The sequence below is a fragment of the Bacillus cereus group sp. MYBK30-2 genome (assembly GCF_051915945.1).
GTDB classification, from domain to species: domain Bacteria; phylum Bacillota; class Bacilli; order Bacillales; family Bacillaceae_G; genus Bacillus_A; species Bacillus_A paramycoides.
In genome coordinates this window covers 1-57,671 of the sequence record NZ_JBQAFR010000009.1, presented here as the reverse complement: position 1 = coordinate 57,671, position 57,671 = coordinate 1, and the positions used below count along the sequence as shown (strand labels likewise).

Genomic DNA, 57,671 nt, shown 5'->3' with positions numbered 1-57,671 from the left:
ATGGGCGTTACTCTAGGCAGTTTGGCAACGTTAGATCCAGTCATAGCACAAAGTGATATTGGGCCACAAGCAGTGATGCTCGCAACAATTGCCGGTTCCAATATTCCTGACATCGATACAGTTTTAAAATTGCGTAATAACGCTAAATATATAAGAAATCATCGTGGAATTACTCATTCCATTCCTGCAGTGATTCTTTGGTCATTCCTTATAAGTGGCATCTCTTTCGCCTTCTTTTCAGACGCTCCATATCTGCATCTATTACTTTGGTCATTTATTGCCGTCTTTCTTCATGTCTTTGTGGATATTTTCAATGCCTATGGTACACAGGCATTACGGCCCTTCACAAGAAAATGGGTAGCACTCGGCATAATTAATACGTTCGATACTGTCATTTTCTTTATCCATATACTCGCTATCGCCTGTATGCTTGTCGGAGCACATAAAGGATACACTGCTTTAGCAGCGTATATATTAATGTTTGTTTACTACATCGGCCGCATTATGATGCATCGAAATATCAAAAGTGTAGTATACAAACGTTTCAAAAATGTAGAGAAAGTAATTATTTCTCCCTCTTACAAATTTTATCATTATCATTTAGCCGTCGTTACAACTGAACATTACTACGTCGCAAGATGGCACCGCGGTAACATTCTTGTATACGATAAATTTGATCGTGTACCATTCCCGAATACTGCCATTATGCAAGCTGCTGTGCGGGATGAAAATATCTCTGCTTTCTTATCTTTCTCGCCTGTATACCGCTGGGATATTTTCGATTATGATAACTATTCTGAAGTTCGGTTCATTGATTTACGGTATCGAAGTAAAGATTATTATCCATTCGTTGCAATCGTTCAGCTCGATCAAAATTTAAATATTATTAGTTCATATACAGGGTGGATTTTCAGCGAAGAAAAACTTCGAAAGAAACTGGAATTGCTTCCACATTAAAAAAAGCGACCTAAGTCGCTTTTTTTAATGTTTCAAATGATCTTCTTGATTGATCAAATGGCTATACTTCGGATTATTTGTACGCATTTCATGAAGGCGCCCTCCATGATTATTAATCCATGTTCGTACCACTTGCTCAGTCATTTCATCACCTTGGTAACGGCCTGATTTAGCATAAGTTGTTTGAAAGTCTTCCCACAGTAATTCAACCCATGCACGAGCTTGTGCGTAAGAAAGGTTGTCATTCTTATCTAATAATTCTTTCGTTAATGTTTCATAAATATCATTCATGTTCTATTCTCCTTTTACCTATTTATTCCCTTAATTTCTAAAGGATAGTTTTTTCTATTTTGCACATTCTATAATTGATACTTCTTAAAGAGGTATCAACTGATAATGAGGGGGCGTTCTTAATGGGTAGACAAGCCGAATTTTGGTCTGAATCAAAAAATAACAGCAAAATCGACGGTCAACCGAAAGCGAAATCACGCTTCGCTTCGAAAAGACCTAACGGCACAATTAACACGCACCCACAAGAACGTATGCGTGCTGCAAATCAGCAGGAAGAGTAGTACAAACTAAACTAAATTAACTTCCTACACGAGGTGATAAAGATGAGCTACCGTGACCATTTAGATAGTCGTTCTGAATTATTTAACCATACGTGGACTCGTCCGAAACATGCGAAAGCGCAAGTTAACGGACAGACGCAACAAACCCAGTCTCTCATTATATTGGCAAATGAATCTAAAAAACGCCAATTTTAGAATCTCCTATCTCCTTTAACGCCTACCAAAGATGAAAACCAGAGAGATATTCACTCTCTGGTTTTTATTTTTCCTGCAGCAAGGAAATTGGTATTCCAATCTCTTCATTATCATTTTGCTGCTTATATCCCCAAGCAAATACCCCATTGAAATACGTAATTTTAAATAATATACCAGGTTCTTCTACTAATTCATATGTCTCACCAATATGAAACTTGTTTATATCAGTCATATAAGCACGAGCCATAGCCATCTTTCTCATTAATACATCGAATTCATTTACAATTCCAAGTTGCTCAGCCTTTACTGCTTGCTCCTTCAAAACCCCAATTTCTTCTCGAAGCTCATGTGGTGTCATTTCACTGTAGCGTTTTGGCATATTCATCTTATTCCCTCATCCCTCTTCTCGTTTCATTTGCAAAAATATCTCTATCTCATCAATAGAGAATCCTTTTCGATATAGCGCTTGTTTCATCTTATTTTCGAATGTCCATCCATCATACTTCTTATATTTCTCATAATATTTATTCCCATGATAGTGTAACGCTTCTTGCTGCTTTTCGTCATCTTTTTCGTCTTTCAATTCTTCAAGACAAATTTGAATCACATCTCTAGAATAGCCTTTACGAACAAGCATTTCTTCTAACTTTTGTTTCATTTGTAAAAATGAATGCTTTTGATAAGATTTTTTCTTCTTTTCTATAAGAACTAAAGCATTTTCAATTTGCTTCTCCTTTGGATACTCTTGTAAACTATGTGTAATGATTAGGTCCTGAACACCTTTACTTATCAGCGCTCTTCTAATAACAGTTGGGCCTTTTTGATTTACATTACTTTGCGTTCGTACATACAAAGTGGCGTACTCTTTATCATTAATATATCGATCATGTAATAATTTCGAAATGACTTCAGAGATGATGGCCTGCCCCACTTCTTTTTTTTGTAAAAAATCTTCTACTTCTTGTTTTGTTCTCATCTGATATGATAAATAGGAAATGGCTTGTAAATATGCTTTTTGTACCTCTTCATTGTACAAAATATTTCCTAACTCTACTTCATCAATTTCTAAACCTTTTTGTAATCCATGTTTCATTAAGATTACTTGATTTACACTAAATCCGTACTCTTCACCTTGACCTTTATCAATATAAATATTAAATCGTTCTTTCGATCGTTTTTGTACTTCTATTTTTGTAATGACAGCCATACTCTCACCTCTCTATTATTTTAACATAGTCAAGAAACATTTTTGCTTTTCAAGAATATATATAATGAGGAGGAAATTCTTGTGAAAATCGCAATTTCTGGTGGCTCTGGCTTTATAGGCAAATACCTTTCTAGTTTTTTTATTCAAAAGGGATATACCGTCTATATTCTTACTCGAAAAAAGGTAGATGAAACTTCAAATCCTAACCTTCAATACGTACAATGGACACCTGACTTACACACTTTTCCCCTCTCTTCTATCGATGTAATTATTAATCTAGCGGGGGAGTCTATTAATAGCAGATGGACAAAGAAACAAAAGGAAATAATTTTAAATAGTAGGATTCAAACAACAACAGGGCTCATTAAACAATTGCAAGCACTCAAAACAAAACCACACACATTTATTAACGCAAGTGCTATTGGATACTATGGAACATCTGAAACCGAATCTTTTACAGAACAACAAGAGACTCCCGGGAATGACTTTTTAGCAAATACAGTATATTTATGGGAGCAAGAAGCATCTAAAGCCCGCTCCCTTGGAATAAGAACTATCTATACAAGATTTGGAGTCGTATTAGGGGCAGATGGAGGCGCTTTTCCAAAAATGCTACTCCCCTATCAATTATATATCGGAGGTACAATTGGATCTGGAAACCAATGGTTATCATGGATTCATGTAGATGATGCCGTTCGCATGATTGATTTCATCATACACAAAAAAGACATTGCCGGGCCTCTTAATATTACAGCGCCAACACCGATAAGGATGAAAGAATTCGGTAAAACCATTGCCACTATAACCGAACGACCTCATTGGTTACCTGTTCCTCCATTTGTACTTCGCGCTTTACTCGGTGAGATGAGTATACTCGTATTAGAAGGGCAACATGTATTACCTAATAAAGCTATTGAATATGGATATCAATACACATTTCCAACAGTAAACCATGCATTACAAAATATACTCTTGCATACAATATAGTACTTCTAAAATAAAATTTTAAAGGAAACTTATCCCGCTATTTGCAGGCGGTAAGACTCCCACCTCAAAATTCGACTGTAAAGCAAAGAAGTTAGGTGGGGGCCGACTGTCCGTAAAAGTCCGATTGTGAGGACTAATAATCAGTGGGGGATGAATCCCCTTTACTTTATCCCCTCCAAAACTTTCATTTTCTAGACTCCGGAGCATTACTACACGAAAAACCTTTCAGTTGCTTTGTCTAAACTTATACTACACACATTACAAGGTGACGGAAATGAGGTATCTATGAAAATACTGCTCAAACAAGCCATTGTATATCCTATTACATCCCAAAGGTTTCAAGGAGATGTACTCGTTACAGGAGAACGAATCACCGCGGTTAAACCTTATATTGATCCTACTCAAGATATGACCGTTATAGATGCACGAGCTCTTCATCTCCTACCTGGATTTATTGATGTCCATACTCACCTTGGCCTCTACGATGAAGGTACCGGTTGGGCTGGCAATGATGCAAATGAAACATCTGAAGTTTCAACACCACATATCCGTTCTTTAGACGGAATCCATCCTTTTGATATTGCATTTCAAGATGCTGTACAAAATGGAATTACAACTGTTCACGTTATGCCTGGAAGCCAGAACATTATAGGGGGTACTACTTGTGTCATAAAAACCGCTGGAACTTGTATTGATCATATGATTATTCAAGAACCTGCTGGTCTAAAAATTGCCTTTGGAGAAAACCCTAAAAAGGTCCATAGCAACGGAACAAAAGAATCAATTACACGTATGGGAATTATGGGCCTGCTTCGAGAATCCTTCTACGAAGCACAACATTACGGACATGAAGCCGATTTTCGAATGCTTCCTATTTTAAAAGCACTCCGCCGGGAAATACCGGTACGTATCCACGCTCACCGTGCAGATGATATTAATTCTGCTTTACGCTTTGCGACAGAATTCAATCTTGATTTACGTATTGAACATTGTACTGAAGGACACTTTATTGTTGAGGAACTTTCGAAACACAATTTAAAGATTTCAGTTGGCCCTACTCTTACACGACGTTCAAAAATCGAACTTAAAAACAAAACATGGGATACTTACCATATATTATCGAAAAGTGGAATAGAAGTCTCTATTACAACAGATCACCCTTATACACCTATTCAATATTTAAATGTTTGCGCTGCCATTGCAGTAAGAGAAGGATTAGATGAAAAAACAGCGTTGGAAGGAATAACTATTTTTCCAGCTCGAAATTTACGTTTAGAGGATAGAATTGGAAGCATTGAGGTTGGAAAAGATGCTGATCTCGTGTTGTGGACTCACCATCCTTTCCATTATTTAGCTAAGCCTGTACTCACGATGATTGACGGAAAAATAATTTACAAAAAAAATAAAAAAAACTAGTTTATTTTTTTGACTAGATAAAGTATTATACGATTATAAACTGAATGAAACCATAATCAATTTGTGTCGTGATTATCATTTTCAAATTGATGAATGGGGAAGGCAAATGGTGCGCCACCAGCGTTATAAACTGGTTCTAGTGGGTTCGATTCCCACCCCGAAATTTTTTAAAGATTGATATAAAAATTTCGAGGGTGGGGTGTTTTTTCGTCATGCTACCCTCGTGTGAGGAGGAGTTAGTATGTTGAAAAAACGCGACTTACACGACAGCCACGTTCTATACGAGTTAATGGTGGATCCAGCTGTCTTCCCTTTTGTGCGTCAAAAGGCTTATTCTTATGAAGAATATTTATTTTTAACAAAACAAACAATTGAAGCCGAAGAGCGTGGAGAATTGATCTCACGCACAATTTTAGATGAATGGGGTAACCCCATCGGCACGATTACTTTATTTGATGTGCAAGAAAAAGCCGGATTCCTCGGGACATGGCTTGGCAAACCATATCATGGTAAAGGATATAATAAATTGGCGAAAGATTCATTTTTTAGCGAACTTTTCTATGAATTAGATATTGAAACGATCTTTATGCGTATTCGTAAAATAAATATCCGTTCTATTAAAGCTGCCGAAAAACTACAATATGTAAATCTAGCAAACGAAACAAGAAAAGCCGTTTATGATGAAATTAACGCGCATGAAGAAGTATATAACTTATATGAAATTCCAAAAGATCAATATACACTTGCAACAATGCGAGATACAACCTTCCAAGAAGCACACCAATTAAAAGAAGCATAATCTAAAATTTCAGAAATGATAATTAATCAATACTAGTTTAACATATATGTATATCACCCCATGTCTTTGGAAACGATAGATAGTGACTTTAGGACACGAGGTGATTTGTAATGGATAAAAAGAAACGTGATAAAGCAAAAAACACATTATCTAGTACACAAGAAGTTCTCTATCAACGAGAATTCCGAAAAGCAGATCGTGCAGCGGGTTATCGCTCAAAAGGTATTTAAAGTGAAAATGAATAATTAGAAGATTTCCCCCTAATTATTCATTTTCATTACATAGGTTTTTCCAAGTGATAGGATAGAATTGAAAAAGGTTCCTTATTTATAAGGAACCTTTTTCTGTGGACAACTTTATCCACAACACCTGTATAATTGTGCATAAATTCAAAAAACATTTTACAAATTCATTTATTTAAACGAATACCAAATGTAAGAATTGTGGATATTTTTCTAAAAATTGTGGACTATGTGGATATAGTTGTTAATATTCCGACTTTACTGTCTAATGAAAACGCAATCCTTTGTGGATAAGTTAATAATGCACGTTTATTTTTGTTTAAATAATAAAAAACCCTCTTTAAAAGTTTAAAAGAGGGGTTTCATATTAAGTAAAAGATTCGGCAAGAGCCGGTGATTTAATAGGTATATGATTCGGCTCTGCATGATTTTCTGCCAAAATTGTATCCACGATATTACCTGCCGGTTCAGGACGATAAATACTCTTCATGGCTTCTTTCATTTGGAGAAGCTTCATATCATCTTGTAATAACGCCTCTGTTTTTGCAAAAACCTCACTGTCATCACGGATTACAACTGCAGCCCCTTTTCTTTCAAAATACAACGCATTTTCATTTTCTTGTCCTGGGACAGGCTTATATAAAATGACTGGTACTTGTAATGCTGCCGCTTCGCTTAATGTAATACCACCTGGCTTCGTAATCATACAAGAAGTAACACGGAATAACTCATCAATGTTTTCAACATAACCAAATACTTTTAAAGCATCAGAACTTTTCTCCTGTAGTCCCAATAAATCCTGCTTTAAAGCTTCGTTTTTCCCACAAACGACAACTACTTGTAAATTTGGTACTGACATAAATGACTGGCATAGTTCTTTTACACTCCCAAGCACACCATGAGCACCTGCTACAATTAGTAAAATCTTTTTATCCTTACATAACTGGTATTTATTATATATAATTTCTGGATTTATCTTTAGCTCAAAACTACTACGAATCGGAATCCCTGTTTCAACAATTTGCTCTGAAGGCACACCAATATCAACCATCACTTTTTTCACATGATCAGTTGCTACAAAATAACGATCTACTTCTCGATGAATCCATATTTTATGCACGCAAAAATCCGTTAATACGTTATAAACAGGAATAGAAATACCTATTTGTTTTTTCAATTCTGGTACAGCGATGATTGGAAAGGTATTGATAACAATATCCGGTTTCTCCGCCTGTAAGAGCGACTTCAAACGTTTTCTCCCAAAATTCGCATACCAAGATGCTATTTTCTTATCATAAATTTTTTCTACACCGTAATAAAACAAACGATATAATTCTTTTCCTATCGTATAACTTTTTAAATACAAATATTTTGTAATATCGGTTATAACCGGATGTGATTCTCCAAACAAGTCGCATACGATTACATCTTTGATTCCTTTTTGGCGAAATGTTTGTTCTAATGTTTTTGCTACTTGCACATGACCGTTACCGTAATGTGCAGTTAATATTAAAACCTTGGGGTTTTTTATCAAACAAATCCACTCCTAGCTTTTTGTTTCTCCATATTGCATATACGACAATAGGAAAAACATTTTCCTTAAAAATTACATACTCGGATTCCAATACTCTCCTGTTAGCTATGTACCTGTCGTGGATATGCAAAGCATATAAGATTGACCCCTTAATCCTATCTGTGCTCATATCTTTACATTATACTTTCCTATAAGAGCTTTCGCAATAACTTACAAACGTTCTATATTCCATGATACTCATTCTTTTACTTCTTAATTCTTTTTACTATTTTGATTTCCCTTTACAATTATGTAAATTTCTCCGCTTATTCTTTACAAAAATATGGATATTCTATTTTCAGTATACTCCTTTCTAAATATATACTCTATATTTTCTTATGAAGAAACAAAAAGCCTAATCCAATATATGGATTAGACTGCTTTTAAAATATGTTTCGCATGTTCAACATTTTCTTCTGTCGGTGGATTCACATCCGCAAGTGGATACTTATGTCCAAGTGCCTCCCATTTATAGACACCGAGCTTATGATATGGCAACACTTCCACTTTCTTAACATTAGATAAGCTTTGAATAAAGCTTGATAATTTTTGCAGATCTTCTTCACCATCAGTAACACCAGGAACCAATACATGTCTTACCCAAATTGGTTTCTTTCTGTCTGATAAATAACGAGCAAATTGTAAAATATGTTCATTGGGTTTCCCTGTTAATTTACGATGTTTCTTTGAATCAATATGCTTCAAATCCAATAAAACTAAATCTGTATAATCCATTAAAATATTTAGCTTGCTTTGGAATTCTGGTTCTTCAGAATAACAACCGCCAGAAGAATCGATTGTTGTATGAATACCAGCTTCTTTGCACTTTTTAAACAACTCAATTAAGAAGTCTAACTGTAGTAGTGGCTCTCCACCGCTAACCGTTATACCGCCTCCAGAAGCTTCAATAAATGGAAGGTAACATGTCACATCCTGCATCACTTCTTCAACTGTTATTTCTTTTCCCTTACCAATCTCCCACGTATCAGCATTATGACAATATTGACAACGTAATAAACACCCTTGTGTAAATATGACATAACGAATCCCTGGGCCATCAACAGTACCACAAGACTCTACAGAATGTATTCTTCCTTTTACCATGTTACTTCCTCCTTTATTGAAACAGCCCCCCTCCACCATATATTAAAAGCAGAGGGGCACTTTTTTCACTTACATGCTTTCATGCATTGTACGGTTAATTACATCAATTTGCTGTTCACGAGTTAATTTAATAAAGTTAACAGCGTAACCAGATACACGAATTGTTAATTGTGGATATTTTTCAGGATGCTCCATTGCATCCATTAATGTTTCACGATTAAATACGTTAATATTTAAGTGATGTCCTTCTTTTATTGCGTATCCATCAAGCATAGATACTAAGTTACGTACTTGTACATCATCTTCTTTACCAAGCGCTTTTGGAATAATAGAGAATGTATTAGAAATACCATCTTGTGCATCTTCATATGGTAATTTAGCTACAGATAATAATGACGCTAATGCACCTTTTGTATCACGGCCATGCATTGGGTTTGCACCTGGTGCAAATGGTTCTCCAGTACGACGTCCATCTGGAGTGTTACCAGTTTTCTTACCGTATACAACGTTAGATGTGATTGTTAAGATTGACATTGTATGAACAGAATTGCGATATGTTTTATGTTTGCGAAGCTTATTCATAAATGTTTTCACAAGATTTACTGCAATTTCATCTACACGATCATCATTGTTACCGTATTTAGGGAAATCTCCCTCGATTTCGAAATCAACTGCAATACCATTTTCATCACGAATTGGTTTTACTTTTGCATATTTAATTGCACTTAAAGAGTCTGCTACTACAGATAGACCCGCGATACCTGTTGCCATCGTACGAAGAACGTTTGTATCATGAAGTGCCATTTCAATACGTTCATAGCTATATTTATCGTGCATGTAGTGGATAACATTTAATGTGTTTAAATATAGACCCGCTAACCATTCCATTGTCATATCAAACTTATGCATAACTTCTTCATAATCTAATACTTCAGAAGTAATTGGTGCGTACTCAGGACCAACTTGAGCTTTTGATTTTTCATCTTTACCGCCGTTAATCGCATATAATAATGCTTTTGCTAAGTTTGCACGTGCTCCGAAGAACTGCATTTGTTTACCAATTCTCATTGCAGATACACAACAAGCAATACCGTAGTCATCACCATATTCTGGACGCATAATGTCATCATTTTCGTATTGAATTGCTGATGTTTTAATAGACATTTTCGCACAGTAGTTTTTAAAGTTTTGTGGTAATTGTTTAGACCAAAGAACTGTTAAGTTTGGTTCTGGTGCTGGCCCTAAATTATCTAATGTATGCAAGAAACGGAATGAGTTCTTTGTTACTAATGGACGACCGTCTAGTGCAATACCACCGATAGATTCAGTTACCCAAGTTGGATCTCCAGAGAATAGTTCATTATAATCAGGTGTTCTTGCAAATTTCACAAGACGTAATTTCATAATGAAATGGTCAACAATTTCTTGTGCTGCTTCTTCTGTTAAAGTACCATTTGCTAAATCTCTTTCAATATAAATATCTAAGAATGTAGAAGTACGTCCAAGGCTCATTGCTGCCCCGTTTTGTTCTTTAATTGCTGCAAGATAAGCGAAGTATAACCATTGGAATGCTTCTTGTGCATTTGTTGCTGGCTTAGAAATATCGAAGCCATGAGAAGCAGCCATTTGTTTTAATTCTTGAAGTGCACGCATTTGCTCAGATAATTCTTCGCGTAAACGCATTGTCTCTTCGCTCATTACACCACCAGTTAAATTAAAATCAGCTTTTTTCGCTTCAATTAAATGGTCTATACCATATAACGCTACGCGGCGATAATCACCGATAATACGTCCACGTCCATATGCATCTGGAAGACCAGTAATAACGCCTGATTTACGAGCTGCTTTCATTTCTGGTGTATATGCATCAAATACACCTTGGTTATGAGTTTTGCGCCAGTCTCTGAAAATACTACTAAGTTCTTTGTCCATTTCATATCCATAAGCTTCACAAGCTTGTTCTGCCATACGAATACCACCATATGGTTGTAAAGAACGTTTAAATGGTTTATCAGTTTGGAAACCGACTACCTTTTCAATATCTTTATTTAAATATCCTGGTTCATGTGATGTAATAGAAGAAACAATTTTTGTATCCATATCAAGAACGCCACCGTTTTCACGTTCCTTTGTTGTTAAATCCATTACTTGATCCCAAAGTTTTTTCGTTGCTTCAGTTGCTCCCGCTAAGAAAGAGTCTTCTCCTTCGTAAACGTTTACATTATTTAAAATGAAATCGCGAACATCAATCTCTGCTTTCCACTTTTCACCTTTAAAGTTTTCCCACGCGTTTTTTACGTTTTCTAATACTTGAGTCATCCTAATCTCCTCCATTTTTGATTAGTACAGGACTAAGATTTTTTATATAACAGCTTACACACTTAGAATACTACTTTTTTTCGGAAGTGGACGAAATAGTTGTGACATGTTTGTGAAATGTTGAGCAAACTACTATATACATAGTGTAAACTTCATTTTAAATCCTTTGTAATTAACCCTTTCTTTAATTGTATTTTTTTGTACCCTTATATACGAGTCCTATTTTGTAATATAAGAACGATACCCATTGTAGAGCTGTAATACTCTTATCTCCTAGTCTGTTATAGTTTTTTATAGCAGACTGAAAAGAAGTGTACCTAATAGGTACACTTCTTTTCACAATAAGATAAAGTGAAGCTTTAATCAGTGTGGGCTTTCAAGTCCAGCACTCCTCTAGAACCGCTATATAACTCCTCTATTTCTATTTCCGTCGTAAAATCCCCCGCGAGTATCTTGTAATGTAATTACTTGTTCTAGACCTTCTATATGATCACCAATTATTCTTAACACAGCCGGTGGATGCCCTATTCGTGCAAAATGTTCACTGGGACGAACCCGATTCATCTTATCAACATCAATACGAGTCACACATGCAATTTCAAAACCCGAAAGCGCAGCCTTTACTTGCGCTACACAAGGTGATATTAAGGATTTATACCCTATTATTTTCCAACATGTACAACTAAACGCATGAGGAACAGTAATGAGAGATCCTACCCCTAAATATTTCCTATCACAAGCTAGATTTAATGCATACTTAAATACAGTTACAAGATGAAGCGGCGATCGTAAATCCAAATAATAGTTTAGATCATTTAATGCGACATCTCTTCCGTCTGCAATTGCTTTTGCGAAAGGATACAAGTCACTAGCTGGAATAACAAAGTCGCCATCTATAAATAGTATAATATCCCCTTTCACAAAATAGGTTCCAAGTGAACGCCCCACATCATTTCCAAGCGCTTCTTTTAAAAAAAGACTATCCAAAAAGGACAGTCTTTTACACTTCTATATTTCGTAACATCGTATAAATGTCATTATTCACTTTACCAAAGGATTTAATGTTATTTTGAATGTTAGATAATAAAACAACATACACACTTCCATTTTTACTAAATCCATTTAAACAATTCCAACCTGGCATTACACCGTGATTCGAATAACTTCCCGGATCTACATACCATCCAAATCCATAATCCTTCTTCACAGCTGTAAACATTTGATTGTAACTCTCTTTTGAAATTAATTTTCCAGAGAATAGCGCTTCATTAAATAAATATAAATCATGCGCGCTTGTATATATATCACCGCAACCATATAATTGTGACATGCTCGGAATATTAGGTGTTGTCATATTATTATTTACTATTTTATAACCAGTTGATGGGAATCTTGTTTGTTCTAACGCTTTACCAAAACCAGAATGCTTCATACCAGCAGTAGCAAAGATGTGCTGTTTAATATATTCTTCTAATGGTTGCCCACTTACTTTTTCCACAATGTAGGCAAGTATGGAGTAATTCGAATCTGAATACTTCCATTTCTCTCCTGGAGCCCCAATACGCTTTTGGTTTCCTATTCGCTTTATCAATTCCTCATGAGAAATATCATCTTTTCCCTGCTCATATTCAGGAATTCCTGATGTATGTGTTAATAAATGTTTTAGCTGAATACCATTACCTTGAGGGAAATTCGGAATATACTTTGCAACTGTATCCTCTACTTGTAATTTATTTTGATCTTTCAGCTGCATAATAGCTGTTGCTACGAACGCCTTTGAGATAGAGCCAATATAAAAAGCCGTTTCCGAATTATTCGGTATTTGTTTCTCTTTATTCGCCATACCGTATCCTTTATTCAAAAGGACTTTTCCATTCTTCACAATAACAGCTGTTCCACTAAAACCTGTGCCCTGCAAATATTGATCCAATTGAGCGTTTTCATTAATTTCTTGAGGTGGTCCTTCTGCCTGCTTCTCAATTACTTGTGCTTGCTTTGCTAGTTCTTCCTGTTCTTTCAGTTCTTTTTGTTTTTGAGCCTCTTGCCTTTTCATTTCTTCTTGCTTTTTTATCTCTTCTTGTTTCTTCATTTCTGCTGCCGCTTTTAAAGTTTCCTCTTTTTTATTATGCGCAACAATTTTTGTATACATGAAATATACAAGTGAAAATAGTAGGGCTAGAATAATTGTTCTTTTTATGTATACAATCGACCGATTTGCTTTCCCATTAACAGTATTTTTTTCCTGATCCATGATTACCTTTTTCCCCTTATTTACCGATAATTTAATTCATCTACACAAGACTTTTTCCACATCATTTCTGTAGATTAAAGACACTCCATTCTATGTCATCCCTACTTTATCACGCACCGAACATATTACCAACCTATATGTACAAAAAAGAAAAAGAAAATTTACAAAAGTAAGATTCACGTTATTTTTCAACATAAAAAAAGAGGATATCCTCTAAAAGACCGTTATTATCAATCTTTCGGGATATCCTCTTATCTAATTATTTTATACGTGCTTTTTCATATCATCAGCAACAGACTCAACGTTTGTACCTACGATAACTTGTACACTTGTGTTACTTAATTTCATAACACCTTTTGCACCTGCGCGTTTTAATGCTGGTTCATTTACTAAATCTGCATCTTTCACTTGTAGGCGTAGACGCGTTGCACAGTTATCAATAACTGTTAAATTGTCTTTTCCACCTAAAGCAGCTACATAAGTTTCACCAATTGAACCAGCAACTGGTGCATCACCATCTTCAACTAACTCATCGTCATCTTCACGACCAGGAGTTTTTAAGTCGAACTTCTTAATTAAGAAGTAGAATACTACGAAGTAAATTGCTGCGTAAATTAAACCGATTCCCGCTAGTAACACTGGTTTTGTTGCAATACCAAAGTTTAAGAAGTAATCAATTGCACCGGCACTAAATGTGAAACCATCGTGAATGCCAAGTGTTGTTGTAATGAATAAAGAAAGACCTGTTAATACTGCATGAATACCATATAATACTGGTGATAAGAACATGAATGAGAATTCGATTGGTTCTGTAATACCAGTTAAGAATGAAGTTAATGCTAGACCACCTAACATACCTGTAACCATTTTACGTTTTTCTGGTTTAGCAGCTGCAATCATTGCGAAACATGCTGCTGGTAAACCGAACATCATAACTGGGAAGAAACCAGTCATAAACATACCTGCTGTTTTATCCCCTGCAAGGAAACGAGCTATATCACCATTTACAACATTACCTGCTGCATTTGTAAAGTCACCAAACACGAACCAGAAGTATGTGTTCATTACGTGGTGTAAACCAATTGGAATTAATAGACGGTTTAATAGACCGAATAGACCTGAACCAATTGCACCTAAATTAACAATTCCATGAGCTAATGCATCGATTCCATTTTGAATTGCTGGCCAAATTTGTGCGAATAGAATTCCTAATATTAGCATCACAACCGATGTAACAATCGGAACGAAACGTTTTCCAGCAAAGAAACCTAACCATTCTGGAAGTTTAATTTTATGGAATTTATTATAAAGGAATCCTGCTATAACACCGACAATAATACCACCTAAAACTTTCATATCCACTTTAGTCGATAATTCGGCTGCCTTAGATACTTGTGTCATTGTATCTGCAAGCTTAGATGGATCTACATTTGCGCTATTACCTATTAAATCTTGAACTTTACCTAATTTATCTTGTAATTCTGCAGTAGAATATCCCTTACTAAGTGCATCAATACTGTTTTTCATAACCAAATAACCAATTGCACCTGCAAGACCTGCGGCACCACTACCATCAACTGAAAGACCGATTGCAATACCAATTGCAAAAATAAGTGCTAAATTATCAAAAACAGCTGCACCGGCCTGTGCCATAACAGGAATATCAAATACATCTGGTTGCCCTAAACGAAGCAATAATCCTGCTGCTGGTAGCACGGCGATTGGAAGCATTAACGCTTTACCAATACGTTGTAAAAACTGCAACATTTTAATTCCCCCTATCAAATTTATGAAATCGTTATCATTATAATCACGCTTTAGAAAACGCTTTCTATTACATATCCATAATAACATATAGTTGTATAGATGTGTAGTTTTTATTTTCGAACTTTTTATGGATAAGTTTTCTATTTCCAAACTGTTATATAAAAGGGAAATTCTCCTTACTAACTACAAAATATACAGGCAAAAAAACTTATTATAGCACAGATAACTTTCGTTTTATCATTCCACTTTTTCATGTTATTATTTATTTCCGAGCGTATCGGGAATAGTAAACTTAGTCAATTCGAAATAGGAGCGTTGGTACTATGCAGTGCATTGAAACAAACAACTTACAACAGTTGTTAGAACAAGTAAAACCATATACAAAAAAAGGAAAACTTGCTACTTATATCCCCGAACTAGGAAATGCAAATCCAGATGATTTAGGTATTGCCATTTTCCATAAAGAGACAGAATATATTCATGCTGGTAACTCACAAACATTATTTACTCTTCAAAGTATTTCCAAAGTAATTACACTTGCCCTTGCCCTTTTAGATTGTGGTGAAGAATATGTATTTTCTAAAGTCGGAATGGAACCAACTGGTGATCCATTTAATTCTATTATTAAACTAGAAACAACAAGCCCTTCCAAACCTCTTAATCCAATGATTAATGCAGGTGCATTAGCTATTACAAGTATGCTTGCTGGTAATAATAACGAAGAAAAGATGGAACGCATTCTTCGATTTGTACGTGATATAACAGATAATCCTACTATTAATTATTCTTCTAAAGTTGCCACTTCTGAATTAGAGACAGCTTACTTAAACCGTTCACTTTGTTACTATATGAAACAAAACGGTATTATTGATAGCGATATTGAAGAACTTATGGATTTATATACACGTCAATGTGCAATTGAGGTTAACTGTATCGATTTAGCACGTATTGGTTTAATTTTTGCAATGGACGGATATGATCCATATAAGAAGAAACAAATTATCCCAAAACATATTACAAAGATTTGTAAAACATTTATGGTTACTTGCGGAATGTATAACGAATCTGGTGAATTTGCAATACGTGTTGGAATCCCTGCGAAAAGTGGTGTAGCCGGTGGTATTTTCGGTTGCGTAAAAGGTGAAATGGGAATCGGGATCTTCGGACCAGCTTTAGATGCAAACGGAAATAGTATCGCTGGTTTTAAAATTCTTGAACTCCTTTCTGCTCAAGAAAGTTGGAGCATATTTTAATTCGGAAGTTATCCTGCTATACTAGCAGGATTTTTTATTTCATGAAAATTTCAGTTCCACTAGGCATTAATATGCTGCCCAAAAACATTAAGGAAAGTTTCTCTTTATTATGCATATTTGCTCCCCCCTCCTGAATAATATAGTACAACCTAGCGCTATATGTGGAGGTGTAAAAGATGAAACTTATATTTCAAATGGCGAAACAACCTGTTCTTGAAAAAACAATTCTTCTTTTTATATTGAGTATTGTAGAAAGTTTGAAGCTAAAAGTTGTTTCACTCGATGAAGCACACCGATACATATTCAATTTAGAAGTGCTTGAACTATTAATGGATCGGAACATCGATGATCAAGTATTAGAACTTATTCATTTCGGAATGGGACTTGAAGATATTCACCATGTGCTTCCTGAAGAACTTGAGCATAGTATTGAAGAGCTAAAATGGCTTTGTATTCAAGTTTTAAGTGAATACAGCATGCACGAAGAATCTGAACAACTAATTGAAGATATACGCTAAAAAGCACCTATGTAGGTGCTTTTAATGTTTTTTCAAACTATTTTTATACGTTTCAATATTAACAGGTAGCTCTTCTTCTTCTAAAGTATGTTCATTTACATCTTTATGAATGAAAGCACCTTTAGGAGGCTTATGATCACCTTTTTTCTTATGATCAAATGATTTTCCACGTCCCATATAGATTCCCCTTTCATTAAAGCGTTCAATAATTAGTATGCAAAAACTACTGTCGATATATGCAGCCCTTTGATGTATTTCCAAGGAAATACTCGAATATTGCTTTTTACTTTTCTTATAATAGTTGATCTATTCCAATAAGAATTAATAACACCCCTGCAATAACTGTTGCCCATTTCCCTAAATATTCCGCTAAAAATCTTTTCCCAACATACGCAAACCCACTAATGCAAATGAAACTAAATATCCCAGAAATAATTGCTGTAAGCCAAAGATTTAAATTTGTTACCCCTGCATCAAATCCACCTGCAATATTATTAATTGACAATGCAACTCCTAATACAAGTGCCTCTGAAAAACTAATTGTTTTAGAACCATCAAAATCCGCTTTTTCTGGATTACGTAAAATCCCCATAAGTACACCATCATCTTTATTTTCTACTGTTTCTTTTTTACTGAAAAATGGCTGACATAAAATAAACACACCAATTATTCCTAGCACAGCTGCCCCGATAAGATTTGCCGTAAAATCTGAAATAAATAATGAAATCCAATTCCCAAAAAATCCAGCTAATAAAGTAAATAAAAGTCCAAAAAATGCAATGACAAAGTTATTAAACCATGAAATCCGGATTTTACGAATACCGTAAGCAATCCCTACACCCGCATTATCTAAATTAGAAGCAATTCCGATTAATAAAATTGACAATAAACCTGCTGTACTCATTGCACAGTCACCTCTTTTCTCACTTTTCCATGCATATTATGAAAATGTTGAGCAACTGTGCCTGTCCGTTTCATATACTTGTAATAAACACTCAACATTTTTTCAATAATAAAATTCGAAAAAGGAGTGCCTATACTATGTCTAATGAAAATCCAAATGATCGACTTGGTACATTAATAAAAAAATTATTAAAAGAACGCGCCTTATCTATGAGACAATTAGGAACACTTACAAATATTGATCCTGCGACAATTTCAAGAATTATTAATGGAAAACAACAACCGAAACAGAAACACCTGCAGAAATTTGCAGAATGCCTGCAAGTTCCGCCCCAATTGTTATTTGATGAAATGTATCCTGATTCTCCGCACATAAACAAAGAAAAAACAGATATGTACACATCTCTTGATACAATTCAACAAACATTACAGTCCTCTAACTTATTTGACTTCGATTACACAACGACTCGCGTAAAGCAAGAGCTTGAAAATTACGAACGCTACGCAAAAACAACCGAAGGTGAAAAACGTATTCATGAAAGTTTCGCAAGTAAACTAGAGCAAATTGATAGCGCTGGTCCTTTCATTGAACAATTAACAGATATGTATCAACAGTTTTGCAAGGAAAACATCTCAGAAGAAGAACGGGCAATTCTTGGCGGCGCCTTACTATATTTCATTTTATCAACAGACATTATCCCCGATTATCTTTTTCCAATTGGCTACTTAGATGATGCGATTGCTGTTGAATTAGCTAAAGAAAAATTGACTAAAGTCCAACGAAAAACATAGGAAAGCATAAAGAACTATTTCAGATGTTGTGTACATTTACCTCTGGAATAGTTCAATCAAAAAATGTATTATTCTCTTATTTTTTTCGTATGACACCATTCATATATGAAAGCAATAATTACTTTTGTAAACTCAACCAACTGCTCAACTTCAACTTTCTCATTTATAGAATGAGCTTCTTCTAATGTACCTGGTCCATAAATAACAGCTGGAATGTTAAACTCACTAAACCATCCCCCATCAGTTACTGTAGCAGACATATCTAAAGTTGCGACTTTATTCAATATAGCTTCATGCGCAGAACTTAGCTTCTGAATGGCTGGATGATTACTATCTACTTCTAAAGAAGGAAAAATCTCACCTCGATCAACAATCATTGATTCTCCGCCCCACTTAAATTGTGGTGGGTTCTCACTTAACCATGGATCCGCCGCTGCCACTTTTCCTATATACTCTTCTATTTCTTCAATTATTTGTTCATGCGTTTCATTTGGATAAAAATGAACTGTAATCCATAATCGACACTCATCCGCAATAAATGCTGCATGACGCCCACCTTCAATAACCGCTGGGTTAATTGTCGTCGTTCCTGATGGATACCCTTCATATGTTTTCATTACCGCCCAATGACGTTCTAGCTCCTGTAAACCTTGCACAATTTTCATCATTTTTTCAATCGTACTCGCTCCAAATAGACGTCCTCCAGCATGGATCATTTGTCTACGTGTTGCATCATGAAACGTTTGCGGACTTTTCACAGTAATCCATCCAGTAATTACGCCGCCCTGTCCTTGCATATGTAAATCGCTCGTATCCACTACGACTGCAAAATCAGCATCGTAACCTCTTTTGCAACATTGAAGTGTCCCTGCTTCTCCAACCTCTTCTCCAATTACTGATTGAAAGATCAAATCTCCTGGTAGTTTAATGCCAGCTTCTTGTAAAAGCTGAATAGCAAATAAAGCTCCAGCTAGTCCACCTTTCATATCTGCCGCACCTCGTCCAACTAACCAACCGTCTTTAATAAATGGATCAAAAGGATTTGTTTCCCACATCTCATCTGTCGATATTTCAGCTACATCCATATGCCCATTAATAATTAAACTTTTGTACGACTCACTTTCTACTCCTTTTTTGACTCCAACAACATTCGGATCATTCGGATATACATCCCATTTATCAATACTAAAATTTCGTTTTCTTAGAAACTCCGCAACAAATTCTTGCGCCTCATTTGTATTTCTCGCTGGTGGTGCTGGTGTCTCAAAACGTATTAATGCTTTTGTAAGTTCTATTAACTCTTCTTTTCTTAAATCTATCTGTTTTAGCAGCTGTGAAACTTCTTGATTCATCGCTAATTCCCCTTTGCATACATAGTATGTTTCCAGCTTTATTTTCACAAAAAAAGAGACTGTTTACAATTTTACAGTCTCTACATAATTCACCACTACAAACTTTCTAATTCTGTTGTATTCGTCTTTTCAATACGTTCTATTTTAACTTTCTTACTTCTTGTAGCACGGTAAAACAGTAAACAAACTATCATAAATGGAATGCCACAATATAATGCCATTCTTTGTTCTGGGATAAAAGCCATAGCAACTATTACTGTTAAATTTAATGTTAATGCAAGAAGTGGTACAAATGGATACAATGGTGTTTTAAATTTCAAGTCCTTAACATCTCCACCTTGCTTAATGTATGACCTTCTAGCTAATAAGTTAGATAGAGCAATAGATGCCCAAACTAATATCGCTCCGAACCCAGCAATAGAAAGAAGCCATAAATAAACTGTATCTTCCGCATAAATACCTGATAGTAATGAGAGACAACTTACAATTGTACTTACAATCAATGCATAAATAGGAACACCATTTTTAGATAACTTACTAAAAATCGGGCTAATCATTCCTTGATTAGACATAGACCATAGCATACGAGAAGTTGCATATAGCCCTGAATTCGCAACTGATAGTACCGCTGTAATAATAACAAAATTTATAATATCTGCCGCATAAGGAATACCAATTTTATCAAATACAACTACGAATGGACTTTCTATCACTCCCGCTTGCTGCCACGGAAATAATCCCGCAAGGATAAAAATAGATAGTACAAAGAAAACAAGTATGCGCCAAACTGTATTATTAATTGCCTTCGGGATAGTTTTCTCTGGATTTTCACTCTCTCCCGCTGCAATACCAACTAGCTCTGTTCCTTGGAAGGAGAAGTTAACCGCAATCATCGTAACTAAAATAGCTGTTAATCCATTTGGAAACAATCCACCATAATCAGTAAAACTAGAAAGCATCGGTGCTGGTTCATTTCCTTTCATATCTAAAAAACCAAACATCGCTGCCCCGCCCAAAATAATAAATGCTATAATTGTAATTACTTTAATGCTTGCAAACCAAAATTCCACTTCCGCAAAACTTCTTGAAGATAGCGCATTAATAGCAAAGAGCAGCACTGCAAACACTACGCACCAAATCCACGAAGGTACATCTGGAAACCAACGTTTCATTAAAATACTAACTGCAATTAATTCAATGGCTATCGTAGCAGACCAGTTTAACCAAGACATCCATCCCACTACAAAACCCGCTGCGGGAGAAATGTGTTTTGTAGCATACGTTTGATAAGATCCTGCATCGGGCATCGCAACTGCTAACTCCCCAAGACAAAGCATCGTTAAATACATAACAAATCCACCAACAAGATACGCTACAATTGCTCCTCCAGGCCCAGCTTCATGAATTGTATAACCGGATCCTAAAAATAGTCCGGTACCTATAACTCCTCCGAGTGCAATCATAAATATGTGCCGACTTTTTAATTCTTTTTTTAATCCTTGGTTTTGATCCATCATATAAATCCCCCCTTTTCACTTTGCAAACCCATTTAATGTAAGCGCTTTTAAAATCCTTCATAGGAAAAAAAATATTTAAAAGAGCAAAAACACATATCACTTATATTAATCACTACCTGTTATTAAAAGGTCATCCCTGACTGTTATTAATAATTTTTGATCAGCGATAGCTTGTCCTTCTACTACTTCTAATGATTCGATATAACCACTGATTCCTACCTTAATTTCTACTTTCTGTTTATCTATTGTTTCAATTAACGCTAATTTCTCCCACTCGTATACGTAAGAACTTTCAGTAACAAATAACTTCTCTACTTTCCCGTAACAAGGACTATACACGCCTTCTATAACCGTCTTCACTTTATAAACTCCTCCTTCTTATTAATTGGCACTGGAACGTTGCATATCCTATAAAGATTCATATTCCCTCCTCTAGAGATTTCGACTATTATTTATGCAAAATACGTACCAATCTCCAATTCGTATATAAAATGAGAGTTTGGCTCAAAAAAATCTGCCTAACCGCAAAATTTTTCTATCGTTTGAAAAGTTTTAAGAGAAAAATGGCAAAAAATTTTGCGATTTTATAAGAATTTTAATAAAATTATAAAAAGTCAGTCTTCATAGGGTGAAACGAGGAGAAGATGATACATGCATACAGAAGAAATTAATGTTAAACAAATTATTGAAATGAATATGCTATATGAAACTTTACTCAATGAACTCGATATCGGGATTCATATTATTAATGAGGAAAGTAAAACGATTATCTATAACCGCAAAATGATGGAAATTGAATCAATGGATTGCTCAGATGTGCTATATAAAAACCCTTTAGACGTATTTGCATTTGAAAAAAATAAAAATAGTACTCTTATAGAGGCATTAAAACTTGGAAAAACAAACAAAAATATAAAACAAACTTATTTTAACAATAAAGGGCAAGAAATTACGACGATTAACGATACTTTCCCTATAATAGAAAACGGAAAAATTAAAGGCGCTATTGAAATTTCAAAAGAGATTAGTCACTTAAAACAAACAATGAAAACGAACCTTTCTCGAAAACAAAATACTAAGTTTACCTTTAATCACATAATCGGTAATTCTAGAGCTATTCAATCGGTCATTGCAGAAGCAAAGAGAGTAATTCGTACTCCCTCATCCATACTTCTCGTAGGAGAAACAGGGACTGGCAAAGAGCTATTTGCACAAAGCATCCATAATGAAAGCCAACGTTCAACCAAACCGTTTATTTCACAAAACTGTGCTGCTATACCAGAAACCTTAATGGAAAGCCTATTATTCGGTACAAACCGGGGTGCATTTACAGGGGCAATAGATAAACCTGGGTTATTTGAAGAAGCAAATGGAGGAACTTTGTTATTAGATGAAATCAACTCATTAAGCCCAGCACTTCAAGCTAAATTACTACGAGCTATACAAGAGAAAACAATACGAAGAATCGGAGGCACACAAGAAAAAGAAATCGACGTTCGTATTATAGCAACTATTAATGAAGACCCTCTTGAAGCTATTACACACAATCGATTAAGGGAAGATTTATATTACCGATTAAGCGTCGTTACTTTATGCCTTCCACCTTTACGGGAACGAAAAGAAGATATTTCAGCTCTTGTTCAGCACTTTATCGAAAAGTATAACATTCAATTTGGGCTCGGCGTAACGGATGTAGATGTAACTGTAAAAGAATTTTTTTATGCATATGATTGGCCTGGAAACGTACGGGAATTGGAACATATAATTGAAGGTTCAATGAACTTAATAGAAGATGAACATATCATTACAGCTTTTCATATACCAACTCGCTTTCGCGAACTAATAAAAAAAGAATTCAATATGCAAGCTTCCCTAACTAGTCACAATACTGATGCACCTAAAACTTTAAAGCACACAATAGAAGAAATGGAAAAGAACTACATCAATCAAATTCTTAAAGAGAATAATGGTAATATCTCACAAGCCGCAAAATTTTTAGGATTGAGTAGACAAAATTTACAATATCGAATTAAAAAACTGCATTTACACATATGAAATGAACCTTTCTCCAAGTGCAAGTTAACATTTGGTAAAATATGTTATAATAAACATATAACATGCTAGAAAGAGGCGATATATATGAGTAATGATAAAAAGTTAAAGTTATTACAATACTTATACCTTCTCCCTGCCGTTCTATGTATGATGTTATTCATTAATACTGATATGAGCAGCTTTCCTTATGCAAAGCTATTAGGAACAATTAGCGGCTCGTTCGCAGCTATTATGCTTGCTGCTTTTTGGAATTTGAAGTTGCGTATGAAGAGAGAGAAATCTTCTTAATTCCAAAGTACAAAAAAAATCGAGCCTTATCAGCTCGATTTTTTACTTATTATTAAAATTCAACATTCTCCAAATACAAACCACTCGCCTCAGCAAGACAATTAATTTGATTACGCTGTTTCGCCTCTAGAATGTATGGAATTGCTTCTGCATCTAATTGTCCTAATCCAACTTCAATTAATGCTCCAACAATTTTTCGCACCATGTTATGAAGGAATCCGTTACCACTTATTCTAATTTGTACAAATCCTGCCTCTTCGGAAACCTCAAGCGTATATACTTCTCGAACCATAGACTTTTTCTTTGATTTCGCATTTGAAAAAGCAGTAAAGTCATGTGAACCAACTAAATGTTTGGCAGCTTCTTTCATGCTTTTCACATTTAATTTTTTATTAACGTGCATGCTGTATTTACGCATAAATGGGTTCGTATGCTCTTCATTCCAAATTTTATAAAGATATGTTTTTGCTTTAGAATTGTAACGAGCATGGAAACGATCTGACACTTCTTCTACATTCGTAATACTAATATCGTTTGGTAAATATTGATTTAAATACTTTTTCACTTTATGTTCCACTAACTTCTCATCACTCTTAAAGTTAGCTACTTGATTCAAAGCATGTACACCAGCATCCGTTCTACTACAGCCGACAATCTCAATTTCTTTCCCGACCATTTCAGATATTACACTTTCGATTTTCCCTTGAATCGTATTATCATTATTACCAAGACGTTGCCACCCTTTATACCGCGCACCGTCATACTGAATCGTTAATTTATAATTGTTCATCGTATTCTCCTTGCCTTTAATAGGCCCAAAAATATAATCCCTCATATAGCTTTGCCATATGAGGGAACTATAACATATTGTTACTTCATCAACATTTTTAATTCTTCTATTTCAACGTTAATCTAACCACATTCTCCACATGAGCTGTATGCGGGAACATATCAACAGGTTGTACATATTCCACTTCATAGCTCTTCATTAATGCATTCACATCACGTGCTAACGATGACGGGTTACAAGATACGTAAACAACTTGTTTCGGTCTTACTTTTAAAATCGTTTCAAGTAATTTATCATCGCAACCTGTACGCGGTGGATCAACAACAATTACATCTGGGCGCCAGCCTTCTTTCACCCATTTCGGTAACCATTGTTCCGCTTTACCAGCTTCATACTTTGTATTTGTGAATCCGTGGCGTTTTGCATTTTTCTTTGCATCTTCAATTGCTTCTGGAATTACATCCATACCACGTACTTCCGCTGCATCATTCGCAAGCCAAAGGCCGATTGTACCAACACCACAATATGCATCCACAATCTTCTCGCTTCCAGTTAAAGCGGCTGCTTTTTTCGCTTCATCGTATAAAACAACTGTTTGTTCTGGATTTAGTTGGAAGAAAGCACGAGCTGATAGTTCAAATGATAAATCGCCAAGTGTTTCTTGAATTACTTCTTTTCCTGCTAATTTAAATGTTTTATCACCGAAAATAACAGATGTTTTACGCCAGTTTACGTTTTGCATAATTGATTTAACAGTTGGCATCTGTTTTTGTACTTCTGCGATAAATTGCTCTTTATTCGGTAATTCTTCTTTTGTTGTAACAAGTGTGACTTGTACTTCCCCTGTTTGAACTGCAGTACGTGTCACAATTGTACGTACTAAACCTTTTTGCTTCTTCTCATTGTAAATAGAGACATTTAATTTTTCTAATATACGTCTTACAACTTTTGTCGCTTCATTCGTTGCTTTATGTTGAATCATACAATGAGAAATATCAATTAACTGATGTGAGTTTTGTTTATATAATCCTGTAATAACCTTTTCATCTTTACGTCCCACTTGTAATTGACTCTTATTACGATAATGCCATGGATTTTCCATACCAAGTGTCGGACGGATTTTCTCTTCCATACTATTCTTCATGTACTTCTCGAATGCTTGTACAACGATATCACGCTTTTGATTTAATTGTTCTTTATAATCTAAATGTTGTAGCTGACAGCCACCACACTCCTCATATACTGAACATGGTGCTTTCACACGATGTGGTGATGATTTACGAACTTTTTTCACTTTCGCTTCAGCGAAGCCACGCTGAATTTTCGTTGCTTCAGCAACAACTTCTTCTCCTGGTAATGCCCCTGGAATGAAAACAACTTGTCTCTTAAAATAACCAACGCCTTCTCCGTTAATCCCAAGACGTTTAATTGTCACAGGAAACGTTTGACCAACTTCCAACTTACTCTCTTGTTGCTTTTGTATCATTATTACACCTCTACTCTATACTTTTCCATAAATATAACGCTGCATAACTGCAATATGGTTCACACTCTTGTTTCATTTTTTCTAAAAATGCATCATCAGGCTTATTCTCTAATTGGAATACACCTTGAAGTGCACGCTGAATCCCTATGTCTGCTTTCGGAAACATATTTTTCCGTCCAAGCCCAAACATTAAAAAGTTTTGTACTGTCCATGCTCCAATACCCCTTATTGGTAACAATTGTGCCGATACTTCTTCTTCTGTTTCGTTTTCTATCCTTGCTAAATCTAATTTACCGTCGACAATACGCTTTGCTAATCCTACCATATATTCAGCTTTTCGCTGACTAAACTTCTGCTCTCTCAATTCCTCTATTGGAATATTCGCTACTCTTTCTGGTGTTGGGAAAAATAAAACGCCGTTTTTTTCTGTCCCATATCGTTTTACAAATTGCTCTGTTAGCACAGTAGCAAATTTCAAATTTATTTGTTGATGAATAATACAACGAAGAAGACAAGCGAAATAATCAAACTCTAAAATAATTGGAGTATAAGCATATGTTTCAAATAGTGGACGTAATGATGTGTTTAAAAAATGATTTTGTATATTTTGAAACGGGTCATTCCAGTGAAAAATGGACCTCATTCGTTTCATTACTTTCTCTTGATCTCCTGTCTGACTAGAGATCCAAAACTGTGGATTTTGAACAGTACCAATCCCTTGCAACCGAACAACAATCTGTTCTTCGTCTATAGAAAGCGGGATATAAATTACTTTCTCGTCTAACTGAATGACGTTTAACGGGTCGAAAGATAAGCGCTTTAGCACTTCTTCAAAGTGGTACGGATATTCTAACGTAACATGTTCGCTCCACATACGTTTCCCCATCCTTTTTACACATCATTATAGCATGAGAAAACCGCAAGCATACATGCTTACGGTTGATTGCTTTTTACTAAATCATCTAGGCTTTTAAAATGATACCCTTTCTCGCGCAAATCATCAATGATTTTCGCTAGTGCCTCTGCATTATCTTTCGATATCGCATGAAGTAACAAAACAGACCCTGGATGAATCATAGTCATTACATTATTATGAGCATATTGCCATCCTCTTTGCTGATCTACTTTCCAATCAAGAAATGCAAGCGACCAAAACACGTTATAATATCCCATTTCTTTCGTAAGAGCTAGCGTTCTTTCACTAAACACGCCTCGCGGAGGACGTACATATTTCACTTCTTTTTGTCCTGTTACTTTTTTTATTTCTTCCGTTACACTAGTCAATTCTTCACGAAGTTTTGCATCATTTACAGCTGTAAAATCAGGATGACTCCAAGAATGATTACCAATAATATGTCCTTCATTTTTCATTCTTAATAGTAAATCTTTTTGTGTTTTTATATAATGTCCCGTCACAAAGAAAGTTGCTGGTACTTTTTTCTCCTTCAGTACATCTAAAATCTTTCCTGTATATCCGTTTTCATACCCATTATCAAACGTTAAATATATGTCTTTTTTCTTTGTATCCCCTAAGTAAAAACCGCCATTTTTTTGTAGTAATTCTGTATATAATTTCCCTGCATCTGGCACCGTTTCATTTTTAGGGCGTGGGATTCCCCAGTTATGTGGTGTATTCGTATAAGCAAATGCTGAAACTGGAACAAGTGCCATCATAATTGAAAAAATGAGACCTATATATAACCATTTATATTTCATAAATAGTCTCCTTTCCATATATAATCGTACCTGTAGTTTCTGTTATTGCTCTTTCTTTCATGCTGAACATGTTTTTCTATATATACCAAAAAATGCACCTCGAATAATTCGAGATGCATTTCTACTTACTTGAATACAGGCTCTTTAAAGCTCGCTAATTTTTCAAGTGATGTTTTATCAACATCAGCATGTAGACTGTTACCGTGAGAATCCATCGTTACAACTGCTTTAAAACCATCGATACGTAAATGCCACATTGCCTCTGGGATACCGAATTGTAAGAAATCAACATCTTTCACTTCTTTAATACATTCAGCATAATATTGTGCCGCACCACCAATTGCATTTAAGTACACACCACCGTGTTCTTCTAATGCCGCTAATGTTTTCGCACCCATACCGCCTTTACCAATTACAGCACGGATACCGAACTTTTTCATAATATCACCTTGATATGGCTCTTCACGAATACTTGTCGTTGGACCTGCCGCTTTAATTTTCCAATTGTCGTTTTCATCTTTCACTACAACTGGACCACAGTGGTAAATAATTTGTCCATTTAAATCTACTGGGCAATCATTATCCATTAAGTGTTTATGAATTGCGTCACGTCCTGTATACATCATACCGTTAATTGTAACAACATCCCCAACACGAAGTTCACGAATTTGCTCTTCTGTAATTGGAGCTTGTAATACGATTTCACGTTGCTCTGTTTGTTCTTGCGCAGCGTCTTGCTGAAGTGTATCTTCACCTTCTTGATATAACCAGTCCATAATTTCCCCTGTTTCAGGATGAATTGTTACGCCAAGACGACGATATGCCCAACAATTATACGCAACAGATACGTAGAAGCTAGCTGGCAAGCGATTATATACTCCGATTTTACAACCTAGTAAAGTTGTTTCTCCGCCAAATCCCATCGTACCAATACCAAGCTTATTCGCATTCTCCAATACGTACTCTTCAAGCTTTTGTAATTCTGGAACTGGATTTACATCATCTAATGTACGGAATAGTTGATTTTTTGCTAATTCGTAACCTGATGTGCGGTCTCCCCCGATACCGACGCCGATTACCCCTGCGCTACACCCTTGGCCTTGCGCTTGATATACCGCATGAAGAAGGCATTTACGAATTCCTTCTAAATCACGTCCAGCTCGTCCAAGTCCTTCTATTTCGCAAGGCAAGCTATATTGAATATTTTTATTCTCACAGCCGCCACCTTTTAAAATTAAACGCGCATCAATGTAATCTTTTTCCCATTGTTCAAACTTAATAACAGGTGTACCTGGTCCTAAATTGTTTCCACTATTGTCTCCAAAAAGAGAATCAACAGAGTTCGGACGAAGTTTACCATCTTTTGTTGCCCGCTCAAGCGCACTATAGATAGCTTCCTTCAGCTTCAATTGATTCACACCAACCGGTGTATAAATTTTAAACGTTGGCATCCCTGTATCTTGGCAAATTGGCGAGATATTATCATCTGCCATTTTGATGTTATTTGTAATTGTGCCAAGTGCCATTGCAGAGCGAGTTCCTGCATTTTCTCGTTCTTTCGCCTGTTGAATTGCGCGACGAACATCTTTCGGTAAGTTCGTTGACGTTTCAACAATTAGTTGATACATGCTTTCTTGAAGCTTTTCCATTGTTACTTCCCCCTCAATTGTGAACGCTACCAAAACGTTATGAAATGAAAATTCCATTGTTATACTCTTCAGCTTTTTATTTATTTGACGCCATTAAAGGTTTAATGAAATTTTTCACAACTTGATTATACCTTTTTTTCTATATTCCTTCTATTTAATCAAACAAGTTCCTTACAAAAAAACGGCTGCCAACTCTACATTGGCAACCGTTTCAATATATTATTCGTCTTTTTTAAATTGCTCACATTTCAATTCTAGTTCATCTAACATTGCAAGAAGACGATCTACATCTTCTAATTCTACCTCTTCGGGTTCAATCGTATCAATTACTTCAATGAACATATTTAAACGTTCTTTCAAATATACTAATTGTGAATCTTTATCTTGAATTGCTTTTCCCATGAAGGCACTCTCCTTTTAATTCGAGTTGCTTTTATTATACCGCAAAAATGATTGCTATGGGCATGAAATTTCATCAATCTTGTCACAGTAATTTATTATAATGTAAGCCTTCTCTCTTTTTTTACAAAAAAGTTTCACTTTATAAAAAGCACATATTCTTCTATTATAGAGAATGGACAAATTGTTATTTCAATAGTCAAAGGAGTATTTCATATGACGATATCACAAATAATGAAGCCGATTACTCCTTCTTACGATCCATGGGAAGCGTATATGGACCTTGAAGAGTACGGCAAACTACTATTAACAAACGTTGAGTTTACAACGACGACGTTATGCAATATGCGTTGCGAGCATTGCGCTGTTGGTTACACATTACAGCCGAAAGATCCAAATCCGCTTCCGATGGAGCTTTTATTAAAACGATTAGATGAGATTCCTTATTTGCGTTCTTTAAGTATTACAGGCGGAGAACCTATGCTTTCAAAAAAATCCGTCGACAACTATGTAACACCACTCTTAAAATATGCCCATGAACGCGGCGTTCGCACTCAAATCAACTCAAACTTAACTATAGATTTAGCACGTTACGAACAAATTATTCCCTACTTAGATGTATTGCATATTTCACATAACTGGGGAACAATTGATGACTTCGTTGAAGGCGGATTTGCAATGATGGAGCGTAAACCTACTTATGAACAACGCGCAAAATTATTCGAAAGAATGATTACAAATAGTAAAGCTCTATCAGATGCAGGTGTACTCGTATCAGCCGAAACTATGCTGAACAAACGAACCCTACCACACATTGAACATATTCATCGTCAAATCGTTGAAGAAATGGGCTGTAAACGTCATGAAGTGCATCCAATGTATCCGAGTGACTTCGCTAGCACACTTGAAATTTTAACAAAAGACGAAATTCGAAATGCGATTGAACATTTACTGGAAATTCGTGATGAAAATGTCTGGATGTTATTCGGTACATTACCTTTCTATGCATGCAGTGATGATGAACGCGATTTAGTTACACTAAAGAAATTACATGAGAGTAAAAATGTAACTGTCCGTAACGATCCAGATGGCCGTTCCCGTTTAAACGCAAATATTTTCGACGGAAATATTATCGTGACCGATTTCGGTGACGTTCCTCTTCTAGGTAATATACAAACAAATACACTACAAGAAGCTTACGACAAATGGTGTGACTCAAAAACAGCAAAATCATTAAGTTGTCATTGTCCTGCTGTGAAATGTCTTGGACCAAATGTTCTTGTAAAAAATAGCTACTATCCGAAAGAAGATTTCTTATCAAAAACATCAAACATTATGTTATAAATAAAAAACGTCAGCCTATATGCTGACGTTTTTTATTTCATTGTGAATGCGATGAAGAAACAAACTTAAAAAATAAATGATCATGAATTGGAATCGCGGCTCCAATCCCTTGAGATGTAATATTTTTCACGACAAGCCTTTTTTGATTTCCTTTTAACACGAGGTATACTTCCCCAAATGTCACTTTTCCTTTTTCATTTACCGCCGGTGTATACGCATATAAATATCCAAGTTGACTTGGACTAATATTATACACGCGCTCATGCCCAGTACCATAACCAATAGTTGTTTTAAATGAAAGTGGCAATTGCACTTTTTCAAGCGCTTTTAAAAGCATCATTTTTTTCACATCTGAGGCATCTTTCATATCTGCGGTTAAATCGCCTTCGATTGTCTTTTGAGTTTCTTGCTTGTAGCGAAGTGGATATAATCGATCCCCTCCACGATTATCGTATATATTTCGATTTACTTGCTTGTATTCCCAATTAATTGATGTATCTATTGATTCATAATTTAATGCCCATTGACCTAAATAAATTTTCGCGCGGTACCCTACTGCAAGCGGTGCATTCGAAATCGTCGTTTCATTAAACATACGAATTAAATCTGGATTTTCAATTTTAATATTTGCTGTTTTCAATAATTCTTGAGCAAACTTACTCGGTTGTAAACGTGGTAAATCTTGTGCATCATTTGGAAATGTATTGTCTTTTGAAATATTTAAAACAGATGAAGGCATTTTTACTTCTACTGTCGTCTTTGCAAAACTACTGTTAGGAAATAATAAAATAAACGAGACCATAGTTGAAAGACATATGCTGTACACTCGTTTCACCTGTCTGGCTCCTTCCTACGTAAAGGTATATAAATTACTGTATTTATTGTTTTCCCTCAAACTCATTGTTATCCCTATTTTTCATAATAAATAAAAACCAATTCCCATAATGACGTATGCCGCTAGTAAAGTGCCTCCTTCAAACCAGTTTGTATCCCCATCATTTGAAATAGCAATAGTTAAGAAAACAGCTGTAATCATGGAAACAAGTTCTGGTATCGTAAATACTAACGGCATCTTTTGAGCAAAAAACATTGAAAGAAGTACTAATACAGGAGCAACAAACATCGCAATTTGTAATGTAGAACCTACTGCAATTTCAACTGCGATATTCACTTTATTTTTATACGCCATAATAATTGCAGATGCATGTTCTGCTGCATTACCAACAATCGCAACGATGATAACCCCTATAAATAGCTCTGACCAGCCAAATGACTTTGCGACCGTTTCAAAAGTATGTACGAGTGCCTCTGAAACATAAGCTACCGCAATTGTTGCTATCGCTAAAATGAGTAGCGCTTTACCTTTTGACCACTCAGGCTCTTCCTCGTGCGCCACTTCATCACTTTTATGTTGATATACACCGCGGTGCGTAACTAACTTAAATAGCAAGGCAGCAAGGTACATAATGATCATGATAATAGAAACACCAATACTTAATTGATACGTCTTTCCAGCATCCATATTCATTGAAAAAATCTCTGGAATAACAAAGGCTACGACAACAGCAAATATTAATAAAGCTGAATTATGCCTTGCATCGTAAACATTAAAGCTTTGTCTTTTATATTTAAGGCCTCCTATAAAGAAGGATAGCCCTCCTACTAACAGTAAGTTTCCAAGTACAGAACCAGTTAAAGATGCTAACACTACTTCAATTAACCCTGCCTGAAGTGCGAAAATTGAAATGATAAGTTCAACAGCATTACCAAAAGTTGCATTCAATAAGCCACCTATCCGGGGCCCAGAAACGATTGCTAAACTTTCTGTTGCTCTCCCCATAAAACCCGCTAATGCGATAATAGTAATGCAATATACAGCAAACATAATTGTTTGAGGCCAATGAAGTGTTTTTCCGAGTACAGAAAGTGGTACACCTATAAGCGCTACTATAAGAAATATTTTATTAAACATGCTTTCCACCCTTCCATCGTATGTATCTCTCCTCGATATTATTATTATTCTTCTCCTAACTTGTCCGATTTCATCACAATTACGTTTAAAAAATACGATTGATGAAAACAGTATGAAAGATATTTAAATTGTCTTGTTTAGACAGAAAGAATTAAAAATTTGAAAAGAGGTTAAAAGCATGCACTTAAAAGAAAAAATCGCAACTATTATTCAAGGTCAACGAACAGGTGTATTATCTACTGTACGTAACGATAAGCCACATGGCGCCTTTATGATGTTTTTCCACGAAGATTTTGTACTATATGTTGCAACAGATCGAAATTCAAAAAAGATAACAGATATCGAAAAGAATCCAAATGTACATGTACTACTTGGGCGAGAAGGAAAGAAATTAGATGAAGCTTACATTGAAGTTGAAGGTATAGCTTCCATCGAAGAAGATCAAACGCTAAAAAATAAATTTTGGACTAATAGCTTAAAACGCTGGTTACTTGGTGCGGAAGATCCTAATTATGTACTAATTAAAATCAATCCCGACACAATTTATTACATCGATAGTGCCGGTACGACCAATCCCGAGTTTTTACGACTTTAAAGTGAAACTTTAATCAGTGTTCTCCTACTAATTATTAGTCCACATCAATCGGGCTTTTACGAGCACTCCGACTCCCATAAATAGCGGAACAAAGTGAAAACAAGCCTTTTAAGTGGGCTTGTTTTGTCGAAAAGTTCTTTTGAAAAAAACAATAAAATAGGTGGAACTTTCTAAAGATTCTGTTATATAATAGCAGTAACTTAAATAAACTGTATTAAAACAGATGAGGGGAGAAATAAAATTGATGAAAAGAGAAGAGCGAAAAAACATGATTGAGTTTATTGAAAAGAAAAAAGGGATTGAACGTGACGAATTATTATTTATGACAGACGATGAAGTAGAACATATTTATAATGTAACGTACTTTTTATATGAAGAAATCGCAGAGTAGCATAATAAACCCCCACCTTATTAAAAATATAAGGTGGGGGTTTATTTCATTATTTATACATGAGAATGATTTTCATGTATAATAATGTAAGATTGGAGGAATTTCACTATGAGTTCATGGCTATTATTCGCACTATTATCAGCAATTGCTGCCGCCCTCGTATCTATTTTTGGAAAGATTGGCTTAGACGGAATCGATGCCAACGTTGCAACAACTATTCGCTCTATTATTATGGCATTATTTATGGTAGGAGTTATTATTATTCAAGGTAAATTTCAAAATATCGGTGATGTCCTCCTAAATAAAAAAGCACTGCTATTTATCACATTAAGTGGAATCGCTGGTGCTTCGTCATGGCTATTTTATTTTCTTGCACTAAAAACAGGAAAGGTCTCACAAGTAGCACCTATCGATAAATTAAGTGTAGTATTTTCCATTATTCTCGCGATGATTATATTGGGTGAAAAGTTAAACTTTATGACTGGTATTGGTGTAGTCTTTATTACAGCTGGTGTATTATTTATCGCTTTCAGCTAAAAAACCGCTATTATTAGCGGTTTTTTCTTTTCCTTATGTAAATCCACACAATCAATGTTACAATTGCCGAAATAAATAAAATCCATATTCCATAATGATGTAAACTATACTCAACAAAGCGCCACTTCTCTCCTAGTTTCCAACCTAGGCCAATAAAAACACTTATCCAAATTAGCGCACCACCGTAAGCATACAGACAAAAACGCCACCATGTTAAATTCGAAACCCCAGCAAAATATGCTGTTAAGTGACGTACTCCTGGTATAAAGTAGCCAATAATTAAAAGAAACGGGCCGTATTTTTCAAATAAAATATGTGTTTTTTCAATATGATGTTCTTTAATTCTAATTTTCGGACCATATTTTTTTAAAACAGGGAGTCCAAGTTTTAAACCTAATATATAACTTAACGTAATGCCAATCATCGCACCTGCCATTCCACTTAAAAAAGCAGCTGCTCCTGACATAACTCCTTTTGAAATATTATAACCAATAAAAGTCAATAAAAACTCATCTGGTATCGGTAATCCGACTATCCCACCAGCTAAAGCTATAATAATTCCAAAATACCCATAATGTGAGATTAACTCGCCAATATGTTGTTCCATTCGGAAGACACATCCTATGCACGATCGTTATTCCATATTGTGCCCGTTCTATCTTTAAGACAAACATGGTATACATATTCAATATACATTGTTTTTATATTGAACTCTACTTCTATTCATTCCTTTAACAGAGATAAAGTGAAACTTTAATCAGTGGGGGTTTTGTCCATCCCCACTGATTATTAGCCCACACCAATCGGGCTTTTACGGGTAGCCCGACTCCCACCTAACTTCCTGGCATTCGCCAAATTTTGAGGTGGGAGTCTTACTGCCCGCAAATAGCGGGATTAAAAAATAAAAATTCATAGGCTTGTTTTTTTGTTACAATAAAGGAAAGTTACTTTTCGCAACGGTTTAACTCTCAGGAAAAATGATATATCTAGCAAAAACATAGTTTGGTCTATATAATGCAACTTCTACCTATTAGAGTAACAGGTACCCTTTTACATACAACATCATTTTTCTAAATTATACAGGGGGAACGAATATGACCATTGAAAAACAATTTATCCAAAAGGTTTACTATAAAACATTTTTAACAGAAGATACTTCCATTCCGGTAACGGAAGTACTCGGTGAAGCATATATAAATGAATCAAAAAATGAATTCTCCAATATATCTAATATTCGCTTCGCACAAGGTGAAGTTTACTTTCAAAACAAAGACTTTGAAGCAGCTATATTTAAATGGGAGAAAGTAAATAATGAACTTGCTCTCTGGGCCATGAAGAATATTGCAGATGCTTACTTCGAATTAGGTTTCTTGCCAAAAGCAGAGGAAATTTATAAATCTATTCAATCAGAAGATACGACTCTTACTATGGAAGTTTCCCTACAACTTCTTTCTCTTTACATCGATCAAAACCGCTTAGGTCTTGCTTTTAAAACAATTAGTGAAGCTGTTTCATTCCAACCAGACTATCCGAATATTACTGCAATCGCTCGATCCTTTTATGAAAAACAAGAAGATTGGAATAATGCTATTGAACTAGCGGTTCAAGAAGGGATTCGAACAAAATCATTACATTGGTTCGATACGTTAATAAATTATGTGAACAGAGGCTTTACTAATAAAATTAAACCTGAGTATTTCTATGAATCTTTAAAAGCCTTATATACAATTGATCAAGTTCAATTTAAAGAGCTTGTTATTTCACTTTGGAACAGCTATGAAAATGAATCATTACATCTACCTTGGATTCAAACAATAAATCACTTATTCTTACATATTGAAGTAGATGCTAATGACGATTGGAATGAAATTTCTGCCCGCTATCAAGAGACGTATTTTGAATTAATTACTGGGCAACATTTCATGCATGAATTACAAGGACTTGTTCCAGATTTATTAACGAATTGGTTTAGTTTAACGAAAGCGGAAGATTCTTTACTTGTCTCTGCAGCAGTATTAGCATGGAACGAGGTTTCACCTACAACTCTAGAATCATTACTCGTAAAAAGCGCAGGTGCCTTACTTTCAAATTCATCAGCTTATGCAAATGTTAATATGGCAGATGTATCAGCATTATTTGAAACGATTGCTGTATGGGCTGAGAAGAATGATGTAGATTTAGGTCATCAATTCACACTACTCGTTCGTGAGCTATACGATTTAACTGTTACACAACTTCTAGTAGCAGGAACTAGTGATTATGATAAATCAGCCTTTATCAACTCTATACTAGGAGAAAATATATTAACTGAAACTCTAACAACTTCTATTACATTTAAAGATAATAGTCAAACTGAAATAACTGAGTTTACAGAGTTAGATATACGAAATATACCAAACTTTGATGAACTTCATAACATACTAGCTGTACCTTCTCAGTCAGAACTAGAGAAAAAATGTATTGAAATTAAATTACCGAGTAGATTTTTAAGAAAAAATAAGTTTTCATTCCTTGTCACACCTACTGTGCATGGACAACTTAACAAAAACAGCTCTCATTTCGAATACTTACAGGCAGCAGATAGTCTTATCTATGTACTAAATTCAGCTTCGCCATTACATGATGAAGAGCTTGATACATTATTATATATTCGTGAGCAAGTACCAAATTTACAAATTCAATTCGTCTTACAAACAATTGATACAAATACTAGTGAAAACATCACGAACAATATTAAAAAGAAAATACTTGTACATTTCCCAAATGCACACTTTTTCCCTTACTCTCCTTCACAAGAGAGTAGTGAGCAACTAGGCAACGTAACAGACTCTATTATCTCTAACCTTGCTCAGCGCAACATGGAAAAAGAACGTATTGAAAAATTGTTATGGTTTATCCAAAAGACGATTGCCTACCTTTTAAATGAACGTGTGGAGTTAGAAAATACATTAGTAAAATCAGTCCGTTGGAACAAACATATTTTAGTTAAACTTGATGGTTTTATTAATAATCTTACAGCCATTCAAAAAGATAAAGTTCGTTCTATTACAGAATCTTATCTCTTAACGAAAGAAGAAATTACACAGGATATACATTCTCAAATTCCTGAATTGTTACAGAGTTGCTCAGATCTCGTTCAAGAGGATAGTGATTTCAAATTAGTCCATGAAGAACTAAATGTAGCAATGAATGAAAGAATTCAAAAACATGTACAGCAAGTGCTTCTTCCTAAATTTACTCAATCCATTCAAGAATGGATTGAAACTGCACATAATGAATTCATTCAAGCGCAAGCTTATTTAGATGAAATGGGCGATACCTTTAATAAACTCTATGAAGAAGAGCGTATTAAACTTCCTTGTGATTTCAAATTACTAGATGACTGGAATAGAGATGTTGTAAGAATGACAAATAGAATTACAGTGGCTAACATCAATATTTTATTACGCTTTACACCAACACAATTTTTCTTGAAAAGTGCAGGGAAATTATTCGGTAATATGCAAAAGAATCAATCTATGCTATCAAATAAATATAAACAATATATTGAAACAGAAGATTATACAGAAGTTGCTCATGCAATTTCGAAGCAATTCTTCCTTCAATTTGAAGTATTTGAAGGTGCGCTAGAACGTGATATCATGATGTTCTTTAAAGACCCTCTTAGCATATTGAAGCAAAATGTAGAAGCGGCCCAACTTGAAATACAAGAAGACGAGCAAACATTAACAAAGCTAAGAACAAATCCAGAAACTTATCATGATCCTTTAACACTGTTTAAATTGCAATTGTTGCAACGAAAGTTCATGTTAAATATTGACCGCAACAATGAAAACATTGCTTCACAAGAAGTAATAAAGTGAAACACCAACTGTTTAAATAAGAAAAACCAAGCAACTTAATTTGCTTGGTTTTTCTTATCTCTAATTTACAATTTTCACATGTTCAAATGGATAATACACTGCCGTTAGTTTTCCTAATACTTCTGTTCTGTCAATGAGGCCTAAGCCATTCCTACTATCCCTGCTTACTAAACGATTATCTCCCATCACAAAAATTTTATTTTTAGGAATTGTAATCGGTCCAAAGTCTTCAGTTAAATTGATAAGTAATTTTTCTGCCTGTTTTTTATTATTATTTAAATACTCTTCATTTTTCACTTGATGATTAACATATAATTGATCATTTTTCATCTCAATTACATCTCCTGGTAATCCAATAATTCTCTTCACATAGAAGTTATCCGTCTTCACGACAATAATGTCCGATCTCTCATAACTTTCAAATCGTTTTGCAAGTTTATTAATGATTACTTTATCTCCATCTTGTAACGTCGGCCTCATGGATGCCCCTTTTACAGTTGTAGGAAAAAACACGAAAATTTTCGCAAAAAAAACTATTAAACATGCAATCGCAAATACTTCAAAGAACTCACGCAACCGGCTTTTCTTTTGCATTATCCCACCATCTCATTTTCTTTTTACATTTATTATAAATACTTCCCAGATAGTTTTTCTATAAAATTCCGAATATAGAAACAAGAAAATAAAAAATATTACAAATGCACAAAAAATAATATCCGTATATACATTATTTTGATATACTATATTTGTCTTTATTTATACAAATATTCATATTCACTAGGAGGATTTCTTTTTTATGAAAGTTATGTTAAAAAATGATAATACAGGTCAAATTAAACAAGCAAAAATCGGTTTTAGTTGGACTGTATTTTTCTTTGGTTTTTTCCCTGCTATATTCCGCGGAGATTGGAAATGGTTTTTAATTATCTTACTCGCTAGCATGTTTACATTCGGATTCTCTAACCTAGTATTCTGCTTTATTTACAACAAACTCTACATCAATGATTTATTAGCTCAAGGTTATAAAGCAGCTGATGACTATAGCCTCTCTGCTCTGCAACAAAAAAATATCGTAGCATAGAAATGAAAAAAGATACTCTCAAAATAGTCCATCAACTATTTTTGAGAGTATCTTTTTTATAATCCCACATATACAATACACATCTGCGCAGCGACATATGTAAACCAAATCCAAAGTGGTTCATACTTCAATTTGCGCCCTCCGATATCTGTAACACCGATAATAAAGTCAGAAATCACAAACAATAAACCACCAAGTGCTGGCACCCACCATATTCCTGTATTCTCGTAATATAAGGCGAATGCAAAACATGCCATTCCTCCAACCCACAAACCGTAAATTAGAGCCCCTATTGTAAAGAGTTTGTCTTGCTTTTCATTTCTAATAAAGAAAAACCATCCTATAATTAGAAAGAGTCCGTATACAAGTAGGCCGATCCAAAAACCACTCCATGAAATACCTGTTTGCAAAAATGCTTTCACATAGAAACAATGGGCAAGAGCGAAAGTAACCATTCCTCCAATTAATCGATGGCCAATCGGAATCAATCCTGCCATAAATAAATCACCTACAGTGGATAAAGTCATACCGAGTGCAACCCACGTACTGTATTCTACCGATGGATCTTGTAACCATATCCAAATTGCACTACCTGTTAAAGAAAAACTAAGAATTAGACGCACTGCTAAAGGTAACGGCATATTTTCTCTTGTTCTTTTTGTCTGTCCTATTGCATAAATTGCTCCTGTTAAAAAAATAATTATTTGCCCGATTAACACAATGTAAAGTACATTCATAACATTTTCTCCTCAATAAATGCTTTATTTGTATCTTTTTTCGTTATATATAGTCAGTTCTCCTTTTTCTACGTAAAAAAAGAAGAACAGTACTGTTCTTCCATTTTAATAGATTTTCTGTTCTCTATGCTACCTGTTTTTCTTGCTCAATTTTCTGTTTAGCCGGGGTACGATTTACCACAATAATTCCCGCTGCGACACATGCTAAACCAAATAGTACAAATGAATGAATGGCTTCTCCTAAAATCATACTTGATAATAACACGCCGAACACTGGTATGAAGAACATATACATCGATACTTTGCCTACTTTGTTATACTTCATAATTGTATTCCATATACAGAAACCCGCTGCCGATAAGAAAGATAAATATATAAGCATAAGTATTGCATGTAGGTTAAATGTAAATGGCATCACTCCAACTTGAAATGCCCCTATACATAGTAACCCAATTGACCCAAAAATCATTTGGTATGCTGTCATATACCCAATATCTAACGTTTTACTACCTTCTTTCGCTAATATATTTCCATATGAATACATCATTGCTGCGCCAAGAAGTAATAAACTACCGATTCCAAAATGGAATGACAAACTTCCATCACTCGGTACATTCACTAAAATCACACCACAAAAACCGATAGATACTCCAATTACTTTTCTCATATTTAGAGCATCATCTTTATATAAAAAATGTGCGATTAAAATTTGAAAGAAGGATGATGTTCCTGAAATAATCGCCCCTTCAATTCCTGAGCTATAACTCATTCCAATATAAAAACATATATACTGAAGAAATGTTTGGAACAAGCCGATTTGTACTAACTGCTTCCCTGTTCCTTTTTTGAAATGCATATCTTTTCCTAACGCTTTAAAAAAGAATAAGAGCATTACACCTGATAAGAAAAATCGATAACCAGCAAATAATATTTGCTCTCCGACTTCATGTGGCTGAATTCCAAGTTCAGCATAACTTAATTTAATAAAGGGAAATGCGCTTCCCCATAAAAATGTTGCCACTATTGCAGCAATAAATACGCCAATCGGATGGGTAAAAAATTTCTCTGTCTTCAACTTGCTGTCTTCCTTTCCGATCTTTTTATGAACAATATCCATATATACCAAAGGAGGTGCAAAAACACAAGTTTTCAGTCTATAATAGAAACAAAAACATATCATCTAATAAAAACATATGCTATACTATAGAATAATTACAATATAATAACTATTAAAATCAGATTCAACAGAAATGCTGCTATCCATTATGGATGGCAGCTTTCGTCGTTTTATAGGGGTTTCGATTTTGATTCTTTTTCTCAATAAGAATTCGGAAGGAGCGAGTATTAATGAACTCAGAAGTAAAAACATTACAAGCAACAAAAGATATTTCTCATCCCTCTTTATGGGACACATTAAAGAAACATTATGAACTTATATTTGCAATCGCATCTGGTATTTTCATTTTAGCTGGTTGGTTATTCACAAAAAATGAGGCAATAAATGCAGGTATTACTTTCTATATCCTTGCTTATATAATTGGGGGATTTGCAAAAGCGAAAGAAGGTATCGAAGACACAATTGAAGAGAAAGAGCTAAATGTTGAAATGCTCATGCTCTTTGCAGCTATCGGTGCTGCAATTATTGGCTACTGGGCAGAAGGTGCGATTTTAATCTTCATCTTTGCATTAAGTGGAGCAATGGAATCTTATACACTAAGCAAAAGCCAAAAAGAAATTTCAGCCCTTCTTGACTTACAACCCGAAGAAGCATTGCGTATTTCTAATGGCATAGAAGAACGCATTCCAGTCGGACAATTACAAATTAACGATATTATCTTAATTAAGCCAGGTGAGCGTGTTCCTGCTGATGGCACAATTCATAATGGTGAAACAAATATTGATGAAGCAGCTATTACAGGGGAACCTATTCCAAATGAGAAAAAGTTTGGTGATGAAGTTTTTGCCGGCACCGTAAATTTACGTGGTGCTATTGAAGTTAAAATTACAAAGCCGAGCGATCAAACATTATTCCAAAAGATTATTCGTCTCGTTCAAAGTGCACAAAGTGAAAAATCACCATCACAACTATTTATCGAAAAGTTTGAAGGAACATATGTAAAAGGTGTATTAATCGTTGTCACACTTATGATGTTCATTCCTCATTTCTTACTTGACTGGAGTTGGAATGAAACATTTTATCGCGCTATGATCTTGCTTGTAGTCGCTTCTCCTTGCGCACTAGTTGCTGCCATTACACCAGCGACTTTATCAGCAATTTCTAACGGAGCAAGAAACGGGATTCTCTTTAAAGGTGGTATTCATTTAGAACGTCTAGCTTCAGTTAAAGCGATTGCCTTTGATAAAACTGGAACATTAACACAGGGAAAACCTACTGTAACAGATGTATACGTTCGAGAAGGCATAGCAGAAAGTGAAGTACTTTCTATTACAGCAACGATTGAAAGTCACTCTACACATCCTTTAGCAGAAGCAATTGTTAAATATGCAAGACACGCTTATGATATTACGCTAAAAAAACCAGAAAATGTTGAAGATGTAACTGGTTTTGGACTAAAAGGAGTATTAGAAAACAAAGCTTATAAAATCGGGAAAGCTGATTTTATCGGTGAAGAAACAAAAACATTCCATAATGGCATTTCTGCCTCACTTGAAAAAGAGGGGAAAACTGTCGTTTATATTAGTGATGAAGATGGTATTCTTGGGCTTATTGCTTTAAAAGATACCCTTCGCGAAGAAACAATAGCTGCTATTCGCGATTTACAAAGTATTGGTGTAGAAGCAATCATGATTACTGGTGATAATGAAGAAACTGCAAAAGCAATTGCTGCTGAAAGTAATATAAAAGAATATTACGCATCATGTCTACCAGAAACGAAAGTTGAAACGATAAAACAATTAAAAGAAAAATACGGCACAGTCGCAATGGTTGGAGATGGTATAAACGATGCACCCGCACTCGCTACCGCTAGTATAGGTGTTGCGATGGGGGAAGGAACAGACGTAGCTTTAGAAACTGCAGACGTTGTTCTTATGAAAAACGAATTATCTCGTCTTTCTCAAGCAATTCGTCTATCAAAGCGAATGAATCGCATTGTTAAGCAAAACGTTGTCTTCTCTTTAGCTGTCATTGCAATGCTAATTTGTTCAAACTTTCTACAGTTTTTAGCTCTTCCATTCGGTGTGATTGGGCATGAAGGAAGTACCATTCTTGTAATTTTGAATGGCTTACGATTATTAAAAGGAAACAAATAACGGGTCCCTGATAAGGGACCCATTTTTTTAATGGTAGCTATTATGACCGTTCGCACTGCTGCTTGTTTTATGCTTTGGATGCGAACTGCTCTTTTTCTTAGTGTTATTTTTATTATTGTGGTTCTTTTTATTATTGCTCATGAAATATCCCCCCTGTTCCCTTTTATTATGGAACAGAAGTTTATTTTTCATTACGGGAATTATTGTCACTCGTTCTATAGTGATGAAGTAAACCGTTAATTTCTCCACCAAGTAAAATTACCCACGCGGTCAAATAAAACCATAACATTAAAATAATGATACCACCAAGACCACCATATGTATTAGCGTAATTTGCAAATTTATCTACATAATAGGCAAATGAGTACGATACCACAATCCATCCTACAGTAGCAAATACTGCTCCTGAAATAACTTCTCTTCTTTTTAATTTCCGATCAGGTGCAAACGTATATAAGAAACTAAATAAAGCGAACAAAACAAAGAAACTCGCTACTAAACGCATAATACTCCAAACGTAAGAAAAACTATCCGATAAACCAATTGCTTTAAACACAGCTGCCCCAATTACTTGCCCAAACACCGGGACAATCAGCGCAAACACAATCATAAAAATTATCGCTAGTGTAAACACAATTGATAAAGCTCTTGTTTTAATAAAGGAACGGGTTTCTGCTACATCATAAGCACGGTTAAAAGCATTCATAACCGCATTCACTCCATTTGAAGCAAACCATAGCATCGATAGTAAACCAAATGATAGTAAACCACCGTTTTGCTCATTTACAACTTTATCTACGTTTACTTCAATTAAGTTCATCGCATCTTCCGGTACGTACGGTTCTAATAGGTTGAGCACACTTTCTGTTTGAAGGTCAATAAATCCAAGAAGCGTAATTAAGAAAACAAGCCCAGGAAAAATCGCAAGCAAGAAGAAATAAGCGAGCTGTGCTGCTAAGCCCGCTACGTCATCGCGCATCGTTCGATCATATAAGTCTTTCCCAAACGAAAAAGTGCGATTTCTTTTTGCTTTTTCTAAAAATTTTCTCATATATTTTTAAACGCTTTTCTTCTCTTCTTTATCTTGCTTTAGCTCAATATATGCTTCAGTTTTTTTTTCCTCTGCATTTGAGTCCTTCATAAATAATTCACGTGCCTCTTTCATACCGCCATCTTCAGCTACCACTGGCTCTTCTTCAGCTTTAAGCTCATCTACCTTTGGAGACACAGCTTGAATTTCAATCGTTTCTGGCTTTTCTTCTCGCTCAACTTTTTTCTTACTAAAAATTTCTTTCGTTTCTTTTAACGTTTCTACAACAGACGGCGTCAATTTTTTAATTTCTGCTACTTTCGCTTTTACTACATTGAAATCAGCCAGTTCGCGTCCTTTATCTGTAACAGTTTGCACTTTTTCTTTTATCTTCGCATTTTCACCAATTTCAATCATCTTTGTTTTTGCTTTTTCTGCTGTATTTTTTACTTTTTCGCGATTTTCTTTCTTTAACATGGATACAGCTACACCTGCAGCTACACCAATCGCAATGTTTCGAGCAATATTATTTTTCTTTGCCATATTCCTTCACCCTTTCATTTCTTATGTTAGAAAGTATTTCTTTCTAAGCTTCCTCATATTCCTTGTTCATTTCGAATGAAAGCTAATAGCTTTTCACACCCTTCTGTTACAAGGTCATACACTTCTTGGAAGTTCCCTGTAAAGTAAGGGTCAGGAACGTCTGTCCAGCCACCGCCTGGAACAAAATCGGACAGCCTACCAATATAGCCTCCAGTTTTACCTAAACTTTTTAAATCCGCTATATTCTTGTTGTCCATGGCAATAATATAATCAAACTTTGTTAAGTCTTCTTTTTCTACTTGACGTGCTTTAATTCCTTCAAAAGAGACTTCATTTTCTTTTAAAATTTTTTGTGTTCCTTTATGTGGTGGATGACCAATATGCCAATCTCCAGTTCCGGCAGAATCAATGACAATTTTCTCTTCGAGTCCCTCTTTTACGACAAGTTCTCGAAAAATTGCTTCTGCCATTGGAGAACGACAAATGTTCCCAAGACAAACAAACAATACTTGAACCATATTTTTGTTTCTTCCCTTCTTGGTGCATTTCTTAATATATACTTATAGTATAAACAACCAATTATTAATTATAAAGGAAATCCCTACTAATTTAATAGGATTGAAAAGTTTCATTAACGAAAATGATAAAAAATGTTAAGATATCCTTATGTTATTTTAAAGGGGGACACTTCGGTGGATTTATCCGTAAAATCAGAAGAAAACGTTGAATATATGGTAGAAGCTATTAAAGAAAAATTACGCATGGTTAATGCTGGAGCAATGAGAGCTGCTAGCTTTAACGAAGAAATGTACGAAGACTTACGTGACATTTATGAGCATGTTATGAAGCGCGAAACATTCAGCATTAGTGAAATGCAAGCTATTACAGAGGAATTAGGTACATTAATTAAAAAATAGCAAAGAGCCTCATAAGAGAGGCTCTTTTTAATTTCAACAAATTCATGACAACTTTTCCCTTTTCCTCATCCCATTCTAAAATACTGTACAATGAAAGTAGAACCTCACCTTAGATTATTTCTCCATACATACTACTCTAACAAAATTGCCACACTACCATTGCTAACTGTTTTTACTGGGGGTGCTTACTTATGAGCAATTGGTACAGTAAGACGAAAGATCAAACATTAACCGATTTAGGAACAAATGAACACTACGGTTTAACCGATGAAATCGTAAATGAACGTTTAAAGCAATATGGTCCTAATGAATTAGCTACAAAACAAAAACGTACTTTATGGCAGCGAGTTTTCGCCCAAATTAATGACGTCCTCGTATATGTCCTTATCATAGCTGCCCTTATTTCCGCCTTTGTAGGTGAATGGGCCGATGCAAGTATTATCGCGCTCGTTGTGATTTTAAACGCTGTTATCGGTGTAATCCAAGAATCTAAAGCAGAACAAGCTTTAGAAGCATTAAAAAAGATGGCCACGCCAAAAGCTATCGTAAAACGAGATGGTGAACTAAAAGAGATCCCATCTGAGCACGTCGTTCCAGGTGATATCGTTATGCTTGATGCCGGACGATATATACCATGTGATTTACGGCTTATTGAAACTGCGAACTTAAAAGTTGAAGAATCTGCTCTAACTGGTGAATCTGTCCCTGTCGATAAAGATGCAATCTATCACCCTTCCATGCAAAGTGATGAGCAAGTACCACTAGGCGATCAAAAAAACATGGCCTTTATGTCAACGCTAGTAACATACGGGCGCGGCGTCGGTGTTGCTGTTGAAACTGGAATGAAATCACAAATTGGGAAAATCGCAACTCTTTTGCATGAAGCTGAAGATGATATGACACCACTTCAAAAAAGCTTAGCGCAAGTAGGAAAATATTTAGGCTTTGTCGCTGTAGCTATTTGTGTCATTATGTTTCTCATCGGTTTTTTACAAGGACGAGATACTTTAGAAATGTTTATGACTGCTATTAGTTTAGCTGTTGCAGCCATTCCAGAAGGCTTACCAGCTATCGTTTCTATCGTTCTTGCCATCGGCGTTCAACGTATGATTAAACAAAACGTTATCATTCGTAAACTACCAGCTGTTGAAGCTCTTGGTTCCGTTACAATTATTTGCTCAGATAAGACAGGAACATTAACTCAAAATAAAATGACCGTTACTCATTTTTATAGCGATCAAACATACAATCAGCTAGAAAATTTGAACGTAAATAACGATGTACACCGTCTATTATTAGAAAATATGGTTTTATGCAACGATGCCTCTTATAGTAACGAATCACAAACAGGGGATCCTACAGAAATTGCCCTTCTTGTTGCCGGAAGCTCTTTTAACATTCAAAAAGATAATTTAGAAAATAAACATGAACGTGTTAACGAACTGCCTTTCGATTCTGATCGTAAAATGATGTCAACAGTACATACATACGATGAAAGCTACTATAGCATGACTAAAGGTGCCATTGATAAACTCTTACCTCACTGTACCCATATCTTTATAAATAACAAAGTTGAGGTCCTAACAGATTCTCATAAAACACAAATATTAGAAGCTGCACAAGCGATGTCACAAGAAGCTTTAAGAGTACTTTCATTCGCATTTAAACAATATGAGACGGACCATGTGGATATAGATCATCTCGAAGAAAACCTTATATTTATCGGTCTTGTCGGTATGATTGATCCTCCACGCACAGAAGTAAGAGATTCTATTACAGAATGTAAAAAAGCTGGTATTCGCACTGTCATGATTACTGGTGATCATAAAGATACCGCTTTTGCAATCGCCAAAGAACTTGGTATTACTGAAGAAAAATCTGAAATTATGATTGGAACTGAATTAGATAACATTTCAGATACAGAACTAGCAAGTAAAATTAATCATTTAAATGTCTTTGCTAGAGTCTCTCCAGAACATAAAGTGAAGATTGTAAAAGCATTACGCGCTAAAGGAAATATCGTTTCCATGACTGGTGATGGTGTAAATGATGCTCCATCTTTAAAGCAAGCAGATGTCGGGGTAGCAATGGGAATCACAGGAACAGATGTCGCAAAAGGCGCAGCTGATGTAGTTTTAACAGATGATAACTTCTCATCTATCGTGAAAGCTGTTGAAGAAGGTAGAAATATTTACCGTAATATTAAAAAGTCTATTCTCTTCCTACTTTCTTGTAACTTTGGAGAAATTATCACTTTATTTTTAGCTATTTTACTCGGCTGGGCAACACCACTACGCCCTATTCACATTCTGTGGGTAAATTTAATTACAGATACACTACCTGCATTATCACTCGGTGTTGATCCCGAAGATCCTGATGTAATGAAGGAAAAACCACGTCATGCAAAAGAAAGCTTATTTAGCGGTAGCGTTCCTTTTCTTATTTTCAATGGCGTTGTAATTGGACTTCTCACATTAACAGCCTTTATCGTTGGGGCAAAGCTCTATGCAGGAGATACTAATTTATTTCCTCTCTTCCCAGATCAAATTGATGAAGACGCTCTATTACATGCTCAAACGATGGCATTTGTCGTCCTTAGTTTTTCTCAACTCGTTCATTCATTCAACTTACGTTCAAGAACGAAATCAATTTTTTCAATCGGGATATTTACAAATAAATATTTAGTTTTCTCACTTCTTATCGGTGTTCTTATGCAAGTTTGTATTATCTCCATCCCTCCTCTTGCAAATATATTTGGTGTACACGCATTAACGATAAAAGATTGGGGATTTGTTCTCTTATTAAGTATCATTCCGCTTGTTGTGAATGAAATCATTAAATTATTTAAGAGAAAATAAAGTTAAACTTTAATCAGCAGGGGGATTTTGTTCCTTCCTCCACTGATTAAAAGCCCGATTCCCGCCTAACTTCTTTGCTTTACAGCCACATCTTGAGATGGGATTCTTACTGCCTTCAAATAACGAAACAAAAAAGGCAATGAGAAATATTCCTCATTGCCTTTTCATTTATCCTTGTAATTCTTTTTTGATGTTCTCCGTTAATGCAGCCATACGCTTACGGCTTTCTTCACGTTCACGTTTATTTTGTTCTTCAATTTGTTGTGTTTCTTGCATACCTCTTGAAATAATATTCCAAGTCTCCTCAAGTGTTTCCATCTTAATACTAGAAGAACCTGATAATCTCGCTACTTCCACACTTTGAGTCGCGATATTTTGTGCATTCTTCTTAAGTAATTCGTTTGTACGGCGATCAAGTTCAGCCATAGAGTCTGCAACAAGCTTTTGACGCTTCGCATTTACCGCTTGAATGATACCATTTTTAAAGATAGGAATCGTTGTAATAAATGCTGTATTGATCTTACCAATTAATTTATTGTTACCACGTTGAATCATACGAATTTGTGGCGCTGTTAATAGCGCAACCATACGTGCCTTTTCTAAATCATCAATACGCTGCTCTAAAATTTCAACAGAGTTTTTAAGCGATTCTAATTCAATACCTGCTAATTGATCATTATTGCGTACGCGCTCCTCATACATCGGAACTAACTCTGTATTTAAACGATCTAATAACATTTCTCCCGCTACTACATATTTCTCTAAATCTAAATAATATTTTAAGTTTTGCTCATATAAACCATCTAACGTACCAATTGATTTTTTCATTTCATCTTGATACTTCGTAATCTCCACATAAACTTTATCGATTTCGCGACCCATCGTTTGATACTTACTAAAGATTTGTTCAATCATTTTATCCGCTTTTTTGAACATGCGTGAGAAGAAACCACTTTTCTCTTCCGCAAAGTCTTTACTATCAAATCGATCCATAATTTTACCAAGCTGTTTTAATAATTCACCAGAGTCTTCTATTTTCGATAAAGACATTGTATGTAAAATTTGATCCGCGAAACGTGAAATTTCCATAGAAGGCTCTTTTCCAAGCTCGATTAATTCTAATTGGTCTTTAATATCTACTGCGTTATAAATACGTTGTACTTCCGCATCTTGTCTAAGTTGCAAGCGAACATCTTGTGCCGTTTGCTCATTCAATTCTGTTTTCGAATCTAGTACGACTGGGTTATTCATATGACATTCTCCCTTTCCTTATAAAAACGGACGAAATAGTCCTTTTATTGTTTGTGATAAATTTTTATAGGCTGATGAACCATGAAACTCAAGATCGAAATTAACTTCTTCAAGCCAATGTGAATCAAATGCTCCTGCTTCAATATACGGTTCAATATCGTTTCTCCCCGTTGGATTAAAGTGGAATACATCTACTCCAATTTGATTTAAAAATAGTAATAAAACAGCATCCGAACGACTTAATTCTCCGCTCTTCTCATTATTAAATATAACAATTTTCGGCACTTCTTGCGAATAATCAAATTTCTCAAGCTGCTCTAAAATGTTCGGTGGTATTTGAGAGAGTTGCGCGAAAACATACAGTGCTACATCTTGTTTCGTCTCTTTCGCGATTGGTTTACATATTTCACTTTCGCACGTATGGATGATTGCCTCTGCAATACCATGTTGTAAACCTTCAGGTAAACGTTTATGTGGCCACCAGTGGCTGTTCATAATTAAATCAGGATGCAACTTCCCTGCGCGATCTAATGCATCTCGATAATGATATTGGAAATTTGCTTTTTGTTCTTTCGTAAACGGAAATGTATTAATTAATAAACTATTATCAAATGATGTAACAGCCTTTAATCGTTGAAAATATTCTTTATCATTCTTTGAAACGCCTGATATTTTTGCAAATAAAGAAGGAATATAAATATGCTTATTTTCAACAAAGAATGTTGGGCGTACAAATGCCTTTTCTTTCGTAATTAAAAAGAGTTCATCGTACGTCGTTTTGAGAGTACGCGCTACTGGTGTATACGAGCGGAATTGCCACGGTTTGTATAATAATGAATTATCGTGATGAAGTACTTGCTCAATTTCCTTTGAAGCTTGATAAGCTACTGTCGCGACGCGTTCACGACGTCGATCAGGAAATGGCTCCAGTGAAATACGGCTCGGATGAGATACGACAAAGGTCCTTCCTTCCTCATCTACACTTTCAAATCCATCTTTTCCTTCTGGGTGATAATAAAGTACATCGCAACCGATCATAATAAGAAAGTATAAGAAATATATACGACTCTCCGTTGCATCACCATACCAAACAATACGCGGCATTTGTTTCTTATAATTAATCGTAGAGAACCACTTCGCTACGTAATTTTCGCTTAATTTAATAATATCGATTAAGAAACGACGGAACCCTTCTGTTTTTAATGATTGATTATGCTGTTTTTCATACAATTTCAATACAGAAATAAATGTCGTATGTATATAATGCTGCAAATCAGGATTGTCTACTTGCGGTAATAGTTGTTTTCCAGACAAATGGGCTACAAGCCTATTTACTGTAAGTCCATTTGGCGCTTCTTGATGTAATGCAAAAACTTCTTGAATATGGCGCAGTTTTTCGGGATCAATCACCTTATTTAAATTTTGTTCATGCAAAACCTCGATCCCTTTCGCCTCACTATAATCAAATAGCTCATTGAAATATTCATCTACATCATTTGGAACACCAAGAATACGACTTGCTAAATAACTAAATTTCATCTCATTCTCTGTCAGTTCATATTGTGGGCGTTTTTCTAAAAGCGTTTCAAATTGTTTTAAATCTGATTCATCTTTTAATGCACATGGTTGAAGTGTAAAACGTGAAAACACAACAGTTCACCTCCAAAAACATTTACGTTTTTTCTAAAGTCTTTCTTCTATTATAAACTATTTTTAGTTATAAAAAATGGGCGCTCGCATAACGAGCAAACCCATTTCAATTATTTATGTTCATTTTTAGTAGCTGCAACTTCTTCTCTTGCTTGTCCACCATTCTTCATGTAGTGAATTATAAACGTTACTCCAAATGCTACAACTAAAATAATAAAGAACAGTGTATGACTAATCTCAAATCCAATTAGAGACAGTAGCATTTTTGCTGCGATAATTAAGATTAAAATATATGCTGTTGTTTCAAGCTCTGGAATACGCTCTAACAATTTTAAGAATACGCCAGCAATACCGCGCATCATTAAAATACCAAGCATTCCGCCTAATAGCAGAATCCAAACTTCATTCGATACACCAAATGCAGCAAGTACACTATCTACTGAGAACGCGATATCCATTAATTCAACCATCGCAACCGTTCCCCAGAAGACACCGAACATTCTAAAGAGAATACTATTTTGATTCATACCATGAGCTTCTTCTTCTTCACTGCCACCTTTTCTCTTATCAATAAAGTATTTCACTGATAACCAAGCAAGGTAAAGTGCACCAAGAAGTTTTACCCACCATAATTTAATTAAGAACATTCCGATTCCAATTGCAATAAAACGGAATACATAAGCTCCAATAAGTCCATAGAATAATGCTTTTTTACGTTTTTCTTCCGGAAGGTGTTTTACCATTACTGCTAACACAAGTGCGTTATCAGCAGATAACAACCCTTCAAGTACAACAAGTGTACCAATTAATCCCCAAGATACTGGATCTTGCAACACTTTAATCCACATGTCCAAGTCAAAAAACTGAGCATACGTATCAAGGATTCCTTGCAAAATACTCATCTTACCTTTATCCCCTATTCTTTGCTAGATTTATAGAAAGGTCAAAAAAAGGAAACGAATTTCGTTTCCTTTCTATGCATCCAAGCCATAGGCTCTTACAAGCGCACCTAATCCACCTTGGAATCCGCTTCCTACTGCATTAAACTTCCACTGTCCATTATGACGATATAATTCACAAAAGACAACTGCTGTTTCGATGGAGAAATCTTCTCCTAAATCAAAACGAAGAACTTCTTCATTCGTTTCTTCATTTGCTAGACGAACGAATGCATTTGCAACCTGTCCAAAGTTTTGATTACGGCCTTCCGCATCATAAATAGTAACTGTAATAGCAATTTTATGCACATCTGCTGGAACTTTTTTCAGATCCACAACAAGTTGTTCATCATCGCCTTCACCTTCACCTGTACGGTTATCTCCTGTATGTAAAACAGATCCACAAGGAGACTGTAAATTATTATAGAAAATAAAGTCAGTTTCCTTCGTACATTTTCCGTTCGCATCTAATAAAAAGGCAGATGCATCTAAATCGAAATCGGCTCCGCCATCATAAGACTTAATATCCCATCCAAGACCAATTACTGCTTTTGTTAAACCTGGGCTTGTCTTACCTAAATCAATCTTCTGTCCTTTTTGTAACTGAATAACCATGTATATTCACCTCTATATTTTAATCTTTTAAAATATATCCATCGGTAAACATGTGTTTCACCGATGGATATATAAATCTATTACTCTACATCTAAACCAAAGTTATTACATAGAGACGCTAATCCACCTTGGAATCCACTTCCGATTGCATTGAATTTCCATTCACCTGCATGACGGTATAACTCTCCTACTACTACAGCAGTTTCAATAGAGAAATCTTCTCCTAAGTCGTAACGAATTAATTCTGCATTCTTTTCTTCATCTAGAATACGTACGAAAGAGTTAGAAACTTGTCCAAAGTTTTGGCTACGGCCTTCTCCATCATAAATTGTAATAGTGAAGCAAATACGTTCAATATGTGATGGGACATTTTTTAAATCTACTTTAATAGATTCATCATCGCCTTCACCTTCACCAGTTCGATTATCTCCTAAATGCTCTACAGCACCATTCGCACCTTTTGGATTATTATAGAAGACGAAATCCTCTGCTCCTGAAACTTTACCGTTAGCACCTACTAAGAAGATACTAACATCTAAGTCGAAATCGTTTTGTCCGTCATAACGATTTGTATCCCAACCAAGTCCTACAAGAACTTTCGAAAGGCCTGGATTTGTTTTTGTTAAATCTACCTTCTGTCCTTTTTTCAATGAAATAGATGCCATATACTATTCCTCCTCGATTTATCTTATTGGTAACGTGATACAATCTCACTTAAGTTTTTATCTTGTGTTCCTTCTCCAACTGCTGAAAACTTCCATTCGTTTCCGTTTCGATACATTTCCCCTGCAATTAAAGTCGTTTTACCAGCATAATTATCTGACAAGTTATAACGTGCTAATTCTTCACCTGTTTGCGGGTTTTGAATACGAATATATGCATTGCGAATCATCCCAAAATCCTGACGACGATTTACACAGTCATAGATATTTACAACGAATACTAAACGATTAATACGGCTCGGAACTTTATGTAATTCTACGAAAATTGTTTCGTCGTCACCAGCACCTTCACCTGTTAAATTATCTCCTGAATGAATAATACTACCACAAGTAGAAAGTTTGTTGCCGAAGTAAACTAGATCATTTTTGTTTAAAAAACGATCCCCTTCTAACATAACAACAGATGCATCACAATCTACATTTGGTTTACTTCCAAATAAAGAAGACAGAAACCCACCTGATTGCCCAATTGGATCCCAGCCTAAGCCAACCTGCAGTTTTGCTACTCTCGGTTGTCCTTTCGTTAAATCGATCTTTTGTCCTTTTTCTAAAATAATAGGCATGAAGTTTCTTCCTTTCTACAAAGCATTTTCCGAATCGGAAAATATTGTATTCTTCTCTTATATTGTAGCATTATTTATCTAGTGAGAAAAAGGATAAATTCTCAGTTATATGAAAACATTCATATAATTTATTTATGATGATGTAAGAAGTGGTAAATAGAACCAATCATTCCTGCATGATTACGATTTTGCGCGAGTTTAATCTCGCAATTACTATAAATTTCAGGATTCAAATATTTTCGTACCTCTGCCTTTACTTCTTCTAAAAATCGATTGCCTCTATCAGTAATCCCCCCACCAATAATAATTGCTTGTGGATTAAAGATATAAGCCAGATTACTAATTCCAATTGCTAAATGTTTAAAAAATATTTGAACGGCGTGTATAACTTCTTTATCCTTCTGATCATATAATTCAAAAATTATTTCACCATTCCAATTACCGCTACCTTTATACTTCCGCACAAGATAAATTAATCCTGAAATCGAGGCAACTTCTTCAAATGGCTTCCCTTCAATCAACATATTTCCCCATTCACCAGCACTAAATGAATGACCTCTGTACAGTTTCTTATTAATAACAATTGCGCCCCCTATTCCCGTTCCAAGGGTAAGCATAATGAAATTACTTTCATCCCTTCCAACACCTTGCCACTGTTCTCCAAATGAAGCACAATTGACGTCATTTTCAATGGATATAGGAACTTTTAATACTGTTTGTAATCTATCAATAATAGGAATACCGGCATAGCGTGGAATATGATCCACGCCGCCAGTTATGATTCCTTTATGAATATCTACAATTCCAGCTGTACTAATACCAATTCCAGAAACAACATGTTCATTCATTAATTGCTCCGCCAAACTAATAAGCTTTTGAACGATTTGTTCTCCGCCTAAATGAGCCTCTGTTAATATAGTTTTATGATTTAATAATATCCCGAGTTCTGAAACAATCCCATATTTAATCTGTGTACCACCAATATCAAATGCGATATATTTTTTCACACTGCCACTTCCTCTAACATTATGAATTTCATTCTTCTACATTGAAATGATGATGCTTTCCTTTAATAAGAATTTACAAGATTTACAGACCCAGCTTTTACGTAGACACTGTTGTATTCTTTATTATCTGAAACGATTTCATAATATAATCCTTGTGGTGTGTTAATTGTTTTCTTAATAGCTACCATAATGTTCCGGGATGTCGTTCCAGTCTGGCCTTCAGCTAAGTTTTTGAATACTGGGGAACCTGTTCTCAACGTTCCAAGTCGATATTTATTTAAGTCTTTACTTCCATTCATGGAATCAATTCTATGCATAAGTGAGGCAATTTGCTGACCCCAGTTTTCATCACTTGCATACATGACGTTCATTCCTTCTGCCTTATCACCTAAGTTTCCACCATTGTATGTATTTCCATCCGGTGTTAAGTAATGTTTATCTATATATGCAGCACAAAAATCAATGCCTTCTTCCCATGTTTTAAATCCCGTTGCACCATTATATGGATCTGAGTCTACTGCTCTAAAACCAAATAAATTTTTCTTATCTTGTGCAATACGGCTCGTTCCCCAGCCAGATTCTAAAATTGCATGTGACACTAAGTATCCTGCATTCATCTTATACTTCTCTGCTGCACTTACAAAATATTTTCCTAATCCAATAAGTGGACTATTTGCATTAGATTTGCTTAAGAAGTTATCAATTTCATCTCCTGTATAAGTAGATGTTGCACGGAGTGGCATATATTCAAAGTATTGATAACTATCTTGTCCGCCGATTTGCTTCTTATCGAAAGCTTCGTAACGCTCTCCTTCTTTTAAATGTTTCGGAGCATTACCAATTTGATACGTTGCATATTTACCATTTGCAGGGTTGTATACATAATGATATAACTTGCCATTTTTAGTTGCATAATACGATGTTTTCTCACCAGTCATTGCCGGATGTAATGTAACATCATTTATATTCACGTAACCTGTCATACCATCAATTTGGACATGAATACGATCACCAGCAGCTTTCACAAATTTCAAGTCGGCCCCACCTTTTACATATGTGAGCTTCTTCCCTGTCGCAATATCATAAATATTAATAACACCATTTGCACGAACGAAACCTTGCTTCATATTTACAACTTTACCGTCGCTTTTAATATACGCATCTTCTTTCAAATTTTGCATAATTTGCGTTGCTTCTACTTCATTTGGCTTTTGAACCTTTTGTGATGAAGTAACAATTTCATAAGAGGTTGAACCTTGTTTAACCTTTAAAAATTGTAATGAAACGTAACCTTCACCACCATTAAAATGGACTTTTGCCCAACCATTTTCTTTCCCTATAATTGTAACAGTCTCTCCATTCTTTAAATGACCAACAGCTGCCGCACCTGTTGATGGGCCTTTACGAACATTTAATAGGGAAGCATTTACAACAGCTCGTTCTTCTGTTACTTGCTCTGGATTCGTTGGATCAGTTGAATCTTTACCGAGTGTTACAAATTCTAATGATACATATCCTTCTTTTCCTTGGTAGTTAATTTTTGCCCAACCGTTTGCTTTTCCTAACACTGTTACTTTCTCGCCATTTTTTAAGTTTCCTAGAACTGCGCTACTTGTATTTGCCGCACTTCTTACTCGTAAACTTGTCGCATTGATCATTCCTACTTCTTGCGTTCCA

57 protein-coding genes and 2 pseudogenes (1 of these 59 running past the window's edge) are annotated in these 57,671 nt (G+C 35.2%); 21 read left to right on the top strand and 38 right to left on the bottom strand.

All coding sequences use genetic code 11. The annotated features are described in order from the left end of the window. A protein-coding gene (locus tag ACTFQM_RS25270) for a metal-dependent hydrolase (protein ID WP_002174746.1) crosses the window boundary here: on the top strand, positions 1–957 show its 3' portion. It extends 24 nt beyond the left edge of the window; 957 of the gene's 981 nt are visible here — the last part of the coding sequence; its start codon lies off the left edge, out of view; its stop codon occupies positions 955–957. Between the two features lie 24 nt (positions 958–981). Here ACTFQM_RS25270 and ACTFQM_RS25265 read toward each other — a convergent pair whose 3' ends face one another. Next, entirely contained in the window at positions 982–1,248 is a 267-nt protein-coding gene (locus ACTFQM_RS25265) for a YfhJ family protein (RefSeq protein ID WP_002174745.1), read from the bottom strand. A 122-nt stretch (positions 1,249–1,370) separates the two neighbouring features. Between ACTFQM_RS25265 and ACTFQM_RS25260 the strand changes: the two genes are divergently transcribed. After that, the gene (locus tag ACTFQM_RS25260; protein ID WP_002010326.1) at positions 1,371–1,529 is read left to right on the top strand and encodes a small, acid-soluble spore protein K; all 159 of its coding nucleotides are present in this window, start codon (positions 1,371–1,373) and stop codon (positions 1,527–1,529) included. 42 nt (positions 1,530–1,571) lie between these two features. Further along, complete coding sequence (locus ACTFQM_RS25255; protein ID WP_033795415.1) at positions 1,572–1,724, top strand: YpzG family protein; 153 nt, start codon at positions 1,572–1,574, stop codon at positions 1,722–1,724. Between the two features lie 64 nt (positions 1,725–1,788). Here ACTFQM_RS25255 and ACTFQM_RS25250 read toward each other — a convergent pair whose 3' ends face one another. Together ACTFQM_RS25250 and recX are read right to left on the bottom strand one after the other, a co-directional pair. Continuing rightward, the gene (locus ACTFQM_RS25250; protein ID WP_440036759.1) at positions 1,789–2,109 is read right to left on the bottom strand and encodes a YfhH family protein; all 321 of its coding nucleotides are present in this window, start codon (positions 2,107–2,109) and stop codon (positions 1,789–1,791) included. Positions 2,110–2,118: 9 nt separating this feature from the next. After that, positions 2,119–2,931, bottom strand: a complete 813-nt coding sequence (gene recX / locus ACTFQM_RS25245) for a recombination regulator RecX (RefSeq protein ID WP_025148689.1) — start codon at positions 2,929–2,931, stop codon at positions 2,119–2,121. A gap of 81 nt (positions 2,932–3,012) precedes the next feature. On the opposite strand from recX, the gene ACTFQM_RS25240 reads away from it, so the two are divergent. The 4 genes from ACTFQM_RS25240 (at position 3,013) to ACTFQM_RS25225 (ending at position 6,363) form a co-directional block, all read left to right on the top strand. Then, positions 3,013–3,918, top strand: a complete 906-nt coding sequence (locus ACTFQM_RS25240; protein ID WP_440036758.1) for a TIGR01777 family oxidoreductase — start codon at positions 3,013–3,015, stop codon at positions 3,916–3,918. Positions 3,919–4,203: 285 nt separating this feature from the next. Next, complete coding sequence (locus ACTFQM_RS25235) at positions 4,204–5,334, top strand: amidohydrolase (RefSeq protein WP_440036756.1); 1,131 nt, start codon at positions 4,204–4,206, stop codon at positions 5,332–5,334. Between the two features lie 241 nt (positions 5,335–5,575). Then, the gene (locus ACTFQM_RS25230) at positions 5,576–6,133 is read left to right on the top strand and encodes a GNAT family N-acetyltransferase (RefSeq protein WP_002091129.1); all 558 of its coding nucleotides are present in this window, start codon (positions 5,576–5,578) and stop codon (positions 6,131–6,133) included. A gap of 110 nt (positions 6,134–6,243) precedes the next feature. Continuing rightward, positions 6,244–6,363, top strand: coding sequence for a YfhE family protein (locus ACTFQM_RS25225; protein WP_002174739.1), 120 nt, complete (start codon positions 6,244–6,246; stop codon positions 6,361–6,363). Positions 6,364–6,742: 379 nt separating this feature from the next. On the opposite strand, the gene ACTFQM_RS25220 is transcribed toward ACTFQM_RS25225, so the two are convergent. From ACTFQM_RS25220 to nagE, 7 genes and pseudogenes are all read right to left on the bottom strand, one after another. Further along, positions 6,743–7,909 carry a diglucosyl diacylglycerol synthase gene (locus tag ACTFQM_RS25220; protein WP_440036754.1) on the bottom strand — a complete coding sequence of 389 codons (1,167 nt, stop codon included), beginning with the start codon at positions 7,907–7,909 and terminating at the stop codon, positions 6,743–6,745. A 411-nt stretch (positions 7,910–8,320) separates the two neighbouring features. Next, complete coding sequence (gene pflA / locus ACTFQM_RS25215; protein ID WP_002174737.1) at positions 8,321–9,052, bottom strand: pyruvate formate-lyase-activating protein; 732 nt, start codon at positions 9,050–9,052, stop codon at positions 8,321–8,323. 69 nt (positions 9,053–9,121) lie between these two features. After that, on the bottom strand, positions 9,122–11,371 hold the full coding sequence (pflB, locus tag ACTFQM_RS25210) for a formate C-acetyltransferase (protein WP_071718698.1): 2,250 nt from the start codon (positions 11,369–11,371) through the stop codon (positions 9,122–9,124). 152 nt (positions 11,372–11,523) lie between these two features. Beyond that, a pseudogene (locus tag ACTFQM_RS25205) lies at positions 11,524–11,738 on the bottom strand (hypothetical protein). A 35-nt stretch (positions 11,739–11,773) separates the two neighbouring features. Continuing rightward, positions 11,774–12,352 (bottom strand): annotated as a pseudogene (locus ACTFQM_RS25200) (glycosyl transferase); the annotation flags it as partial. A gap of 19 nt (positions 12,353–12,371) precedes the next feature. Then, positions 12,372–13,622 (bottom strand): serine hydrolase, encoded by a 1,251-nt coding sequence (locus ACTFQM_RS25195; RefSeq protein ID WP_440036753.1) that lies wholly within the window; start codon positions 13,620–13,622, stop codon positions 12,372–12,374. Positions 13,623–13,886: 264 nt separating this feature from the next. After that, positions 13,887–15,389, bottom strand: a complete 1,503-nt coding sequence (gene nagE, locus ACTFQM_RS25190; RefSeq protein WP_440036751.1) for an N-acetylglucosamine-specific PTS transporter subunit IIBC — start codon at positions 15,387–15,389, stop codon at positions 13,887–13,889. A gap of 323 nt (positions 15,390–15,712) precedes the next feature. On the opposite strand from nagE, the gene glsA reads away from it, so the two are divergent. Then, the gene (glsA, locus tag ACTFQM_RS25185) at positions 15,713–16,642 is read left to right on the top strand and encodes a glutaminase A (RefSeq protein ID WP_002174733.1); all 930 of its coding nucleotides are present in this window, start codon (positions 15,713–15,715) and stop codon (positions 16,640–16,642) included. A 176-nt stretch (positions 16,643–16,818) separates the two neighbouring features. Further along, entirely contained in the window at positions 16,819–17,160 is a 342-nt protein-coding gene (locus ACTFQM_RS25180; protein WP_002174732.1) for a DUF3969 family protein, read from the top strand. A gap of 21 nt (positions 17,161–17,181) precedes the next feature. Here ACTFQM_RS25180 and ACTFQM_RS25175 read toward each other — a convergent pair whose 3' ends face one another. Together ACTFQM_RS25175 and ytaF are read right to left on the bottom strand one after the other, a co-directional pair. After that, a complete protein-coding gene (locus ACTFQM_RS25175; protein ID WP_000532412.1) occupies positions 17,182–17,337 on the bottom strand; it encodes a hypothetical protein in 156 nt (51 codons plus the stop codon). Between the two features lie 115 nt (positions 17,338–17,452). Next, positions 17,453–18,064, bottom strand: a complete 612-nt coding sequence (gene ytaF, locus ACTFQM_RS25170) for a sporulation membrane protein YtaF (protein ID WP_002174731.1) — start codon at positions 18,062–18,064, stop codon at positions 17,453–17,455. Positions 18,065–18,201: 137 nt separating this feature from the next. Here ytaF and ACTFQM_RS25165 point away from each other — a divergent pair, with 137 nt between their 5' ends. After that, positions 18,202–18,855, top strand: coding sequence for a helix-turn-helix domain-containing protein (locus ACTFQM_RS25165; RefSeq protein WP_048375657.1), 654 nt, complete (start codon positions 18,202–18,204; stop codon positions 18,853–18,855). Between the two features lie 68 nt (positions 18,856–18,923). Here the strand turns inward: ACTFQM_RS25165 and ACTFQM_RS25160 are convergent, their stop codons facing one another. The 3 genes from ACTFQM_RS25160 to ACTFQM_RS25150 form a co-directional block, all read right to left on the bottom strand. Then, positions 18,924–20,207 (bottom strand): acetylornithine deacetylase, encoded by a 1,284-nt coding sequence (locus ACTFQM_RS25160; protein ID WP_440036748.1) that lies wholly within the window; start codon positions 20,205–20,207, stop codon positions 18,924–18,926. A 95-nt stretch (positions 20,208–20,302) separates the two neighbouring features. Next, on the bottom strand, positions 20,303–21,724 hold the full coding sequence (locus tag ACTFQM_RS25155; protein WP_025148700.1) for an amino acid permease: 1,422 nt from the start codon (positions 21,722–21,724) through the stop codon (positions 20,303–20,305). A gap of 105 nt (positions 21,725–21,829) precedes the next feature. Further along, positions 21,830–22,084: a biotin/lipoyl-containing protein gene (locus tag ACTFQM_RS25150; RefSeq protein WP_000859494.1), complete on the bottom strand. Its 255-nt coding sequence runs from the start codon at positions 22,082–22,084 to the stop codon at positions 21,830–21,832. A 291-nt stretch (positions 22,085–22,375) separates the two neighbouring features. Here ACTFQM_RS25150 and ACTFQM_RS25145 point away from each other — a divergent pair, with 291 nt between their 5' ends. After that, entirely contained in the window at positions 22,376–23,779 is a 1,404-nt protein-coding gene (locus ACTFQM_RS25145; protein WP_440036746.1) for a sigma-54 interaction domain-containing protein, read from the top strand. A gap of 84 nt (positions 23,780–23,863) precedes the next feature. Then, positions 23,864–24,067: a hypothetical protein gene (locus ACTFQM_RS25140; RefSeq protein ID WP_002174726.1), complete on the top strand. Its 204-nt coding sequence runs from the start codon at positions 23,864–23,866 to the stop codon at positions 24,065–24,067. Positions 24,068–24,119: 52 nt separating this feature from the next. Here ACTFQM_RS25140 and truA read toward each other — a convergent pair whose 3' ends face one another. The 6 genes from truA to ACTFQM_RS25110 all read right to left on the bottom strand — a co-directional run bounded on the left by truA (position 24,120) and on the right by ACTFQM_RS25110 (position 30,110). Beyond that, the gene (gene truA, locus ACTFQM_RS25135) at positions 24,120–24,857 is read right to left on the bottom strand and encodes a tRNA pseudouridine(38-40) synthase TruA (RefSeq protein ID WP_440036745.1); all 738 of its coding nucleotides are present in this window, start codon (positions 24,855–24,857) and stop codon (positions 24,120–24,122) included. 106 nt (positions 24,858–24,963) lie between these two features. Next, complete coding sequence (rlmD, locus tag ACTFQM_RS25130) at positions 24,964–26,343, bottom strand: 23S rRNA (uracil(1939)-C(5))-methyltransferase RlmD (protein WP_002174724.1); 1,380 nt, start codon at positions 26,341–26,343, stop codon at positions 24,964–24,966. 10 nt (positions 26,344–26,353) lie between these two features. Then, entirely contained in the window at positions 26,354–27,217 is an 864-nt protein-coding gene (locus ACTFQM_RS25125; protein ID WP_440036744.1) for a DNA-3-methyladenine glycosylase family protein, read from the bottom strand. A gap of 59 nt (positions 27,218–27,276) precedes the next feature. Continuing rightward, positions 27,277–28,059 (bottom strand): delta-lactam-biosynthetic de-N-acetylase, encoded by a 783-nt coding sequence (gene pdaA, locus ACTFQM_RS25120; RefSeq protein ID WP_002174722.1) that lies wholly within the window; start codon positions 28,057–28,059, stop codon positions 27,277–27,279. Between the two features lie 125 nt (positions 28,060–28,184). Beyond that, on the bottom strand, positions 28,185–29,708 hold the full coding sequence (gene fumA / locus ACTFQM_RS25115; protein ID WP_082148039.1) for a class I fumarate hydratase: 1,524 nt from the start codon (positions 29,706–29,708) through the stop codon (positions 28,185–28,187). Between the two features lie 219 nt (positions 29,709–29,927). Further along, positions 29,928–30,110, bottom strand: coding sequence for an SE1561 family protein (locus ACTFQM_RS25110; RefSeq protein ID WP_002174720.1), 183 nt, complete (start codon positions 30,108–30,110; stop codon positions 29,928–29,930). Positions 30,111–30,323: 213 nt separating this feature from the next. Between ACTFQM_RS25110 and yfkAB the strand changes: the two genes are divergently transcribed. Continuing rightward, on the top strand, positions 30,324–31,451 hold the full coding sequence (yfkAB, locus tag ACTFQM_RS25105) for a radical SAM/CxCxxxxC motif protein YfkAB (RefSeq protein ID WP_440036742.1): 1,128 nt from the start codon (positions 30,324–30,326) through the stop codon (positions 31,449–31,451). Positions 31,452–31,488: 37 nt separating this feature from the next. On the opposite strand, the gene ACTFQM_RS25100 is transcribed toward yfkAB, so the two are convergent. Both ACTFQM_RS25100 and cax read right to left on the bottom strand, forming a co-directional pair. Beyond that, the gene (locus ACTFQM_RS25100; RefSeq protein ID WP_002174718.1) at positions 31,489–32,286 is read right to left on the bottom strand and encodes a YfkD famly protein; all 798 of its coding nucleotides are present in this window, start codon (positions 32,284–32,286) and stop codon (positions 31,489–31,491) included. 81 nt (positions 32,287–32,367) lie between these two features. Then, entirely contained in the window at positions 32,368–33,423 is a 1,056-nt protein-coding gene (cax, locus tag ACTFQM_RS25095; protein ID WP_440036740.1) for a calcium/proton exchanger, read from the bottom strand. 178 nt (positions 33,424–33,601) lie between these two features. On the opposite strand from cax, the gene ACTFQM_RS25090 reads away from it, so the two are divergent. From ACTFQM_RS25090 to ACTFQM_RS25080, 3 genes are all read left to right on the top strand, one after another. Next, complete coding sequence (locus tag ACTFQM_RS25090) at positions 33,602–34,018, top strand: pyridoxamine 5'-phosphate oxidase family protein (RefSeq protein ID WP_002174716.1); 417 nt, start codon at positions 33,602–33,604, stop codon at positions 34,016–34,018. Positions 34,019–34,262: 244 nt separating this feature from the next. After that, positions 34,263–34,409 (top strand): BH0509 family protein, encoded by a 147-nt coding sequence (locus ACTFQM_RS25085; protein WP_000817786.1) that lies wholly within the window; start codon positions 34,263–34,265, stop codon positions 34,407–34,409. Between the two features lie 108 nt (positions 34,410–34,517). Then, a complete protein-coding gene (locus tag ACTFQM_RS25080; RefSeq protein WP_002115869.1) occupies positions 34,518–34,946 on the top strand; it encodes an EamA family transporter in 429 nt (142 codons plus the stop codon). 13 nt (positions 34,947–34,959) lie between these two features. Here the strand turns inward: ACTFQM_RS25080 and ACTFQM_RS25075 are convergent, their stop codons facing one another. Beyond that, positions 34,960–35,553, bottom strand: a complete 594-nt coding sequence (locus tag ACTFQM_RS25075) for a DedA family protein (protein WP_002174715.1) — start codon at positions 35,551–35,553, stop codon at positions 34,960–34,962. 487 nt (positions 35,554–36,040) lie between these two features. Here ACTFQM_RS25075 and ACTFQM_RS25070 point away from each other — a divergent pair, with 487 nt between their 5' ends. Then, positions 36,041–38,809, top strand: a complete 2,769-nt coding sequence (locus ACTFQM_RS25070; RefSeq protein WP_440036738.1) for a tetratricopeptide repeat protein — start codon at positions 36,041–36,043, stop codon at positions 38,807–38,809. A 60-nt stretch (positions 38,810–38,869) separates the two neighbouring features. Here the strand turns inward: ACTFQM_RS25070 and lepB are convergent, their stop codons facing one another. After that, on the bottom strand, positions 38,870–39,406 hold the full coding sequence (lepB, locus tag ACTFQM_RS25065) for a signal peptidase I (RefSeq protein ID WP_033719749.1): 537 nt from the start codon (positions 39,404–39,406) through the stop codon (positions 38,870–38,872). Between the two features lie 199 nt (positions 39,407–39,605). On the opposite strand from lepB, the gene ACTFQM_RS25060 reads away from it, so the two are divergent. After that, on the top strand, positions 39,606–39,890 hold the full coding sequence (locus ACTFQM_RS25060) for a hypothetical protein (protein ID WP_048375633.1): 285 nt from the start codon (positions 39,606–39,608) through the stop codon (positions 39,888–39,890). A gap of 56 nt (positions 39,891–39,946) precedes the next feature. Here the strand turns inward: ACTFQM_RS25060 and ACTFQM_RS25055 are convergent, their stop codons facing one another. Together ACTFQM_RS25055 and ACTFQM_RS25050 are read right to left on the bottom strand one after the other, a co-directional pair. Continuing rightward, positions 39,947–40,627: a lysoplasmalogenase gene (locus ACTFQM_RS25055; RefSeq protein WP_002174711.1), complete on the bottom strand. Its 681-nt coding sequence runs from the start codon at positions 40,625–40,627 to the stop codon at positions 39,947–39,949. A gap of 124 nt (positions 40,628–40,751) precedes the next feature. Then, positions 40,752–41,702 (bottom strand): DMT family transporter, encoded by a 951-nt coding sequence (locus tag ACTFQM_RS25050; RefSeq protein ID WP_002174710.1) that lies wholly within the window; start codon positions 41,700–41,702, stop codon positions 40,752–40,754. A gap of 272 nt (positions 41,703–41,974) precedes the next feature. Here ACTFQM_RS25050 and ACTFQM_RS25045 point away from each other — a divergent pair, with 272 nt between their 5' ends. After that, a complete protein-coding gene (locus ACTFQM_RS25045; protein ID WP_071718685.1) occupies positions 41,975–43,900 on the top strand; it encodes a heavy metal translocating P-type ATPase in 1,926 nt (641 codons plus the stop codon). 181 nt (positions 43,901–44,081) lie between these two features. Here the strand turns inward: ACTFQM_RS25045 and ACTFQM_RS25040 are convergent, their stop codons facing one another. Genes ACTFQM_RS25040 through ACTFQM_RS25030 form a run of 3 tightly spaced genes read right to left on the bottom strand, consistent with a single transcriptional unit; the run spans position 44,082 to position 45,991 of the window. Beyond that, entirely contained in the window at positions 44,082–44,951 is an 870-nt protein-coding gene (locus ACTFQM_RS25040) for a YihY/virulence factor BrkB family protein (protein ID WP_002174708.1), read from the bottom strand. A 6-nt stretch (positions 44,952–44,957) separates the two neighbouring features. After that, positions 44,958–45,473, bottom strand: coding sequence for a DUF4075 domain-containing protein (locus ACTFQM_RS25035; RefSeq protein ID WP_440036735.1), 516 nt, complete (start codon positions 45,471–45,473; stop codon positions 44,958–44,960). A 53-nt stretch (positions 45,474–45,526) separates the two neighbouring features. Further along, a complete protein-coding gene (locus ACTFQM_RS25030; protein ID WP_002174706.1) occupies positions 45,527–45,991 on the bottom strand; it encodes a low molecular weight protein-tyrosine-phosphatase in 465 nt (154 codons plus the stop codon). Between the two features lie 174 nt (positions 45,992–46,165). Between ACTFQM_RS25030 and ACTFQM_RS25025 the strand changes: the two genes are divergently transcribed. Both ACTFQM_RS25025 and ACTFQM_RS25020 read left to right on the top strand, forming a co-directional pair. Further along, positions 46,166–46,390 carry a DUF1128 domain-containing protein gene (locus ACTFQM_RS25025; RefSeq protein ID WP_000366197.1) on the top strand — a complete coding sequence of 75 codons (225 nt, stop codon included), beginning with the start codon at positions 46,166–46,168 and terminating at the stop codon, positions 46,388–46,390. 191 nt (positions 46,391–46,581) lie between these two features. Continuing rightward, positions 46,582–49,248, top strand: a complete 2,667-nt coding sequence (locus tag ACTFQM_RS25020) for a cation-translocating P-type ATPase (RefSeq protein WP_440036733.1) — start codon at positions 46,582–46,584, stop codon at positions 49,246–49,248. A gap of 168 nt (positions 49,249–49,416) precedes the next feature. Here ACTFQM_RS25020 and ACTFQM_RS25015 read toward each other — a convergent pair whose 3' ends face one another. From ACTFQM_RS25015 to ACTFQM_RS24980, 8 genes are all read right to left on the bottom strand, one after another. Beyond that, on the bottom strand, positions 49,417–50,499 hold the full coding sequence (locus tag ACTFQM_RS25015; RefSeq protein WP_002174704.1) for a toxic anion resistance protein: 1,083 nt from the start codon (positions 50,497–50,499) through the stop codon (positions 49,417–49,419). 18 nt (positions 50,500–50,517) lie between these two features. Next, positions 50,518–52,149, bottom strand: a complete 1,632-nt coding sequence (locus tag ACTFQM_RS25010) for a YceG family protein (protein WP_440036732.1) — start codon at positions 52,147–52,149, stop codon at positions 50,518–50,520. 110 nt (positions 52,150–52,259) lie between these two features. After that, positions 52,260–53,051: a TerC family protein gene (locus ACTFQM_RS25005; RefSeq protein WP_071718681.1), complete on the bottom strand. Its 792-nt coding sequence runs from the start codon at positions 53,049–53,051 to the stop codon at positions 52,260–52,262. A gap of 72 nt (positions 53,052–53,123) precedes the next feature. Then, positions 53,124–53,702, bottom strand: coding sequence for a TerD family protein (locus ACTFQM_RS25000; RefSeq protein ID WP_002174701.1), 579 nt, complete (start codon positions 53,700–53,702; stop codon positions 53,124–53,126). A gap of 80 nt (positions 53,703–53,782) precedes the next feature. Then, entirely contained in the window at positions 53,783–54,367 is a 585-nt protein-coding gene (locus ACTFQM_RS24995) for a TerD family protein (protein ID WP_002174700.1), read from the bottom strand. Between the two features lie 23 nt (positions 54,368–54,390). Continuing rightward, positions 54,391–54,987 carry a TerD family protein gene (locus tag ACTFQM_RS24990; RefSeq protein WP_002174699.1) on the bottom strand — a complete coding sequence of 199 codons (597 nt, stop codon included), beginning with the start codon at positions 54,985–54,987 and terminating at the stop codon, positions 54,391–54,393. Between the two features lie 128 nt (positions 54,988–55,115). Continuing rightward, on the bottom strand, positions 55,116–55,994 hold the full coding sequence (locus ACTFQM_RS24985) for an ROK family protein (RefSeq protein ID WP_328047287.1): 879 nt from the start codon (positions 55,992–55,994) through the stop codon (positions 55,116–55,118). A 62-nt stretch (positions 55,995–56,056) separates the two neighbouring features. Continuing rightward, the coding region (locus tag ACTFQM_RS24980; protein WP_440036730.1) for an SH3 domain-containing protein at positions 56,057–57,671 on the bottom strand (1,615 nt) is incomplete at its 5' end.

Bases quoted from the DNA above. Each gene is read 5' to 3' on its own strand.
- ACTFQM_RS25085 (WP_000817786.1), top strand. From the start codon at position 34,263: ATGAAAAGAGAAGAGCGAAAAAACATGATTGAGTTTATTGAAAAGAAA.
- ACTFQM_RS24990 (WP_002174699.1), bottom strand. From the start codon at position 54,987: ATGCCTATTATTTTAGAAAAAGGACAAAAGATCGATTTAACGAAAGGA.
- ACTFQM_RS25040 (WP_002174708.1), bottom strand. From the start codon at position 44,951: ATGAGAAAATTTTTAGAAAAAGCAAAAAGAAATCGCACTTTTTCGTTT.
- ACTFQM_RS25030 (WP_002174706.1), bottom strand. From the start codon at position 45,991: ATGGTTCAAGTATTGTTTGTTTGTCTTGGGAACATTTGTCGTTCTCCA.
- ACTFQM_RS25070 (WP_440036738.1), top strand. From the start codon at position 36,041: ATGACCATTGAAAAACAATTTATCCAAAAGGTTTACTATAAAACATTT.
- ACTFQM_RS25110 (WP_002174720.1), bottom strand. From the start codon at position 30,110: ATGGGAAAAGCAATTCAAGATAAAGATTCACAATTAGTATATTTGAAA.
- ACTFQM_RS25075 (WP_002174715.1), bottom strand. From the start codon at position 35,553: ATGGAACAACATATTGGCGAGTTAATCTCACATTATGGGTATTTTGGA.
- ACTFQM_RS25235 (WP_440036756.1), top strand. From the start codon at position 4,204: ATGAAAATACTGCTCAAACAAGCCATTGTATATCCTATTACATCCCAA.
- recX (WP_025148689.1), bottom strand. From the start codon at position 2,931: ATGGCTGTCATTACAAAAATAGAAGTACAAAAACGATCGAAAGAACGA.
- fumA (WP_082148039.1), bottom strand. From the start codon at position 29,708: ATGGAAAAGCTTCAAGAAAGCATGTATCAACTAATTGTTGAAACGTCA.
- ACTFQM_RS25260 (WP_002010326.1), top strand. From the start codon at position 1,371: ATGGGTAGACAAGCCGAATTTTGGTCTGAATCAAAAAATAACAGCAAA.
- ACTFQM_RS25155 (WP_025148700.1), bottom strand. From the start codon at position 21,724: ATGATGGATCAAAACCAAGGATTAAAAAAAGAATTAAAAAGTCGGCAC.
- ACTFQM_RS25045 (WP_071718685.1), top strand. From the start codon at position 41,975: ATGAACTCAGAAGTAAAAACATTACAAGCAACAAAAGATATTTCTCAT.
- ACTFQM_RS25020 (WP_440036733.1), top strand. From the start codon at position 46,582: ATGAGCAATTGGTACAGTAAGACGAAAGATCAAACATTAACCGATTTA.
- nagE (WP_440036751.1), bottom strand. From the start codon at position 15,389: ATGTTGCAGTTTTTACAACGTATTGGTAAAGCGTTAATGCTTCCAATC.
- ACTFQM_RS24995 (WP_002174700.1), bottom strand. From the start codon at position 54,367: ATGGCATCTATTTCATTGAAAAAAGGACAGAAGGTAGATTTAACAAAA.
- ACTFQM_RS25145 (WP_440036746.1), top strand. From the start codon at position 22,376: ATGCATACAGAAGAAATTAATGTTAAACAAATTATTGAAATGAATATG.
- ACTFQM_RS25230 (WP_002091129.1), top strand. From the start codon at position 5,576: ATGTTGAAAAAACGCGACTTACACGACAGCCACGTTCTATACGAGTTA.
- truA (WP_440036745.1), bottom strand. From the start codon at position 24,857: ATGAACAATTATAAATTAACGATTCAGTATGACGGTGCGCGGTATAAA.
- ACTFQM_RS25000 (WP_002174701.1), bottom strand. From the start codon at position 53,702: ATGGTTATTCAGTTACAAAAAGGACAGAAGATTGATTTAGGTAAGACA.
- pdaA (WP_002174722.1), bottom strand. From the start codon at position 28,059: ATGAAATATAAATGGTTATATATAGGTCTCATTTTTTCAATTATGATG.
- ACTFQM_RS25060 (WP_048375633.1), top strand. From the start codon at position 39,606: ATGAAAGTTATGTTAAAAAATGATAATACAGGTCAAATTAAACAAGCA.
- pflB (WP_071718698.1), bottom strand. From the start codon at position 11,371: ATGACTCAAGTATTAGAAAACGTAAAAAACGCGTGGGAAAACTTTAAA.
- ACTFQM_RS25225 (WP_002174739.1), top strand. From the start codon at position 6,244: ATGGATAAAAAGAAACGTGATAAAGCAAAAAACACATTATCTAGTACA.
- ACTFQM_RS25160 (WP_440036748.1), bottom strand. From the start codon at position 20,207: ATGAATCAAGAAGTTTCACAGCTGCTAAAACAGATAGATTTAAGAAAA.
- ACTFQM_RS25180 (WP_002174732.1), top strand. From the start codon at position 16,819: ATGAAACTTATATTTCAAATGGCGAAACAACCTGTTCTTGAAAAAACA.
- ACTFQM_RS25140 (WP_002174726.1), top strand. From the start codon at position 23,864: ATGAGTAATGATAAAAAGTTAAAGTTATTACAATACTTATACCTTCTC.
- pflA (WP_002174737.1), bottom strand. From the start codon at position 9,052: ATGGTAAAAGGAAGAATACATTCTGTAGAGTCTTGTGGTACTGTTGAT.
- rlmD (WP_002174724.1), bottom strand. From the start codon at position 26,343: ATGATACAAAAGCAACAAGAGAGTAAGTTGGAAGTTGGTCAAACGTTT.
- ACTFQM_RS25265 (WP_002174745.1), bottom strand. From the start codon at position 1,248: ATGAATGATATTTATGAAACATTAACGAAAGAATTATTAGATAAGAAT.
- ytaF (WP_002174731.1), bottom strand. From the start codon at position 18,064: ATGAGTACAGCAGGTTTATTGTCAATTTTATTAATCGGAATTGCTTCT.
- yfkAB (WP_440036742.1), top strand. From the start codon at position 30,324: ATGACGATATCACAAATAATGAAGCCGATTACTCCTTCTTACGATCCA.
- ACTFQM_RS25255 (WP_033795415.1), top strand. From the start codon at position 1,572: ATGAGCTACCGTGACCATTTAGATAGTCGTTCTGAATTATTTAACCAT.
- ACTFQM_RS25175 (WP_000532412.1), bottom strand. From the start codon at position 17,337: ATGGGACGTGGAAAATCATTTGATCATAAGAAAAAAGGTGATCATAAG.
- ACTFQM_RS25005 (WP_071718681.1), bottom strand. From the start codon at position 53,051: ATGAGTATTTTGCAAGGAATCCTTGATACGTATGCTCAGTTTTTTGAC.
- glsA (WP_002174733.1), top strand. From the start codon at position 15,713: ATGCAGTGCATTGAAACAAACAACTTACAACAGTTGTTAGAACAAGTA.
- ACTFQM_RS25165 (WP_048375657.1), top strand. From the start codon at position 18,202: ATGTCTAATGAAAATCCAAATGATCGACTTGGTACATTAATAAAAAAA.
- ACTFQM_RS25055 (WP_002174711.1), bottom strand. From the start codon at position 40,627: ATGAATGTACTTTACATTGTGTTAATCGGGCAAATAATTATTTTTTTA.
- ACTFQM_RS25125 (WP_440036744.1), bottom strand. From the start codon at position 27,217: ATGTGGAGCGAACATGTTACGTTAGAATATCCGTACCACTTTGAAGAA.
- ACTFQM_RS25035 (WP_440036735.1), bottom strand. From the start codon at position 45,473: ATGGCAAAGAAAAATAATATTGCTCGAAACATTGCGATTGGTGTAGCT.
- cax (WP_440036740.1), bottom strand. From the start codon at position 33,423: ATGTTTAATAAAATATTTCTTATAGTAGCGCTTATAGGTGTACCACTT.
- ACTFQM_RS25015 (WP_002174704.1), bottom strand. From the start codon at position 50,499: ATGAATAACCCAGTCGTACTAGATTCGAAAACAGAATTGAATGAGCAA.
- ACTFQM_RS25090 (WP_002174716.1), top strand. From the start codon at position 33,602: ATGCACTTAAAAGAAAAAATCGCAACTATTATTCAAGGTCAACGAACA.
- ACTFQM_RS25250 (WP_440036759.1), bottom strand. From the start codon at position 2,109: ATGAATATGCCAAAACGCTACAGTGAAATGACACCACATGAGCTTCGA.
- ACTFQM_RS25080 (WP_002115869.1), top strand. From the start codon at position 34,518: ATGAGTTCATGGCTATTATTCGCACTATTATCAGCAATTGCTGCCGCC.
- ACTFQM_RS25195 (WP_440036753.1), bottom strand. From the start codon at position 13,622: ATGGATCAGGAAAAAAATACTGTTAATGGGAAAGCAAATCGGTCGATT.